36 protein-coding genes and 1 pseudogene (1 of these 37 running past the window's edge) are annotated in these 57,671 nt (G+C 55.6%); 14 read left to right on the forward strand and 23 right to left on the reverse strand.

Annotation, left to right across the window (positions count from 1 at the left end; genetic code table 11):
• From KO088_RS08890 to KO088_RS03965, 17 genes and pseudogenes are all read right to left on the reverse strand, one after another.
• On the reverse strand, positions 1-313 hold a 313-nt coding region (locus KO088_RS08890), incomplete at its 3' end, for a transposase (protein WP_215493659.1).
• Between the two features lie 341 nt (positions 314-654).
• Complete coding sequence (locus tag KO088_RS03890; protein WP_215493807.1) at positions 655-1,782, reverse strand: VWA domain-containing protein; 1,128 nt, start codon at positions 1,780-1,782, stop codon at positions 655-657.
• 12 nt (positions 1,783-1,794) lie between these two features.
• Positions 1,795-4,155: a DUF5682 family protein gene (locus KO088_RS03895; protein WP_215493660.1), complete on the reverse strand. Its 2,361-nt coding sequence runs from the start codon at positions 4,153-4,155 to the stop codon at positions 1,795-1,797.
• Positions 4,156-4,159: 4 nt separating this feature from the next.
• Complete coding sequence (locus KO088_RS03900; protein ID WP_215493661.1) at positions 4,160-5,239, reverse strand: ATP-binding protein; 1,080 nt, start codon at positions 5,237-5,239, stop codon at positions 4,160-4,162.
• A gap of 20 nt (positions 5,240-5,259) precedes the next feature.
• Positions 5,260-6,753 carry a DUF5691 domain-containing protein gene (locus KO088_RS03905; protein WP_215493662.1) on the reverse strand — a complete coding sequence of 498 codons (1,494 nt, stop codon included), beginning with the start codon at positions 6,751-6,753 and terminating at the stop codon, positions 5,260-5,262.
• A complete protein-coding gene (locus KO088_RS03910) occupies positions 6,746-8,104 on the reverse strand; it encodes an SWIM zinc finger family protein (protein WP_215493663.1) in 1,359 nt (452 codons plus the stop codon). Before KO088_RS03910 ends, KO088_RS03905 begins: the two co-directional genes overlap by 8 nt.
• Before the next feature lie 615 nt (positions 8,105-8,719).
• Positions 8,720-9,807 (reverse strand): annotated as a pseudogene (locus KO088_RS08895) (IS5 family transposase).
• Positions 9,804-10,235 carry a helix-turn-helix domain-containing protein gene (locus KO088_RS03920; protein ID WP_251419784.1) on the reverse strand — a complete coding sequence of 144 codons (432 nt, stop codon included), beginning with the start codon at positions 10,233-10,235 and terminating at the stop codon, positions 9,804-9,806. Before KO088_RS03920 ends, KO088_RS08895 begins: the two are co-directional and overlap by 4 nt.
• A gap of 603 nt (positions 10,236-10,838) precedes the next feature.
• Positions 10,839-13,151 carry an outer membrane beta-barrel protein gene (locus tag KO088_RS03925; RefSeq protein WP_251419786.1) on the reverse strand — a complete coding sequence of 771 codons (2,313 nt, stop codon included), beginning with the start codon at positions 13,149-13,151 and terminating at the stop codon, positions 10,839-10,841.
• A gap of 12 nt (positions 13,152-13,163) precedes the next feature.
• Positions 13,164-13,844, reverse strand: coding sequence for a hypothetical protein (locus KO088_RS03930; RefSeq protein WP_215493666.1), 681 nt, complete (start codon positions 13,842-13,844; stop codon positions 13,164-13,166).
• 194 nt (positions 13,845-14,038) lie between these two features.
• On the reverse strand, positions 14,039-15,298 hold the full coding sequence (locus KO088_RS03935) for an outer membrane beta-barrel protein (protein WP_215493667.1): 1,260 nt from the start codon (positions 15,296-15,298) through the stop codon (positions 14,039-14,041).
• A 7-nt stretch (positions 15,299-15,305) separates the two neighbouring features.
• Complete coding sequence (locus KO088_RS03940) at positions 15,306-16,328, reverse strand: TonB-dependent receptor (protein ID WP_215493668.1); 1,023 nt, start codon at positions 16,326-16,328, stop codon at positions 15,306-15,308.
• Positions 16,329-16,994: 666 nt separating this feature from the next.
• Positions 16,995-17,588 carry a hypothetical protein gene (locus tag KO088_RS03945; RefSeq protein WP_215493669.1) on the reverse strand — a complete coding sequence of 198 codons (594 nt, stop codon included), beginning with the start codon at positions 17,586-17,588 and terminating at the stop codon, positions 16,995-16,997.
• A 199-nt stretch (positions 17,589-17,787) separates the two neighbouring features.
• Entirely contained in the window at positions 17,788-20,505 is a 2,718-nt protein-coding gene (locus KO088_RS03950) for an AAA domain-containing protein (RefSeq protein ID WP_215493670.1), read from the reverse strand.
• Positions 20,506-21,012: 507 nt separating this feature from the next.
• On the reverse strand, positions 21,013-23,418 hold the full coding sequence (locus KO088_RS03955; protein ID WP_251419787.1) for a TonB-dependent receptor: 2,406 nt from the start codon (positions 23,416-23,418) through the stop codon (positions 21,013-21,015).
• A gap of 250 nt (positions 23,419-23,668) precedes the next feature.
• A complete protein-coding gene (locus KO088_RS03960; protein ID WP_251419789.1) occupies positions 23,669-26,074 on the reverse strand; it encodes a TonB-dependent receptor in 2,406 nt (801 codons plus the stop codon).
• A 290-nt stretch (positions 26,075-26,364) separates the two neighbouring features.
• A complete protein-coding gene (locus KO088_RS03965) occupies positions 26,365-28,776 on the reverse strand; it encodes a TonB-dependent receptor (RefSeq protein WP_251419790.1) in 2,412 nt (803 codons plus the stop codon).
• A gap of 789 nt (positions 28,777-29,565) precedes the next feature.
• On the opposite strand from KO088_RS03965, the gene KO088_RS03970 reads away from it, so the two are divergent.
• The 10 genes from KO088_RS03970 to KO088_RS04015 all read left to right on the forward strand — a co-directional run bounded on the left by KO088_RS03970 (position 29,566) and on the right by KO088_RS04015 (position 47,488).
• Entirely contained in the window at positions 29,566-30,873 is a 1,308-nt protein-coding gene (locus KO088_RS03970; protein ID WP_215493671.1) for a lipoprotein N-acyltransferase Lnb domain-containing protein, read from the forward strand.
• A complete protein-coding gene (locus KO088_RS03975) occupies positions 30,845-32,425 on the forward strand; it encodes an alkaline phosphatase family protein (protein WP_251419792.1) in 1,581 nt (526 codons plus the stop codon). The genes KO088_RS03970 and KO088_RS03975 overlap by 29 nt, the downstream gene beginning before the upstream one ends.
• A gap of 137 nt (positions 32,426-32,562) precedes the next feature.
• Positions 32,563-35,865 (forward strand): preprotein translocase subunit SecA, encoded by a 3,303-nt coding sequence (secA, locus tag KO088_RS03980; protein ID WP_215493672.1) that lies wholly within the window; start codon positions 32,563-32,565, stop codon positions 35,863-35,865.
• A gap of 197 nt (positions 35,866-36,062) precedes the next feature.
• Positions 36,063-37,421, forward strand: a complete 1,359-nt coding sequence (gene lpdA, locus KO088_RS03985; RefSeq protein WP_215493673.1) for a dihydrolipoyl dehydrogenase — start codon at positions 36,063-36,065, stop codon at positions 37,419-37,421.
• Positions 37,422-37,475: 54 nt separating this feature from the next.
• Positions 37,476-38,777, forward strand: coding sequence for a dihydrolipoamide acetyltransferase family protein (locus tag KO088_RS03990; RefSeq protein WP_215493674.1), 1,302 nt, complete (start codon positions 37,476-37,478; stop codon positions 38,775-38,777).
• Positions 38,778-38,779: 2 nt separating this feature from the next.
• A complete protein-coding gene (locus KO088_RS03995) occupies positions 38,780-40,825 on the forward strand; it encodes an alpha-ketoacid dehydrogenase subunit alpha/beta (protein ID WP_044114549.1) in 2,046 nt (681 codons plus the stop codon).
• Between the two features lie 19 nt (positions 40,826-40,844).
• Positions 40,845-41,354: a flavodoxin gene (locus tag KO088_RS04000; RefSeq protein ID WP_215493675.1), complete on the forward strand. Its 510-nt coding sequence runs from the start codon at positions 40,845-40,847 to the stop codon at positions 41,352-41,354.
• 606 nt (positions 41,355-41,960) lie between these two features.
• Positions 41,961-43,070: an SGNH/GDSL hydrolase family protein gene (locus tag KO088_RS04005; RefSeq protein WP_215493676.1), complete on the forward strand. Its 1,110-nt coding sequence runs from the start codon at positions 41,961-41,963 to the stop codon at positions 43,068-43,070.
• 112 nt (positions 43,071-43,182) lie between these two features.
• Positions 43,183-45,756, forward strand: coding sequence for a glycosyltransferase family protein (locus tag KO088_RS04010; RefSeq protein ID WP_215493677.1), 2,574 nt, complete (start codon positions 43,183-43,185; stop codon positions 45,754-45,756).
• A 28-nt stretch (positions 45,757-45,784) separates the two neighbouring features.
• Positions 45,785-47,488 carry a tetratricopeptide repeat protein gene (locus tag KO088_RS04015; protein WP_215493678.1) on the forward strand — a complete coding sequence of 568 codons (1,704 nt, stop codon included), beginning with the start codon at positions 45,785-45,787 and terminating at the stop codon, positions 47,486-47,488.
• A gap of 124 nt (positions 47,489-47,612) precedes the next feature.
• Here the strand turns inward: KO088_RS04015 and fmt are convergent, their stop codons facing one another.
• Positions 47,613-48,569 (reverse strand): methionyl-tRNA formyltransferase, encoded by a 957-nt coding sequence (gene fmt, locus KO088_RS04020; protein ID WP_215493679.1) that lies wholly within the window; start codon positions 48,567-48,569, stop codon positions 47,613-47,615.
• Between the two features lie 433 nt (positions 48,570-49,002).
• Here fmt and KO088_RS04025 point away from each other — a divergent pair, with 433 nt between their 5' ends.
• The 4 genes from KO088_RS04025 to ispF all read left to right on the forward strand — a co-directional run bounded on the left by KO088_RS04025 (position 49,003) and on the right by ispF (position 53,021).
• Positions 49,003-49,578 carry a 50S ribosomal protein L25/general stress protein Ctc gene (locus tag KO088_RS04025; protein WP_215493680.1) on the forward strand — a complete coding sequence of 192 codons (576 nt, stop codon included), beginning with the start codon at positions 49,003-49,005 and terminating at the stop codon, positions 49,576-49,578.
• 141 nt (positions 49,579-49,719) lie between these two features.
• The gene (dacB, locus tag KO088_RS04030; protein ID WP_215493681.1) at positions 49,720-51,261 is read left to right on the forward strand and encodes a D-alanyl-D-alanine carboxypeptidase/D-alanyl-D-alanine endopeptidase; all 1,542 of its coding nucleotides are present in this window, start codon (positions 49,720-49,722) and stop codon (positions 51,259-51,261) included.
• 111 nt (positions 51,262-51,372) lie between these two features.
• The gene (gene porV, locus KO088_RS04035) at positions 51,373-52,518 is read left to right on the forward strand and encodes a type IX secretion system outer membrane channel protein PorV (RefSeq protein ID WP_215493682.1); all 1,146 of its coding nucleotides are present in this window, start codon (positions 51,373-51,375) and stop codon (positions 52,516-52,518) included.
• Between the two features lie 5 nt (positions 52,519-52,523).
• Positions 52,524-53,021: a 2-C-methyl-D-erythritol 2,4-cyclodiphosphate synthase gene (gene ispF, locus KO088_RS04040; protein WP_215493683.1), complete on the forward strand. Its 498-nt coding sequence runs from the start codon at positions 52,524-52,526 to the stop codon at positions 53,019-53,021.
• 88 nt (positions 53,022-53,109) lie between these two features.
• Here ispF and KO088_RS04045 read toward each other — a convergent pair whose 3' ends face one another.
• The 5 genes from KO088_RS04045 to KO088_RS04065 form a co-directional block, all read right to left on the reverse strand.
• Positions 53,110-54,198, reverse strand: coding sequence for a mannose-1-phosphate guanylyltransferase (locus tag KO088_RS04045; RefSeq protein ID WP_188807603.1), 1,089 nt, complete (start codon positions 54,196-54,198; stop codon positions 53,110-53,112).
• 334 nt (positions 54,199-54,532) lie between these two features.
• Positions 54,533-54,823, reverse strand: coding sequence for a DUF1294 domain-containing protein (locus KO088_RS04050; RefSeq protein WP_215493684.1), 291 nt, complete (start codon positions 54,821-54,823; stop codon positions 54,533-54,535).
• On the reverse strand, positions 54,820-55,218 hold the full coding sequence (gene bamJ, locus KO088_RS04055) for a BamJ family beta-barrel-assembly machinery protein (protein WP_044123897.1): 399 nt from the start codon (positions 55,216-55,218) through the stop codon (positions 54,820-54,822). Before bamJ ends, KO088_RS04050 begins: the two co-directional genes overlap by 4 nt.
• A 103-nt stretch (positions 55,219-55,321) precedes the next feature.
• Positions 55,322-56,266 (reverse strand): ribose-phosphate pyrophosphokinase, encoded by a 945-nt coding sequence (locus KO088_RS04060; RefSeq protein ID WP_009432499.1) that lies wholly within the window; start codon positions 56,264-56,266, stop codon positions 55,322-55,324.
• Between the two features lie 43 nt (positions 56,267-56,309).
• Positions 56,310-57,671 carry the 3' portion of an alpha amylase C-terminal domain-containing protein gene (locus tag KO088_RS04065; protein ID WP_215493685.1) on the reverse strand. It continues 666 nt past the right edge of the window, so only the last 1,362 of its 2,028 coding nucleotides appear in the window; its start codon lies off the right edge, out of view; its stop codon occupies positions 56,310-56,312.

Consider the following 57,671-nt stretch of genomic DNA (forward strand, 5'->3'; position numbering starts at 1 on the left):
CTGGAAGGCCCATATCCAAGAGGGGGAATTCGCTGAAGAGGAGGGAGTCGTTGATCCGTTCTTCGACTTCGTAATCACTCAGGCCGTACCAGGTCTGAAGTAGTAGGATCTTGAACATCATCAAGGCTTCATAGGCTGGATTTCCTGTGGCGTTCTGGATCTTTGTATACTTCTTGTTGAGTAGTGTGCGAATACCTCGCCAGTCAACGCAAGCGCTGATCTGTCGAAGGAACGAGTGCTTCATGCGGTCGCGACGTACCTGCGTATAAACTTGCAGGAAGCTCGGAGCGGATTCGGTTTGTTTGGTAGGCATAGCGATACGACTGTTTTGGTTATGAAGATGCTAAATATCAGAAACATACGCAAATGGAATAAACCTGGGTCCCCTCTAGTGCCGTGCAAAGGTCTCCTAATAAGGTGATTGGAGAAGGCACAGCCCTGACAAAAGCCAGGAGATATAGGTGTGGTAGGTAGGAATACGTAGATTCTTTGCGTAGAGCGTCAGGAACTGCTATGTATCAGCCTTTGGGGCTAAATCGCTAGCCCCTGCCCCGCCAAAGGATCACCCTCGCGAAGCAGGGGACTACACGAAACAATACAAATACACAATGTCATTATGGGCATTCCCTACCCACCCTTTGCTCTCGATGACGGCTAGCTCTTGATATTCTGAGCGATCCAGAGGTTGAGGTCCTGCTTATTGATCGCCGCCGACATCAGCTCGGGGAACTTGTCCGGGGTACAAGCAAAGGCGGGTACCCCAAGGGTACCTAGGAATGCTGCGTTACCCCGATCATAGGAAGGCGAACCATCGTCGTTGAGGGCTAGGAGGACGATCAGCTGTACCCCCGACTGTACCAGCCGGACGAACTTCTTGCGCATCTCCCGCTCGTTGCCCCCCTCGTAGAGGTCCGTCACTAATACTAGCGTCGTATCCTCTGGACGTGTAATACGCTCCATGCAGTAGTGCAGAGCTCGGTCAATATCCGTTCCTCCCCCGAGCTGGACTCCGAAGAGCAGGTCCACAGGATCCTCCATCTCATCCGTGAGATCCGCTACCTCTGTGTCGAAGACGACCATACGGGTACTGACGGCAGGGATAGAGGCAAGCACCGAACCAAAGATCCCCGAATAGACGACCGAGGCACCCATTGAGCCGCTCTGGTCGATGCAGAGGACGATGTCCTTCATGGCCTTGCGTCGTCGCCCATAGCCTATACGGATCTCGGGGATGATGGTCTTATAGTCGGGTTGGTAGTTCTTGAGGTTCTTCGTGATCGTAGTATTCCAGTCTATCTCGTTGTAGCGAGGATTGCGACGTCGGGAGGACCTGTTGAGTGCCCCCGTGACCGCCTGCTGGGTAGGTCCAGCGAGCTTCCTAAGGAGCTCATCGACGACCTTGCGGACGATCTCCCGAGCCGTAGCCTTGCTCTTCTCGGGTATAGCTCTCGATAGGGACATGAGGGTAGCTACTAGGTGAACGTCAGGTACGACTCCCTCGAGCATCTCGGGCTCTGTCAGAAGCTCATGGAGGTGAAGACGTGATACAGCATCCCGCTGGATGACCTGCACGACACTCTGGGGGAAGAACTCTCGTATATCCCCCAGCCATCGGCTGACCTTGGGAGCCGAACTCCCTAGTCCCGCCGAGCGGTCAGAGTCGTAGACTGCCTCGAGGCACTCATCCATCCGTATCTCCTCCTTCGAGAGGCTCACACCGGTGCCATCGGCTTCATCTCCACCGAGGATCAGTCGCCAGCGCTTCAGATATTCTTCTTGCATCATCTCTTTTGTCTAGTCTAATCCTAAGAATAGGTGAAGTAAGGGCAGGACACGAGCTGCCTCGGCATGGTCCAGGGGCTCTGTACTCATCCCGACACTCTGGGTCGAGGAGCGCTTGCCATCATAGTGACGAGCCTTCTCCCCGAGGTTGCGCCTTTCGGCTGGAGAGTACTCTGAGAAGGTCCTACGCAGCACCGGAAGTAGCTCGTGGAAGTTCTCCGCCGTGATACCGCAGATCCAGTCATTGACCAACTCCCAGAGACGATCCTCCAGCAAGAGGAGCGTGGAAGAGGAACGAAGGAAGCCCTCGAGCCAATACGCCATATCCAGAGGCTTCATCCCTACCGAGCTGTGGTAGGAGAGACTATGTGCGATCTGTTCGCTGGACAAGCGGTCAGCTTGGTTAAGGAGCAACGTCGCCATACCAGCTAGCAAAGGATGCACCTGCGAAGAGGTACGAAGCTCCTCGAGGAAGGCGAGCCACAGCTCCCTAAGCTCTTCGTCTGCTAGGGTCATAAGAGCTTGGTCTACCTCCCTTAGGGAGTTATATAGATCGTCTGCGGCTGTTTCGTCGATACCTGAGCAGGCCTGCAAGCCCCCAGCTACGCTACGTGCTACCATTACCCGTAGTATACCCTCTAGGTGAGAGAAGTCTAAGGCACGTACAGAGCCGTAGCGCAGGATGCGTATGAGCTTGGGGATCGTATCTAGCATTTCCCCGACATCGCCAGCGGAGGCAGATAGCTCGTCGAGCCTCTTAGTCATCATCGTCACCAGCCCCGGGAGGTCGGCAGGGATAGCTTCATCTAGGAGCTCGGCGAGACGGCGTATGCTCTGCGCCTCCATCGCCTGATGGCTCATGTAGGCTTCGGTAGCCTGCTGTAGGGTGTTGCCCCACACAGCCCGCTCGATGATAGATATGATCTGCTCGGGCTTATGGTAGAGCTCCCATTGCTCTTTGAAGGTGCCCTTGCCCGAGACTCCCCGCTCTGTCCCCCAGCCGATGCCGAGTAGATCAAGGCGATGGATGAAGATACTCTTCTCTAGGTCTAGTGGTTTACGCAGGTCAAGGGTTACGGTCTTGATCTCGGAGGTGAAGGGCAAGCGAAGTCGCTTCTGTTGCCGCTCAATGTCCACCAAGAGGGGCACCTTAGGCACATCATCGGGTACAGAGCCAAGGCGATTACCGATGACTAGCTCCTCCTTGATCAGATCCAGTAGGATCGGATCGCCGAAGCCCATAACGGTAATAGCTGCCTGATTATAGTCCTCTAGTAGGGCACGTGGGTATTCCTTCAGGGCAGCAGTAGCGTGAGCCAGACGTACGGTCTCGATAACATGTGCCACGGAGGTGTCCATATTCTTCCGACGAAGATGCTTGGCCATCCTACTGACCCAGAGCGTACCATCATCCTCGGGGTGATACCACAGATAGTCATACCATCCTGGGGAAGTGATACCTGCACCATAACCGCTATATAGGGATAGGCGGTCGTAGGTCCAGGGGATCCACGTGCAGGTAATCTTCGTCTTGGGAAGACCCTTTAGTCGTTCATTGTCTTCCTTGATTTTGATCTTGGCTCTTGCCTCTAGGGCTGGGGCATGCCATGCGCCACAGATGACGACGATGACCCGATCACCTGCTCGCTCGGCCTCTCGTATCTGCTTACGCATCCACGCTTCACGTACGAGGTCGTGCTCACTCGTACGTTCGGGGAAGGCCTCCCGAAGGGCAGTCATAGCTTCGCTCACCGCCTCGAAGACCTCTGCCCCGTCGGGACTACTCTCGATACGAAGATTCCACCAAGCCTCCCCATCCGATAAGCCATCGATCTCTGCGAGGACATCGAAGGGGTCGGGAGAGATAAAGGCATCCTCTAGCTCTTCCTCATCGGGGGGAAGGACTGCGCTCACCTCCACGGGGGACTCTTCGTCTGTAGCTGAGGTAGACGACTCGGTCTGCTCTGTAGGGGGAGTAGACAGCTCCTCTGTAGCCTCGTCAGTGGGAGCTTCGCTTGGGCTTGCCTCGCTCGTCTCCTCTGCCTTCACCTCTGTCTGGGCTAAGCGATAGATAAGGGGTAGGTCAAAGAAGTGTAGCTCCGTACCCTGAGTGGCTGCGTAGAGCATCGCCTGCCATTCGGGGGAGAAGGCTGCGAAGGGATAGAAGACCGCATTCTGAGGATTCGTAGGCTCGTAGGCCAGGAGAGCTACGGGGGGCTTCATGCCCTCTCTAGCTACCTGTCCTAGGAGCTCCTCCGCCTCGGGTGGTCCCTCTACGAGTATTAGATCAGGGCGGAGAGCCTCGAGACGCTCCCGTACACGCCGAGCAGAGCCCGGGCCGTGATGCCTGACCCCAAGTATATACGTAGCCATGGTACTAGATCATGTCACGCGAAGCACGATAGATGTCCTTCCACCCGTCACGTTGCTTGACGACGGTCTCCATGTATTCCTGCCAGACGATCTTATCCTGCACGGGATCCTTAACGACAGCACCGAGGATACCCGAGACCAAGTCCTCAGCATGTAGTGCACCATCACCGAAGTAGCCAGCCATAGCAAGGCCGTTATTCACCACCGAGATCGCCTCTGCCGTACTAAGTGTCCCCGTGGGGCTCTTGAGCTTGGTCTTACCATCAGCGGTAGCCCCAGAACGTAGCTCACGGAATATAGTGACCACACGACGTATCTCCTCTAGTGCAGGCTTCTCTGCTGGTAGCTTCATCACCTGCTCGAAGCTCTCGACTCGTCTGCGCACGATATCGATCTCCTCATCCAGTGTATCAGGGAGTGGGAGGATGACGGTATTGAAGCGACGCTTGAGGGCGCTAGAGAGGTCATTGACCCCCTTGTCTCGGTTGTTCGCCGTGGCGATGACGTTGAAGCCTCGTATGGCCTGCACCTCTTGGTTCAGTTCGGGTATAGGCATCGCCTTCTCCGAGAGGATGGTGATGAGGGTATCCTGCACATCGGAGCCAATGCGGGTGAGCTCCTCTACACGAGCTATCTTACCCTCCTTCATAGCCTTCATGACGGGAGTCTCGACGAGTGCCCCTTCGCTTGGCCCTTCGGCTAGTAGGCGGGCATAGTTCCACCCATAGCGTATAGCCTCCTCGCCCGTACCTGCAGTACCCTGTACGATGAGGGTAGAGTTACCGGAGATAGCGGCAGCTAGGTGCTCACTGACCCAGCTCTTGGCTGTCCCGGGGAGCCCATAGAGCAGGAGGGCACGATCGGTCACGAGGGTTGCTACGGCTATCTCCATGAGGCGTCTGCGGCCTATGTACTTCGGGGTTACCTCGAATCCGTTCTTGAGCTTCCCCCCGAGGAGATAGGTGACGACCGACTGGGGTGATAGCACCCAGTTATCGGGGATTGGGTTGGTCTCGTTCTTCTTTAGCTCGTGAAGTTCTTCTGCGAAGAGTTGCTCGGCATGTTGCCTTAGTAATGTGCTCATATTATACGTATGTAGTGGTTTTATTTAGTCTTTGGGAATGTTTTGTCTAGGGCGGCCTTCGTCTGCATGATCAGGAGAAGATCCTCTAGGAAGGCTCGCTTGGATGGGGTCATATCGGGTACATGCTCTGCATCCTCTCCGTGCAGGAGATTGTAGAGGAAGGACTGTACGTCGGGGTGTAGGGATAGACCTATCTGCTCCGTCTTCGCTAGGCGATAGTAGACGTAGCAGGCACTGACGATCTTCAGGAACGCCAGGGAGAAGCGAGGCCCCCACATCTCCTCACCCTCCGTGACCCATTGCTCGGGTATGCCGTGGCGAGCGTTGTACTTCCGTAGGTCTATATCCTCTCGTTGCCCTGGGCTAAGAAGCCCCACGAGCTCCTCGAGGGTCTTGCTATCACACTGCTCCTGCAGTACCCAGTAGGCCCAGTGCCTGTCTCGTAGGGTTACGATCGGACTAGTTATGGAAAAGTAGGAGGCAAAGGGTGGGTTCTTGGCAAGTCGCTGGGCAGCCTTCATCGGATCGCTCGTCTCGTAGAACTCCATCCAGAAGGTCAGGGGTACACGCTCTGCTATCTGGCGCAGGATGTAGTGCTCATCGCTCTCGCCCTTGTTGGGGCTGACCTCGGCGATACCCAGCTCCTTGAGTTCGGGGCTGTAGGGGATCGGGGTATATGACCAGCCTAGTATGCGCCCATACTTCAGCTGTCCCTTTAGGAGCTCGCAGTAGCGTCTGACGAGCTGCCCCTTGGGTAGGCTCTCGAGAAGCGAACGGGCGACCTCACGCACCTTCTGGCTGCGATCCTTCGCCATCACGGCGGTGAGGAACTCTTCGTCCTCTTGGCTAAGTCCTATACTGAAGCACGAGAGCAGAGCCTCTCTATTGGAGGCCGTCTCCTCACGCCAAGTACGTTCGACAAGAGGTATCGCAGCTCGAGGATCCTCCCTACGCACCTGCTTGAGGAGTTGTAGGCGAGCCTGCTGACCAGATAGCTCCCAGTGCTCTAGATCTAGGGGACTCTCCTCCTCTACCTCGAGGAGCGGGAGTAGCCACTTACCTCTATTGCCCGAGACCTTGAGGGCGTTGGCTCTACAAGCTACATTGTAGCCACTGCCCTTCTTGAGTACCGTGCTTAGTAGCTCGTACACATACTCGGGGCGAAGGATCAGCCCCTCCTCAGCCACTAGGTCTAGCCCATAGGCAAGGGTAGCGGTCAGCCTATTGCTGAGCAGGCTACGAAGGATGAGGGAAGGCTCCTGCGGGAGGAAGGGTTGCGTCTCCTCAAGGGGCTCCGTCAGTGGGTAGCTCACCTCCTGCTCCTCGGGCAAGAGACCTGCCCGACGATAAGCGAAGACCATCGCAGCTAAGCGATAGAAGGCCTCCTCGCTGTCCTCACTCCCCTGCTGTATCTTCTCCCACTCTGCCTGCAGCTCGGGCAGGGGACAGGCCACCGCCCTACCTGGGGTGCCCAGCAGAGCTAGGCTAACAAGACTATTCGTTGTACTACTCATACTCCTTGGTGTGATACTCATGCTGTGTGATGCGGTAGTGCCCATCGTACCAAATGGAGATGAGCCGCCACTCGCCTTCGCTGATGATGACGAAGGCATTGCAAGGTCTTCCGCCCGTTAGGGTCAGGAAGGAAAGTCCATCCTCTCGCCTTATGGAGACAGGCTGTCGCCTACCCCTAGCGTCATAGAGTGCGAAGGACTCGCCCTCTGGGCAGATCCTTACCTCCGCGAGACAGAGAGAGGTGTGCTGGGCGAAGGGGTTCTGCCCCATCCGCTCTCGATAGTATGCCATTCCCTCCTCGATACTGCCAAAGCTCTGAGGGACAAAGGTCTTCTCTGTATGGGTGGCATCCTGTACCAAGGCTCGGCTGTTGAGCACTCCCTTATAAAAGAAGAGCTTCGCCCGATAGACTACTCCCTCCATCAAGCTAAGCTCCATAGACGGGCGACCGGGCACAATGAAGGTCAAGCGCACGGCATATCGTCCACTCTGCAGTCCGTAGAGGTGGGCGACCTCGGTGCGGTTATCGCCCGTGCTACGCTCCTCGGTATAGAGGACAAGCCAATCATCCTCCACTCCTTCGCCAGCGAGCACCTCATCCTGTGACTGAGGGATACCGACCATTGTCCTAAGCTCCACCTGCCAGTCCTCACTGAGGGTCTCTATCCTACGGTAGGCAGAGATCAAGAGGTAGAGACGGGAGAGGCGATCGAGGAGGAGCTCCTTCCAGCCCTCAGCGTTGTAGTCGATCTCGTAGATCTCGTAGAGCCGCTGGGCGACCCCCGAGGCCTGCGCATCCACCATCCTACGTGCCATCTCGTAGATACTCCCCCGCTGGCTAGAGGCTACGTGCATCAGACCCGTACGCAGTAGATCCTTCATCCACAGCTCCAGCTCCTGCATTCCCACCAAGATCTTGGCATGGCGATTGGCCTGCCGACGCTCTGCCTGCTTGGGGTCTTTGACCTTCTCGCCCTCCTTCTTGCGCTCCTCACGCTGAGCTTTCTTCTCAGCTGTCTCTGCACGCTTGTCGATCCAGGAGGTGACCCACTCGGGCTCGTCCTCTTGGGCGAAGGCGGACTCACTGCGAGCATAGAGCAGGAGGAGGCCTAGGGCATGCTTGCAGGGAAACTTATGGCTAGGGCATGAGCACTTAAAGGCAATATTCGTAAGGTCTACTATCGTCTGGTAGGGGGATGACCCCGAGCCCTGGCAGTGTCCCCACAAAGCTCTTTCGCCACATCGCAGCAGGGGCCATTTGCTGGTCTTTGCCTGTCCTTGTCCAGCCTTGACAGAGGCGGCATCGGGTGCGAGCTGTAGTATCTGGTCTTCGGTAAGTCTGATGGACATATTGATGTCTATTTGCGTTGTGTGTACCAAAGGTAGTGATTATGCCCGAAAAATCTCCTCCCCCACCAAGGTACTACCGCTACCTCCCCGCCCTCTCCTTCTCCACCCCTCGACCCTACAGATCCTGCTGATAGGCCTAGCTCCCTCACCCTCCTGCCCCTATCTACCCCCCCTGTGTACTCCCTGACCCCACAGATTCTGCCGATAGGCCTAGTTCCCTCACCCTACTGCCCCTATCCTCGACCCAGTACTCATTGCTTGTATCGATCACGGAGACAGCTCTAGCTACGGGATTTTGAGAGGGGTGAGAGAGGACACGGTATGTCCGCTGTAATCACCTTACATAGGTGATTACGATGGTCTCTGTATGTATGCTATTCCCTTTCTCGGCATGGTCTGTTTTTTGCTCTAGGAATGATTGTGACAGAGGGCTTTGGCTATTGGACTTATTAGACCTATTGCACCTATCGAGACCATTGCGCAAGGCCATCTCTTCACAGCTTGCACCTTCTTGCCTCGAAAATTGGGATCTTTAGGCTGAGAAGTGGGATGGCTGTCTCTCCCCCTTGCCCCCTTCCCGGGAGGATCATCCTCCCGAGAGGGGGCTTTCCCGGGCTATTTGGCGCTCTGGAGCACAAGAAGCCCAGGCATACGCTTCAGATTGTATGCCATAGCCTCCAAGATATTCTGTGTATGCGTTCGCTCAAGCCCTCGGTAGCGACATCGCCCTCCTGAAAACCACCTTCGAATACTCCCGAAGGTACGCTCTATCAAACAGCGCATTTTGCTGATGGCGTTATTCAGTTCACGTTGTCGCTCTGTGAGCTTCATCCCCTTCTGCGCCTTGAGCATAATCCCATCAATCAAGCCGTGCTCAAAGAGACAAGCTGAGTTCTTCTTGCTACAATAACCTTTATCGGCAAGAGACTAACGCCCTGCGTAAGCTCAGCCTTCTCTATCAACTCGGGCAATACCACCGTATCGGCACAATTGGCTGGCGTGGTAATTACGCTCTCTACCAACCCTTGTCCATCGATCAGCACGTGCTTTTTGTACCCATAGCGCTAGTGTCTGCCTTTGCGCACCCAACGAGCTTCCGTATCCCCCCCTGGTTTGCGACTTTTGAGTTCATACTGATAAGCCGGCTCTTGGGCTTGCTCTTCTTCGGTGCGCAAGTCCTCTCGGTCGTCCGCCACTTCGATGAGGATACTTCCATCGGGAGCGTGCGGGCTATCCACAATGCTCACATCCACGATAGCCCCTTGGTCAATACGGCTAATCCCGTGCTTCTTGAACTACTTATTCAGCTCGCGAAGGAGCTTGTCCATAATCCCCAAGCGCGTCAGTTCAGCGCGAAAGCGACAGATGGTGCTGTGGTCTGGAGCTGGAAGGCCCATATCCAAGAGGAGGAATTCGCTGAAGAGGAGGGAGTCGTTGATCCGTTCTTCGACTTCGTAATCACTCAGGCCGTACCAGGTGTGAAGCAGTAGGATCTTGAACATCATCAAGGCATCATAGGCTGGATTGCCTGTGGCGTTCTGGGTCTTTGTATACTTCTTGTTGAGTAGCGTACGAATACCTCGCCAGTCAACGCAAGCGCTGATCTGTCGAAGGAACGAGTGCTTCATGCGGTCGCGACGCACCTGCGTATAAACTTGCAGGAAGCTCGGAGCGGATTCGGTTTGTTTGGTAGGCATAGCTATACGACTGTTTTATCTATAAAGACACTAAATATCAGAAACATACGCAAATGGAATAAACCTGGATCCCCTCTAGTGCCGTGCAAAGGTCTCTTCATATGTGTTGTGACAAATTCAATGTTACCATCTCCCTCCTCGAGTAGTTGTGCAACAAGACGCTTGAAGCTCGCTTTATCGTAGGCTGAGATCTCAATCTTACCAACTGGCTTGGGGACTTCAATAGGAGCATTTGCATTGAGTGCAAGAACCTCTTGAAGAGTGAACCCCCAAAGCTCTGCATACTCAAAGAGCTTATCGACACTGGGGAAGTTACCTTTGGATTCCCAGCGTGAGACAGAGCTTGAGGAAACTCCCAGCTTTACAGCAAGATAGTCTTGCGAAATTCCATTCTTCAGGCGAGTAGCTCTCAGGAGCTCGAGTAGTTTTTCCATATACTCAAAGTTATAAACGCATCCGAGCTCAACCAACCCGTTTCGTGCAAGTTTATGCGCCCAATGCAAGAGGTCTTGCATCAGATGCAATATAGATGTCTTTCGGGGCTGCAATGGGGCTGATATAAGATAGAGATAGGAAAGGTTTTCCTTCAAGAGAACACGTCATTTTTGCCCAGCTACACAGTCTGGTGCACGGTGCAAGCCCCTTATATATAGGGCTTGCACCGTGCACCAGACTGTGTAGCAAGGATCTACGTAAACACCTATAAAAGAGAAGCTTTGCTTATCGTTCGTTTTTCTGTACCTTTGTCAACCGAAAAAGAGAGATGTTTTACTTCCAATAGCCATTCAGAAGAGTAGTCAAGAGTCAGTCAGAAAACTGCTACACTTTTGCTACACTCCCCGCTTGACTAGATTAGATAGAACCTGTCATACAACAACATAGGTGGGATGCGTTCATATCCCTCTCTCTCCGCGGTAAAGGGTGCAAATCACTAGTGATTTGCACCCTTTTACTATACCTAAGGAAATGAGGATAAGCCCTTACCCTTCTTCGCTGAGATGGGTAAGGGCTTCGTCGTGGTGTGGATGGGAGGTGGGCTAAAAGCGCTGCCCTTCGCTGCTGGTCTTCTTGTTGCGGTAGGCTGCCTTGAGGGAATGAATGCGGTAGGAGACATTCAAGCCGGCGCCCGAGAAGTCCCGCGCTTCGATCTCCTGCGCAAAGATGCCTGCCATCCTGCGCGTCCTGTACTGCTTGTTGTCAAGGAAGAGGTTCTGCAGGCTGAGGTCAAAGGTGAAGTTCCCGACCTCCTTGGATAGCATCAGGCTGTAGCTCCACTGAGCAGAGTACTCGCTGAAGAGGTGATGCCTTCTACTTGAGTAGCTGGCGTCAGCGTTCACACTCCAGCCCTTCCCCAGCTCTACATAATGGCTTGTCGAGAGCTCCAGCATCGGGCGATCGAAGGTCAAGCCACTATACTTGAGGAACTGCTTTTGGAATCCCACCTCAATTGATGGAGAGTACGGACCGAATGAATCACTCCAATTCAGCCCCAGCGAGAGCGTCGAATAGCTGGGGATATTTATCGTACGCTTGAGCAGCACGTCGGCCTTCGTCTCGTGGCGGGCTAGCGCTGTGGTCGCCGTATTCCGAATGTAGTTATAGCTGGCGCTGAAGGACAGCGTCTTGTACGTGCCGAGGAGCTGTAGGGCATCATTGGTCTCGTTGAGTAAGAAGGGACTACCCTGCTGGTAGACGTACTGATTCTCGAGGAGTGTGAAGTTATTCAAGGACGAGTACGCTGGGCGGTGGAGGCTCTTACGATAAGACAGCGTAGCTTGGAGATCTTCGCCCGAATAAGACAGCGAGAAACTGGGGCTTAGGAAGTGAGGGGAGGGCTTCTGACGGGTGACACGCGTACCATTCTGCGTATAGGAAGAGGCTTCATACTCATATCGCAAGCCTGCATACCACGACAGCCCCAGCCACTGAGCCCTCACATCAACGAAGGTGCCCAGTAGCGTTTGGCCATTCTTCACCGTGGAGCTAACGACGTCAGTCACGATGCCTTGCTCCGTCTGCTGCAGCTCATTCTTATTGAAGCTCAAGGCCAGCTCAGCGCCGTAGCCCAGCTTCACCCCCTTGACAGGTGTCTGGAAGGACAGCATCAGGGAGTTCATGCCATAGCGCTGAGCTCCCTTGGTCTGCGCGTGTGCCGAAGTGCCCGCCTCGTCGTATATGGAGGTATTGCTGTCACTCCCCAAGAGGATCTCATCGGTGACGTTCACACTCGTGGCACCTATCTTCCCATTGTAATAGAGGCTCGACGTGGATTTGTAGGGACGTGAATCTATTTGCGAGGTATAGGGAGTATTCAGGCGCACGATCCCGCTCTCCTTGTGGATCAGTCCCTCAGAAGCGACATCGAACTTCGCAGCACCCACCTTGAGATTGGAGACAAAGCCGATGTTCGTCTCCTTAGCTGAGGATATATTCAGCCCTAAGCCACCCATAAAGAAGTCACTTCGATTGCTCATATCTGAGGAGCTGAAGGTCTCCAATAAGTCTCCACTCCCATTCGGCATGCTGTAGTAATCACTATTCCCACTCGCCATCGCGGTGTGGCTATAGCCCGCATTGAAGCTCCAATAAGCCCGAGCATTGCTGTGAGCGACGTTGACACCAGTATAGGTGCTGAGGCGATGCTGCAGGAGGGCGTATTGCGAAGCAGAGAGGCTGGTCATATTCTGCTTCTTGATCGTGTGGATCTTGATCACCGAATTCGTGGAGGCCTTGTACTGTGCGCCAGGGGTATTGATGACCTCGACACTTGCGATATCTTGGGAGCGGAGGTGCTGGAGGATGCTCGCATCCTGCACCCGCTGACCATCCAGGTAGAGGGTAGCCTCACCACCCGTGCCGAGCACAGAGAAGGATCCGCCTGATCCCTGCACGAAGGGGATGCGGTTCAGTAGGTTGTCGATCGAGCCGCTATTCCTGAGTGAAGGCACCGCTGCGACGTTGGCAACGAATGCACCATCCTTCAGCTTGAAGGCTTTGCGCTTCGCCCGAACCGTCACATCCTGCAGCTGGTTAGTCTGTACCTCTAAGATGAGCTCTGCGCCTTCCCGAGGGTAGCGGCTGATAGGTCGCAGTAGATCCTCATAGCCGATGCAGGTCGCTCGTATCCACTGCGGGACTTTCCCTTGCTCCATCGTGATCAAATAGCGCCCGAGCTCGTCGGTGACCCCGCCTGCGATGAAGGAGGAGTCTTGCGCTAAGAGGACGATGTTCACTAGGGGGATCGGCGTCTTGTCTTCGGACGAGATGGCCCGCCCCGAGTATATGATCTGCGAGAGCAGCGTGATCTGGGCGCAGAGGCAGCAGAGGATGATGGTGAATAGCTTCTTCATGGCTTAGTGGATTTACTTTACATACCTCCCTGTCGCTACGGCATGGCTCTTGGGATCGAACTCCTTCTCAATATAGTACACTGTCGAAATCATAGCGGAGATGTCGGCTGGTCGCCAAGCCGAGGTGTGGCTGAAAGGAGCTTTGCGATCTCGTCCTTGTAGGACATAGACGATGGCGATATCCCCGAAAGAATCCTTGACGATCACGCGATTCCTCCGCTTGGTCACATAGACCCTCCGTAGAAATCCACACACTCCATCCATCGTCGGCACACGCTCCGTTGCGGTATCAAGGACTATGCAGACCCAGCGCCCTGAGTCGAAGTTAAGCTGATAGCTATACATGTAGCCGACATCACGCTTACTATGAGTGCCCGTGCTCTTTACTAGGGTGAAGTCTGGCGAAGCAGCGATGATGGTGTCCTGATCTGAATGGCATTCCTTGAGAATGGAGGCGATATACGCTGCCCGCTCCTTCGGCAGCGCTTCCTTGTTCAGCGCAAGTTGCTCCTCCTTGAGGTTCAGCACCGAGGTAGCGACCTTGAAGACGGGCTGATCAGCGACCTTGATCGTGTTGGTGCTTGTGTCGAGGGTGGTTTGTGGGGCAAAGCAGAGTGCCTGCTGAGCTCCGCATGAGGCGAGGGCGCTCACACAGAGACAGGCGAATAGGCTATGAAGGGCTCTCTTCTTCATAATCGTGTCGTGAGTTATGGTAAGACGTTTGTGGCGTTGACTCGATGTCTTCAGATTCAGTTGTCTACCACAAACTTAGTAAAAGATATGCACACAAGAAAGGTGCAAAGAAAGAGCCCCCTGACGCACGGCTATTTGCATGCGTCAGGGGGCTTGCTGACTATAACTTGCGAGGGGAGGGATAGTATCGAGCCTTACAGTGTAGGGGTCTCTCTGGTGGGCGAATTGACTGTACGCGAGCTACTGCGCTTGATCTTATCTCCGCTGGAGAAGTGCCATGTCACGCTTAATTTGAGGCGTCTACGAGGAGATAAATCCGTACGCTCGAGCTCTGCAAAATCTGTTTTGACACGCATAACCGCTCTATTATGAATGAGGTTGAGCACCCCAAGATTGATCTGTAGCTGATCATTCAACAAGCTCATATAGACACCGGCATCTATATCATAGCGTAGCCCTACTTCATGGCTCAGATGCTTCTCTGCAGTCTGTCCTGTAGCCGATAGCGTTAGTCCCATCGTATTACTCAATCTAAACTGCTGGGTGGCACTCCACCCCAGCCAAGCGCTGGAGACGGTCTTACCTGGGCTCTTCTCTGTATTGTGTCTCACAAAGACCCTATTATTTGTCTGCCAAAAGTCCGACACACTGGCTGTATAGGAGAGGGAAGTATAGTGCTGTAGACTCGTGCCACTATTTTCGGGTCTCGTGTACACCACATCGGACTGCATGGGGTCTCGATGAGCAAGCAGATGTATGATGTTCGCACCGCTCTTTAGCCTATAAGTCAGTATCCAATTGGGATTGATGTAGTAATTCGCCTCTACAGAATGAAAGGTTTCTTCCTTTAGATTTTGGTTACCTATGCTATACAGCTTCTCGTTTTGATAGACAGCCACTGGGCTATAGTAGCCATAGTTAGGCAGCGAATAGTCTCGGCGATAAGCTATAGATATACCCGACTGCTTCTGCGGGTTCAGCATGTATTGCAACTGGACATTGGGATACAGCCCCGAATAACGGTTGTTGATAGACGCAATCCGATTGAGATAATCGCTATACTGCATATCTGTTAGCTGATAGGTCAGCCCTACCTGCACGAATGCTCGCTGACCAATCATGCGGCTGTACTCTACCCACGGGGCAAAGTCCCCTCCAGAGATCTGGAAATCTTGTTGCTTTACTTGAGTGAGTATTGTGCTGGCGATACCCGACATTTCGTTTCTGTCTCTCAGACGGCTAAAGCGAATCCCCAAGTTTACACTACTCCCCTTGCTCGACTTCAGTTCTAAACGAGGCTCCACATAGAGGTAGGACAGCCTCTGCCTCAATTCATTCTCGTCATGAGTATTGAGCTCATAGTCTATATGATCGCTATTGCTCTGATTGAGGTACTCGACCTTGGTAGAGAAGGAAGAGTTTTTCCCGACATTCAGATTAGCTCGATAGAGCAAGCCCGCATTACCTTCGATAAAAGAGCTTTGGGTCTTTTGTCTCAGACTCAGCAGCTGCCCGTTGTGGTTGGTTTGATTGATGCTTAATCAGATATAGCCCTCCATAAACTTGCAGGGATTGCGTCGGAGTAAGCTGATACTGTAGCCCCAAATTCTCGTGAAGAGCCAAGGACTCCTTATCCGAATGAAACTTTCGATCTACATGATGGGTGCCGTAGTTATCTTGACGCTTGTACCTTGTGCGATAATTCCCTGAACCCAGTTTAAGGTTGTTATATACAGATAGCTTACCAAGCTGATATTGTAGCGTAGGAGTGAGGATGGCATCTACAAAACCCTCTCCATCTGCTTGTGCAGTCAAGCCAATTGCCCCAATAAGTCCCTCCTTCTGTCGAAGAGTTACACGCACGATACCTCCTTGGGCTTCTTGCCCAAAGGAAGCTCCTGCATTGGGTATCACCTCGATATGCTTCACCATATTGGTAGGGATGGAGCGTAATTGCTCGGCCGTAATCTTGCGATCTCCAAGATAGATGATGGTATGGTCTTTACCATTGATCAAGATATTTCCACTAAGCACCTCGACTCCCTGTATATAGCGCAGAGTCTCCATGAGGCTCTTCCCTTTAGCAATGGGATTACCTTGGATGCGCACAGAGAGATCGCCCGAGGGAGAACGCTTGACATAGGAGCTAAGCACGACGACCTCTGACAGTTCGGTGGCATCACCCTCCAATATGATATTACAGACCGGCTGAGCTGCTATTGTGCGAGCCTTGTAGCCAATACACTTGGCGGTGAGTATATGCTCAGACGCAGACAGCGCTTCAAAAGCAAATCGCCCCTGGGCATCTGTCAGACAGCCTGCTACGAAGGTACTGTCCGCACGCTTACGCGCAATAACGTGGGCTAACTCAATAGGTTTCCCTTCGGCATCTACTACGGTGCCTTTAATAGCTTGGGCTAAGAGAATTTGCTCACTACAGAGGAGTACTACGAGGAGTAGGAAGCATTTAGTTAGAGTCTTCATGGTGTTCAATTTTCTTTTGCAGACGATCTGTTGTGTCGAGGGCTGTTTGTGGGGCAAGGCAGAGCGCCTGCTGAGCTCCGTATGAGGCGAGAGTGCTCACACCGAGACAGGCGACATAGACTATGAAGGGCGCTCTTCTTCATAAGGGTATCGTGAGTTATGGTAAGACGTTTGTGGTGTAGACTTGATGTCTTCAGATTCAGTTGTCTACCACAAACTTAGTAAAATACATACAGACAAGAAAGGCGCAAAGAAAGAGCCCCCTGATGCACGGCTATCCGCATACGTCAGGGGGCTTGCTGGCTATACTTGCGAGGGGAGGGATGCATACCACTACTTGTTGGTAGTGCAAACCAATAGTGGTTCGTGAGTCAACCACTATTGGTTACTACTATGAACCTATAGTGGTTCGCACGTCGACCAATACTGGTCGCCCCACTGACCTATATTAGGGTTGTTGCTCCACGTAGGGATAAAAGTTGTGGACGAGCGGCAGATAAGTTTGGACTACGCACGTGGACGATAAATCTACGTACGTGGATATTTGGATTTACGTACCTGGTCTTTAAGACTACGTACATAGATAGAGGAAAAGCACTACGTGAAGGCGCTTTTTTCTTCACGAGAAGGACACTTTCCCCTCCGCTGGGTATGGGTAGGACTGCCCTACCCTTCTTCACTGAGGAGGCTAAGGACTTCGGTAAGGGTGTAGTGCTCGGCGGTGGCTTGGGGCTTTCGGTAGCGGCGGATCAAGCCACGGAGGGGACGCCACAGCGAACTAAAGTCCCGTACACTGCGCGTGCTGACTTCGCCCTCCTCACTTACCAGCGTACAGCGATTGCTCCCAGAGAGCGGGCTACCTGCCACACGCGTCACGAAGTGCTGGATCCCACGCTCGTCCGTGATGAGCGCAGCATCACACAGCGTCCAGAGCTCGATGTACGTGCCCAGTGTCGCCACGGGGAAGGCGCCCAGATATGCCAAGCCATTCGTCTCAGCTATGGGAGTGAGGAACATTCGGCTATCCGAAAGGATGCGCTCACGATACCGCCACAAGAGGGAGAGGCTTTGGCGAAAGAGCTCAGTAGCCTCGGTACGTGCTTCGGGTGTCAGCGGTGTGGGGAGAGATGTAGCGGGATAGAGACGCAGCAGGGTGCCATCCATCCGACGCAGCTGCCCCTCGGGGTGCTCAGTCGAATAGATAGTGCGGGAGCTGAATGTGAGCTCCTCTGTCGAAGTAGATGTAGCTTGGGTAGTCATACCTTTTATTTTTAGATGAGACGATACGTCCTCTCGTGTCAGGCAGGGAGTCTGCCTCTCGCACCTTGCCCCGTATGCGGATAGGTTGCGGACGGCTCGTAGCCGTTCTCTGGACACTTCTGATGAAAGACACTTCCCCTCCTGGGAAGCACCACGAAGGTAGGCTTTTTTCTAATAACTACAGTGCCTTACTGCAGGCCTACAATAAAGTAGCCAGCCGTTCTCTCAGCATATCGACCGTCACCATATCTGTCGTAGAGATACGATAGGGAGGGAGATCATACTTGGAGAGAAGGCGGTCTTTGAGTGCGTCTCGGGCCTGCTGCGTAGTACTTCCCTTATGGAAGCTCCAGCCATCGACCTCAATGACGAGTAGCGGACGCTTCGTCAGCGAATTATAGACGAGGAAGTCCACGTGCGAGAGAGGACTCTTGACAAAAGCTCGCTCCTCAGCATCCAGTAGCGACACATCAGCGATGAGTCTCTCAAGGGGATAGTGACAGAGCACGGAAAGCTCGCTACGCCCCACCCCATTGAGAGCCTTGAGTAGCGTATCATAGAAGAGCGTCTCAGATAGTTGCCCGGATACCTGATGCTTGGACTGATAAGCCAAGCGCTCCGTAGTGTACTGCGTATATAGCAGATCAAAGACCGAGCGCAGCTTGCTCTCCTTCACTTCAAAGTTGTTATACTGAATGTAGCTGATAAGCTGAGATAGGATGCTCCCCTCAGGCAGATCATTCCCTGTCGCCACGATACAGAGGTGAGTCTTGGCACGAGAGATAGCTACGTTGAGGAGGTTTGGATCGTCAGAGAACTCTGTCGGACTATTGTCCACCATACTCATGATGATCGTGTCGCACTCTCGCCCCTGGTACTTATGTACCGTACTTGCGATATCCATGCCCAGCATCTGGTTGATAGCCTGCGCCTGATCACGATAGGGGGTGATGATACCGATGCTCCCCTGATCCTGAAACTCTGGTAGCACCTCTTGCGTGATGACGTCTATCTCACGCTGGTTGAAGCGCCCTCGGGCATGATTCCCCTTCACGGTGCGTAGGACTTGAAGCACCTTCTCCTCACCCTTATCCGTCGTCATGGAGATCAGCTCCCCATCATAGAAGCGCTGATTGCAGAACTCAATGATCTTGGGGTGGCAACGATAGTGCTCACGTAGCAGCGTCACGGGGGCATCCTTGAAGATCTCTAAGCAGGACTTCAGGAAGCTATGCGTCACAGCATCATATCGGTCATCGACCTGATAGGTCTCTCGTATAGCTGTGAGAGCAAGGGCCTCCTCTCGGCTTACTACATTAGGTAGCTGCTTGTCATCCCCTACGATCACAGCATTCATAGCACACGATAGGGTCAATGCTCCCGTCTTGATATCGATCTGCGAAGCCTCGTCCATGATGACATAGTCAAAGACATAGTCGGGATTGATATTCCCATTCGATCGGTATGTACTACTCAGCACCACGGGATATTCCTTGAGGAAAGCCTCCGTCTTGAGCTTGAAGTCTCTGATAGTGAACTGGCATCGGGCGCCGCCACTATCATAGCGCTTGCTCACCTTGCTTTTGAGAAGCTGGAGCGACGAGGTCGTAAGCTCCTTGACGCTCTGCTTTAAGTCGATGGACTGAAGACGCTGCGTGACGGCAGAAAGCTCCTTCTCTATCTTAGACTGAGAAGCCTCATAGTAGGCATCTTCCAGGCAAGCGATGACCTCCGCAAACTCTCTCTTGAGGAACGAGAAGGCCTGCGGTCCTAAAGTGAATGTACTCTTCAAGCGAAACCAAAAGCTGGGCCGCTCCGAACGCTCTGCGAGCTGCTGAAAGCGCGTAAGTAAGGCCATCAGCCCAGCAGGAGACTTATCCTTCAGCCAGCTGACATCTTGCCCGATAGCCTCATTAAGGAGATCATTATACTGACGCTCCGTCTGCAAGGCATTGAGCTCGGCCCGTAGCTGCGCCTGCTTCGTCTGGTCTTCAAAGCCCTGAGACACCTTCCGCAGAGCCTCCTTGGCCACCTTCTTGACCGCCGAAGCATCCTCGAGCGCCCATCCCTCCATATCGGGGTAATAGGGTTGCTGCTGTTGGATGAAGGCCTCCTTGTTCTCAGAGTTCCCCAGTTGTGCCACGAGGAAGCCCAAGCCTTCACGCTGGAGCTTCTCGGCAATATTCTCTACGGCAGAATTATTATTTGATACCACCAATATAGTCTTGCCTGCGAGGAGCAAGTTCGCGATGATATTGAGGATCGTCTGCGTCTTCCCCGTACCTGGAGGCCCCTGCACGATACTCACCTGATGGCATAGGGCTGCCTCCACCGCAGCCTTTTGGCTGGCATTGCACCCGAAGGGATAGTAGACTTGCCGTGGCATAGAGCGCGTAGCCAGCTTCCTCTTATCACCAAGGTACTGAGCAAGGGGCACGTTATCTCGCTTCACATCCACCAGACGGTAGGACTTCGCTAAGATATTTGTCCCGTCGCTGGCGCATAGTCCCGTCTCAGCTGCGAGCTTCTTCAGATAGTCCCACGTAGAGCCCCCCGTCAGGTCTATCGGCGTGCGGGTAATATAGATCTCCCGACCATCAAGGCACTCTACATAGCCATTCGTATGGGTCACTCGATAGAAATTGTACGTGGAGTAGGCGAAGCACAGGAGCTCTGCAATGTCGGAGATACGCTTGTTCCGGACGTAGAGCCCCCTATGCACGACGTTGATAGGCTTGGGATCTTTCAGATAAAGGAGGCGAGCTTTATTGTACTGGAAGACACGGGGAGAGGTCTTGAAGCGCACCAACCATCCTCCATGCTCACTGACATCTATGGACTCGACCTGCTCGGTGATGAACATTCGTTTGTCCCCCTGCCGCTCCAAGTCTATGATCATACACTGCCTTGCATCCATATCTCTGAGTAAAAAATCAACCAATTACTATAAGTCCCTTGCAGCTGTCTTCCACTGCGAAGAAGCCCCTTATGAGGCATCTAAATTACCAAGAATAGTAGATAGTGCTGTGGGAGCCGAGGACGGTGCAGTGGGGCGTTCGTGCGGGGCGGGAGGAGGCTGCGACGGGAGGACGTATACCTTGTGCGAGCAAAACGTATACGTTTCATACCCAAGACGTATACGTTTCACACTCGAAACGTATACGTTTTCACCGCCAAACGTATACGTTTTGCTCACGATACGTATACGTCTTGATGAGAAGGGGTATACGTTCGGGCCGTGCAACCGATGAAGCAGGCACTTTGAGCGAAGGGGAAAGCAGAGCGAAGGCGCAAGCTTTGGGTGAAGAAAGTAGCGGCCTGCCTGCAGGCGAGGGATACAGCAAGCCCCCAGCAGGCGCCACGAGGACGGCTGCTGGGGGCTTTGCTTTAGCGGGTGTGATCCAAGAGCGGGAGCGGTAGGGCGCTACATACGCGAGCGAAGATCCTGGGCACTCTGGCGCTCATCCTTACCCTCGATGGAGGCACCGAAGGAATAGGTCAAGCTCAGCGAGTAGAGGCTATTCGACTCGTTCTTGACACGCATCTGGTAGGCGGGGGTATTGATATTGATGTAGGGCTCGGTCCAGATGAGGTTGTAGGCATCGGCAGCGATACGGAGCTTCCCATCGAGGAGCGTATAGGATAGGCCTGCATTAGCCGTGAAGGAATGCGAGTGCCTCAGACCTCCGTCATCGTAGCGTGGGCTCGCGTAGTAGATGGAGCAGGTACCTTGGAGGGTCTTACTGCGGTTGAAGAAGAAGGTATTGTTCATGCTGAAGCTATAGCTCAGACCAGAGCCTCCATAGGGAGAGGACACATGGGCATCAAGCTTCGTCTCATTATACCAAAGGCGCTGAGAGATGTAGGTCTGGAAGAAGCTGACTTTATTGAAGAAGTAGCTATTCTCCAGTCCAATGATCCAGGTCTTCTCGGCATTCTCATAGGTGTAGCTTCCTCGGTTCGTCGCAGGATCCAGGCGTATCACCTGCGTAATCCCGTCCCATAGGTAGCCCCCATTGAGCTGGAAGTTCAGCGCACCGAGGAAGGTATATCCGAGGGCAAGCCGTGCGCGCTTCGCAGCACGTAGATCCTCCTTCCCTCGCATGATGGTGTACTGATTCTCATAGTTAGCGAAGGGAGAGAGCGCACTGAAATGCGGACGGTTGAGACGGATGGTACTGCTGAGGCTGAAGGCATGACGGTCATTGGGATTGTAGCCTAAGAAGAGCGTGGGGAAGAGGTTGATGTAGCTCCTCAAGTTCTCCAGACGACGGCCGTTATTCTCCCCTGCCGTATGGGTGTACTCCATACGAAGCCCCGTGCGAAGACTCCACGTCTCAGAGAGGGGATGCTTGAAGTCCGCATAGAGCGCATAGACCTGCTCATCGAAGCGGATCTTATCGTGGTGCTCACCCATCGTGCTCGCTGCATCATAGTCACTACTATTGCTGGTGCGCGTCCAAGCCCCCTTTGCTCCGAAGCCCAGCGTCCCCTTACCGAGGGGCTCGACATAGTCCAGGCTGGCGATATAGGAGTCGATATGCTGATCGGTCAGCGCATTGAAGCGGAAGTCCGAGCCCGCGATAGGAGTACCCTGAGGGGTTAGGCCCGAGGAGGTAAAGCTACGATCCTCCCGATTGCGGTAGCCGACATAGTCCACGTCCCACGATAGGCGGCGCTTAGGCACCCCCTTGAAGGTCTTCTCCATGTGGGCATTCGCCGAGATGTACCTCCCATGATCGATGTTCACCGCAAGCCCTGGGAGGGAACGAAGGAGCTGGTACGAGCCATCGGAAGTGATACTATAGTCGCGAGAATCATTCTCACGATGCGTACTATCCTGCTGAGGCGTATAGGAGGCGCTGAAGCCGAGTGTGAGCTCTGGAGTGAAGGCGTAGTCCAGTGCTCCACGTATGTTGAAGTACTTATCCCGCCCAGTGTAGTAGGTATCACTGACATAGTAAGTCTTCTGCTGAGGATAGGTACGATAGGTACGCGGATCACCATCAAACAGCCCCGTACCGGCACCGAGGTCAAGGGAAGCTGTGACCTTGCCCTGATTATAGTTGAAGCTCGTACTGAGACCATAGCGAGGCCGCGACTTTTTGATCCCGAAGGATGGCGTGACACTTCCCCCGAAGAAGTCATTCTTAGCTTTCTTCAAGACGAGGTTCAAGACGCCCGCATCTCCTTCGGCTTCGTACTTAGCAGGTGGTGTGGTCAAGATCTGAATCTCCTGAAGGTCGGACTGTGGGTAGGAGCGCAGGAGACTGAGGAGAGCAGTACCTGAGAGGCGCACGCGCTTATCGTTGACGAGGACGATGACTCCCCCCTTACCGATGAGACTAATGCCACTATTCGTGACATTCACCCCAGGTGTCTGCCGTAGGACATCCAGTGCCGAGGCGGCGGCAGGCGCTATCTGGGTCGCATCGAAGACCAGGCGGTCAGCCTTACGAAGCATGATGGGGCGGCGCCCTGTGACTTGGACAGCGGAGAGCTGCTTCGTCTCCTCAGTGAGGAGGAGTTCGCCGAGGTCAAGAGCACCAGCGATGGTGAGCGTCTGATGATAGGGTCGGTAGCCCAGCGCACGCACCTCGAGGAGGAAGGTGCCCTCGGGAGCCTCCAAGCGGAAAGCCCCGTGCTCGTCACTGGTAGTCCCTACGACAAGGCTACTATCAGCGGGATGGCGCAGGAGGACGTTAGCAAAGTCCACGGGCGTGCGGTCAGTCGTCTTCTTTAGGGAGCCCTGTACAGCGACGGTCGTCTGCGCGAGAAGGCTACCAGAAGATAGCGCAAAGGCGACTGAGAGCAAGTGAATGTGTTTCATACCAAGAGGTGCGTGCTAATGGAAATCGTCCCGAAAGGTAGCGACTTTATAGAAAAAAAAAAAAAAAATAGCCCCCTTAAACGCCTGTGAAACACTGCTATTATATAGTCCTCTCGCCACCCTCCTGCAGTAGATGAGCGGGCGACAGCGGAGCTGCGATAGACTACAGCAAGCCCCCAGCAGGCGCCACGAGGACGGCTGCTGGGGGCTTTGCTTTAGCGGGTGTGACCCAAGAGCGGGAGGCGGGGCACTACATGCGGGAGCGGAGCTCTTGGGCACTCTTGCGCTCGGACTTGCCTCGGATAGGAGCACCGAAGGAGTAGGTCACACCGAGGTTGAGGGTGAGTGCACTATTCTCGTTGTTGGCATACATCTCATAGTCGGGAGTCGTGATATTCAGACGGAGGTTATTGCGGAGGAGGTTGTAGGCGTCGAGAGCGAGGCGGAGCTTCCCTTGGAGGAGCGTGTAGGATAGGCCCGCTCCGCCAGAGATGACGTGCCCCATATGGAAGCCTCCATCGTAGCCAGGTGTCCGATAGTAGAAGGAGCAGGTCCCTTGGAAAGTCTTACTGCGGTTGAAGAAGAAGGTATTGTTGAGGCTGACATGATAGCTCAAGCCTGCGCCCCCGTAGAGCGAGGTAGACTCAGGGCCGATCTTCATATCGGAGTACCAGACACGCTGGGAGATGTAGGTCTGGAAGAAGCTGACCTTATTGAAGAAGAAGCTATTCTCCAGGCCGAAGGTCCAGGTCTTCTCGGCATTGTCATGCGTGATGCTCCCTTGATTCGTCACGGGATCGAGGCGGATGACCTGTGTGATACCATCCCAGAGATAGCCACCGTCGAGCTGGAAGTTCAGTGCCCCAAGGAAGGTGTAGCCGAGAGCAAGCTGGGCACGCTTGGCAGCACGCAGATCTTCTTTCCCTCGCATGATGCTGTACTGGTTCTCATAGCTAGCGAACGGCGAGAGTTGGCCGAAGTGGGGGCGATTGAGGCGGACAGTACCATTGAGGCTGAAGGCATGGCGGTCGTTGGGGTTGAATCCCAAGAAGAGCGTGGGGAAGACATTGAGGTAGCTCCTCAAGTTCTCCAGACGACGGCCATTATTCTTCCCTGCCGTGTGGGTGTACTCCATACGAAGACCCGTGCGGAGATCCCACTTGTCGGAGAGCGGATGCTTGAAGTCAGCATAGAGCGCATAGACATGTTCGTCGAAGGTGATCTTGTCGTGACGCTCACCCATCGTACTCGCTGCATCGTAGTCGCTTCGGTTGGTGGTGCGGGTCCATGTCCCCTTAGCCCCAAAGCCCAGCGTCCCCTTACCAATCGGCTCGGTATAGTCCAGGCTCGTGATGTAGGAGTCGGTGTGCTGATCGGTCAGAGCATCGAAGTGGAAGTCTGACCCAGGGATGGGAGTACCATTAGGCATCAAGCCTCGGGAAGTAAAGTTACGCCCCTCTTGGCTTCGATAGCCTACATAGTCGGCATCCCACGAGAGACGACGCTGGGGAGCGGACTTGAAGCTCTTCTCAAGGTGAACATTCGCCGTAGTGTATTGGCTCTTGTCGGTCTCGTCGGCGACACCAGGGAGCAGGCGTAGGAGTTCACGCTCACCACTGGGGAGGATGCGATAGTCTCGGCTATCATTCTCTCGGCGAGTATCGTCCTTCTCCGGGCTGTAGGATATACTCGCCCCCATGGAGAGCTCTGGGGTGAAGGCATAGTCTAGCCCCGCACGAAAGTTGAAGTAAGGGCCCTGCCCCGAGTAGGCGGTCTCACTCGAATGGAAAGTGCCCTGCTTGGGATAGGTGCGGTAGGTATCTAGGCGACCATCATAGCCTGAAGAGCCTCCTCCGAGCTGGAGAGAAGCGGTGACCTTGTCCTTCTTGTAGTTGAGGTTGGAAGTGAGGCTGTACAAGATCTTATCCTTACGAAGTCTGAAGCGAGGAGCGATACTTCCTCCGAAGAAATCGTTCTTAGCCTTCTTGAGGATGATGTTCAGCACACCGGCATTCCCCTCGGCTTCGTACTTAGCGGGCGGGGTGGTGAGTATCTGGATCTCCTGGAGGTCAGACTGCGGATAGGAGCGGAGGAGGCTGATCAGAGCAGAGCCCGAGAGACGTACCCGCTTGTCGTTGATGAGGACGATCACCCCGCCCTTGCCGATGAGGCTGATGCCGCCGTCGGAGACGTTCACCCCAGGGGTCTGGCGCAGGACATCCAGAGCCGAGCTGGCAGCGGGAGCGATCTGCGTAGCGTCGAAGACCATACGGTCGGCCTTGCGGAGCATAATGGGGCGGCGCCCTGTGACTTGGACAGCGGAGAGCTGCTTCGTCTCCTCAGTGAGGAGGAGTTCGCCGAGGTCAAGAGCACCAGCGATGGTGAGCGTCTGATGATAGGGTCGGTAGCCCAGCGCACGCACCTCGAGGAGGAAGGTGCCCTCGGGAGCCTCCAAGCGGAAAGCTCCGTGCTCATCGCTGGTCGTCCCCACGACGAGGCTACTATCAGCGGGATGGCGCAGGAGGACGTTAGCAAAGTCCACGGGCGTGCGGTCGGCGGTCTTCTTCAAGGTGCCCTGTATTGGGAAGGTCGTCTGCGCGAGAAGGCTACCAGAAGATAGCGCAAAGGCGACTAAGAGCAAGTGAATGTGTTTCATTTCAAGGAGTGCGGTGCTAATGGAAGTGGTCCCTAAAGGTAGCAACTTTATAGAAAAAAAAAAAAAATACCCCCCTTAAACGCTTGTGAAACACCGCTATTATACGTCCTCTCCCCGCCCTTCTGCAGTAGACGAGCGGGCGACAGCGGAGCTGCCTGAGCGAGGTAGATCCTATGGGTGAGATCGTATAGGATAGCCCAGATACAGCAAGCCCCCAGCAGGCACCACGAGGACGGCTGCTGGGGGCTTTGCCTTAGCGGGAGTGACCCAAGAATGGTAGCGGCAGGGCGCTACATGCGGGAGCGGAGCTCTTGGGCACTCTTGCGCTCGGACTTGCCTTGGATGGGAGCACCGAAGGAGTAGGTCACACCGAGACTGCAGTAGAAGGGACTATTCTCATTCTCGATGTTCATCTGATAGTCGGGTGTCGTGACGTCCAGACGGAGATTATTGCGCAGGAGGTTGTAGGCATCAACTGCCACGCGAAGCTTCCCCTGAAGGAGCGTGTAGGATAGGCCTGCTCCGCCAGAGAAGATGTGACCTGCATGGAAGCCCCAATCGTAGCCAGGTGTCCGATAGTAGAAGGAGCAGGTCCCCTGGAAGGTCTTACTACGATTGAAGAAGAAGGTATTGTTGAGACTGACATGATAGCTCAAGCCTGATCCCCCGTAGAGCGAAGTGGACTCAGGGCCGATCTTCATATCGGAGTACCAGAGACGCTGGGAGATGTAGGTCTGGAAGAAGCTGACCTTATTGAAGAAGAAGCCATTCTCCAGACCGAAGGTCCAGGTCTTCTCGGCATTGTCATGCGTGTAGCTCGCTTGGTTCGTCACGGGATCGAGGCGCAGGACCTGCGTGATACCATCCCAGAGATAGCCGCCATCGAGCTGGAAGTTCAGCGCCCCAAGGAAGGTATAGCCGAGGGCGAGCTGGGCACGCTTGGCAGCACGCAGATCTTCTTTCCCTCGCATGATGCTGTACTGGTTCTCGTAGTCAGCAAACGGGGAGAGTTGGCCGAAGTGAGGGCGATTGAGGCGGACAGTACCATTGAGGCTGAAGGCATGGCGGTCGTTGGGGTTGTAGCCTAAGAAGAGCGTGGGGAAGACGTTGAGATAGCTCTTGAGGTGCTCCAGACGACGGCCGTTATTTTCTCCTGCCGTATGGGTGTACTCCATACGAAGACCCGTGCGGAGATTCCACTTGTCGGAGAGCGGATGCTTGAAGTCAGCATAGAGCGCATAGACATGTTCGTCGAAGGTGATCTTGTCGTGACGCTCACCCATGGAGCTCTTGGCATCGTAGTCGCTTCGGTTGGAGGTGCGGGTCCACGTCCCCTTAGCTCCAAAGCCCAGCGTCCCCTTACCGAGAGGCTCAGTATAGTCCAGGCTCGTGATGTAGGAGTCGGTGTGCTGATCGGTCAGCGCATCGAAGTGGAAGTCCGATCCTGGGATGGGAGTACCATTAGGCATCAAGCCACGAGAGGAGAAGTTACGCCCCACTTGGCTTCGGTAGCCTACATAGTCGGCATCCCACGAGAGACGACGCTGGGGAGCAGACTTGAAGGTCTTCTCCAGGTGAACGTTCGCCGTAGTATAGTGACTCTTGTCGGTATTGTCGGCAACGCCAGGGAGGAGGCGTAGGAGTTCACGCTCACCACTGGGGAGGATGCGATAGTCTCGGCTATCATTCACTCGATGCGTATTACCCTTATTCCGGCTGTAGGAGACATTACCCCCCACCGAGAACTCTGAGGTGAAGGCGTAGTCCAGCCCTGCACGGAGGTTAAGGTTGAAGTGAGGACTTGCCCCCTCGTGCGTCGTTTCACTTGCATGATAGGTACCCTGCTTAGGATAGGTACGGTAGGTCCCAAGATAGCCATCGTAGTTCAGCCTACCTCCTCCGAGCTGGAGGGAAGCGGAGACCTTGTCATTCTTGTAGTTGAGGTTGGTATTGAGGGAATACATCGTCCTCTCCTTTTTTAATTCCAAAAGCGGGGAGATACTTCCCCCGAAGAAGTCATTCTTGGCCTTCTTGAGGATGAGATTCAGCACACCAGCATTCCCCTCGGCTTCGTACTTAGCTGGTGGTGTGGTCAGGATCTGTATCTCCTGAAGGTCGGACTGTGGATAGGAGCGTAGGAGGCTGATAAGTGCTGCCCCCGAGAGACGCACACGCTTATCGTTGACGAGGATGATCACCCCACCCTTACCGATGAGGCTGACTCCATCGTCGGAGACATTCACCCCAGGGGTCTGCCGTAGGACATCCAGAACCGAGCTGGCAGCAGGAGCGATCTGCGTAGCGTCGAAGACCAGGCGGTCGGTCTTGCGCAGCATGATCGGGCGGCGCCCTGTGACTTGGACAGCGGAGAGCTCTTTGGTCTCTTCGGTGAGGAGGAGTTCGCCGAGGTCAAGAGCACCAGCGATGGTGAGCGTCTGATGATAGGGTCGGTAGCCCAGCGCACGCACCTCGAGAAGGAAGGTGCCCTCGGGAGCCTCCAAGCGGAAAGCCCCGTGCTCGTCACTGGTCGTCCCTACGACGAGGCTACTATCAGCGGGATGGCGCAGGAGGACGTTAGCAAAGTCCACGGGCGTGCGGTCAGTCGTCTTCTTTAAGGTGCCCTGTACAGCGACGGTCGTCTGCGCGAGAAGGCTACCAGAAGATAGCGCAAAGGCGACTAAGAGCAAGTGAATGTGTTTCATACCATGAGGTACGGTGCTAATGGAAGTAGTCCCCAAAGGTAGCGACTTTATAAAAAACAACCCCATAAACACCTGCGAAACACCGCTATTATACGTCCTCTCCCCGCCCTTCTGCAGTAGACGAACGAGCGACAGTGGAGCTGCCTGAGCGAGGCTGATCCCATGGGTGAGATCGTATAGGATAGCCCAGATCCCCGATATACCTCTCCGAAGTGATACGCAAGCCCGTGGCCTTATCACGAGTATTCCTCTTATCCAGCGGAGAGAAAAGTGTCCTTCTCGTGAAGGAAAAAGCACCTTCACGTAGTGGTTTTCCTCTGTCTATGTACGTAGTCTTAAAGACCAAGCACGCAAATCCAAATATCCACGTACGTAGATATTAGAGCCACGTACGTAGTCCAAACTTATCTACCACTCGTCCGCAACTTTTATCCCTACGCGGAGCGACAACCTAATACAGGAATCAAGAGAAAGCTATACGGAATCAGTCCAAAGCTATATAGCTTTCTTCGCCATCCTATATAGCTCTACCCACGTACTCATATAGGTCAGCCCGTCGACCAATATAGGTTCACCCCACCCCTCCTACAAGGAGCATATCCACCCATACGCTCCTCCCCCAAGAAATCACAGCGAAGACGAGGCGCTTACGATGGGAGAAGGCCCCCGCCTGCTCTGTGGGGAAGGCCTGACCCAAGAGAGCATGCAGACTTTTAGTATCTTTGTCCTATCTGATCAGATTCGATGCAAGCTATAGGCCAGCTACACCATATATATAAGACCCTTGGTATGACCTACCGCCTCCTCCTCGTGGCGGTGGTGTGTCTGTGTGCCTATATGACGGGCGTCGCTGAGACGCCTCAGCCCCAGCATGACAAGACCTTCGGCCTCCCCCTTACCCTCTCACAGAGCGCTCAGATCAGCTATCTGGCTGCCCAGCCCAGCGCCGAAGACTCTTACACCCTCTACGGCCATGCAGGCCTACGCGTATGGGATGCAGAGCAGGGGATCGATGTGACCTTCAACTACGGTATCTTCAACTTTACCGACGACTTCTCCCTGCGCTTCACTCAGGGCAAGACCGACTACATCGTCCTACCCATAGCGACCAGTGACTACATAAGCGAGTATCAGAGCCGTGGTGTCATCCGCGAGCTGGTACTCAATACCGACAGCACACAGCGTGCCCACCTCTGGAGACTCCTCATCGAGAATGCACAGCCCGAGAACCGCACGTACCGATACAATGCCTTCCGCAACAACTGCAGTACGCGCCCGCTGGATCTCTACTTCGCGACCTTGACGGACTTCGGCAAGCTCGACGAGCGCGGGAGTCAGCTGACCTTCGTGCTGGACAGCGTGCCTGGCATCACGCCACTCCCCGACAAGACTTGGCGCGAGGCGATCAACGAGCTGGAGGCCTCCTCCCCCTGGCTGGTGCTGGGGACAGATCTCGCGATGGGCCCCGAGCTGGACGAGAAGATGAGTATCCGCGACCGCTTCTTTATCCCTATGGAGGCCGCACGCCTGCTCCCCCACCTCGCTATGGGCATCGTCACCCCTGACCAAGAGATCTGGGGACGCCCCATCCAGCAGACGCTGGAGTATGGCGAGCCACGTCCTATCGCACCCGCAGGCCTCAGCGTGACCCATCCCCTCGTCATCTTCTCCCTCATCCTCCTGCTCTCTATCGGGGTCTTCATCTGGCGCTGGCTCAGAAAGCCCGTCGCTGGAGTCATCGAATTCAGCCTCTATCTCGCAGCAGGCCTCGGGGGGACGCTCCTCTGCTACCTCAGCTTCATCTCTGAGCATCCGATGGTATCGCCGAACTTCAATCTCCTCGCGCTCCATCCGCTCTACCTCATCATAGCACTCCTGATGCCCGCTGGGCAGCGTACACGCCGTGTGCGCACAGTCCTGCATACCGTCTGTCTCGTGCTACTCATCGCCTTCCCCATCGTGAGCCTCATCGCAGGGCAGGTGATCAACCCGAGCGTCTATCTGATCGCTCTCAGCCTCGGTCTCCTTTCGCTGGGGCGTCTCCTTCACAAGCCTATATCTCATAAGTATGTCCAAGAGCCCACTGGAGCAGCGTAGCATGCGCTACCTACTGACCTCACTGCTGGCCCTTGTGGCACTCCAGCAGCCGCTGCAGGCGGGGGACCTCCCTCGTGTAGTCGTCTATATCACCATCGAGGATCTCCGTGGTGACTACCTCGAGCAGCTACGCCCACTCTTCACTGAGGACGGCTTAGGCCGTATGCTCTCCGAGGGGAAGATCTACCCGCATGTCCGCTTCCCTCTGGCGGAGCTGGACCGCGCCTCGGCCACGGCTACCCTGCATACGGGGGCCTATCCTCAAACGCACGGCATCGAGCGCACGACGCTTTGGAGCAAGAAGGAGCATGCCTGGCGCTCGGTCTTCTATGACCCCAGCGTCACGGGGAGCTACACCCGCGATACCTATTCGCCCAAGGCACTCTTAGTCAATACCCTTGGCGACCGCATCAAGGAGGCCTCCTCGGGTGCAGGCTTGGTCTATGCCATCGCCTCGGACGCCGAGACCGCTATCGCCTCGGGCGGGTGGTTTGCCAACGGTGCCTTCTGGCTCGACAGCAAGATCGCCTCATGGGCCAGCTCGAGCTACTACGAGGCGATGCCCAAGAGCCTCGAGGCCTACAACCGCTCCGCCGAAGGGCCTAATAAGCGCCTCGTCGGGGGGCAGATGGCATGGAGTCCGCTCCGTAGCTACAGCTCACCCTCTCGCACCTGGTCCGACTGGGGTGGTCGCTTCACGCACCGCTATCAGGGACATCAGGCAGCGGACTTCAAGCGCAGCGCTCTGGCCAACGAAGAGGTCACGAGCCTTGCACTACGTCTACTCGACCAAGGGGGCTATGCCGAGAGCAAGTCGCCTGGTATGCTGGCCCTCTCGTACAGCCTTGACGTCGCACCACGCGAAGCTCAGGGTGAGCTGACCAGCGAAGAGGTAGACGCCTACGTACGACTTGACAAGAATATCCAAGCCCTCCTGCAGGAGCTCCGTCGTAAGTTCGGCGAAGGCAACTACCTGCTCGCCCTCTCGGGTACGGGCTATACCCACTATCGCCGTCCACGACTTCGCGGTGCTGAGGCCCGCTACGGGCAGTTCAGCGCCAAGAAGGGTGCTGCACTGCTCAACCTCTATCTCTCCGCCCTCTACGGTCAGGGGAGCTGGGTAGAGCGCCTCGCCGATGGACGCGTGTACCTCAATAGGAAGCTCGCCGAGACGAAGCGTATCGCACTCTCCGAGCTCCAGGATAAGTCGGCCGCCTTCCTCGAGGAAATGGAGGGCATCGGTATGGCTGTCGCTGGCGAGCGTCTGGTCACCCAGTCCTCTCTGAGCGATGCCGCCCGAGCACTTCGCCGCTCGATCCACGTCCGCCATATAGCCGACGTCTACTGGACCCTCACGCCCGGATGGGAGGTCGAGGATCCTGCAGACAGCCCCAACCTGTGGCTTCACTCCACAGCCATCAGCAGTCCCTGCATCCTCCTCGGAGCAGGGATCACGGCACGTGACTTCGACTACCCTATCGTCGAAGCCCCCGACGTAGCCAAGGCCATCGCCTACGTCCTCCGCATCCGCCCGCCGAACGCCGCACGATAGCGCACCCCGAGTATAGGGTCTCCGATACCACATCGCCCTATACATTTAATATATATGTAGGGAGTACCCTTCCCCGCTATCACAGCCCTAAGGAAGCCCTCCCACTCCATCATACAAGAAGAAATAAAACAAGATATATGGGATTCATAGACCTATTGTCGAAGCTATTCGGCAACAAATCACAGCGTGACCTCAAGGAGATCACGCCTTGGGTAGAGCGCGTCAAGGCCGTCTACCCCGAGATCGATGCACTGTCTGACGACGACCTGCGTGCCCGCACCGCCTCGCTCCGTCAGCGTATCAACGACTACGTAGCCAGCGAACGTGCTGAGGTAGAAGAACTCAAGGCCAGCGTCGAAGGCAAGGAGCTCGATGAGCGCGAAGCTATCTGGGCCAAGGTAGACAAGCTCGAGAAGGAGATCCTCGACAAGCTCGAGATCGTCCTCGACGAAGTCCACCCCGAGGCCTTCGCCATCGTCAAGAGCACGGGTCGCCGCTTCGCTGAGAACGCCGAGATCCGCGTCAAGGCTACGGACTTTGACCGCGACCTCAGCGTCAGCCACGACTTCGTCCGCATCGAGGACGATATGGCCATCTATCAGAACCACTGGCTCGCTGGTGGCAATGAGATCACCTGGGACATGGTGCACTACGACGTGCAGCTCTTCGGGGGTACCGTCCTGCACAAGGGTAAGATCGCCGAGATGGCTACGGGTGAAGGTAAGACTCTCGTCGCTACGCTTCCCGTCTTCCTCAACGCCCTCACGGGTAATGGTGTCCACGTCGTCACGGTGAATGACTACCTCTCCAAGCGTGACTCGGAGTGGATGGGCCCGCTATACATGTTCCACGGCCTCAGCGTAGACTGTATCGACAAGCACCGCCCCAATACCCCCGAGCGTCGTGCAGCATACAACGCTGACATCACCTTCGGGACGAACAACGAGTTCGGCTTCGACTACCTGCGCGATAATATGGCTACCAGCCCCGAAGACCTCGTGCAGCGCCGTCACAACTACGCTATCGTCGACGAAGTAGACTCCGTCCTCATCGACGATGCCCGTACGCCTCTCATCATCTCAGGCCCTGTGCCCAAGGGTGACGATCAGCTCTTCGAGCAGTTCCTCCCCAACGTAGAGACCGTCGTCGATGCGCAGCGCAAGCTCTGCCAGCAGCTCCTCATCGACGCTAAGAAGAAGATCTCTTCGTCAGACAAGAAGGAGCAGGAAGAAGGCTTCTTCCTCCTCTTCCGTACCTACAAGGGTATGCCTAAGAGCAAGCCCCTCATCAAGTACCTCAGCGAACCTGGTATCAAGGCCGGTATGCTCAAGGTCGAGGAAGAGTACATGGCCGACAACATGCGTCAGATGCACCTCGTCACCGACGAGCTCTACTTCGTCATCGACGAGAAGCACAATAGCATCGAGCTCTCCGACAAGGGTATCGACCTCCTGACGCGCGGTACAGATGACCCCACCTTCTTCATCCTCCCCGACATCGCCAGCCTCCTGGCTGACCTGTCGAACCAAGGTCTCACCACCGAGGAGCTCGCCGAGCGCAAGGAAGCCCTCCTCTCCGACTACGCTATCAAGAGCGAGCGCGTACACACCGTGAACCAGCTCCTCAAGGCCTATGCCCTCTTCGAGAAGGATGACCAGTATGTCGTCATGGACAACAAGGTCATGATCGTCGACGAGCAGACGGGGCGTATCATGGACGGCCGTCGCTACTCCGACGGCCTGCACCAGGCTATCGAAGCTAAGGAGCGCGTCCACGTCGAGGCTGCTACCCAGACCTTCGCCACCATCACGCTGCAGAACTACTTCCGTATGTACCACAAGCTCTCTGGTATGACGGGTACGGCAGAGACCGAGGCAGGCGAACTCTGGGACATCTACAAGCTCGACGTCGTCGTCATCCCTACGAACCGCCCCATCGCTCGCCATGACCTCAACGACCGCATCTACAAGACGGCTCGTGAGAAGTATGCAGCAGTCATCGAGGAGATCGTCCGCCTCGTAGGCGAAGGCCGCCCCGTACTCGTCGGTACGACCTCCGTCGAGATCTCGCAGCTCCTGAGCAAGATGCTTGACCTGCGTAAGATCCCCCACAACGTCCTCAACGCTAAGCTCCACCAGAAGGAAGCTGAGATCGTAGCTCAGGCAGGTAAGCCCGGCGTCGTCACCATCGCCACCAACATGGCTGGTCGTGGTACCGACATCAAGCTGACGCCCGAGGTCAAGGCAGCTGGTGGTCTCGCCATCCTCGGTACCGAGCGTCACGAGTCTCGCCGTGTCGACCGCCAGCTCCGTGGTCGTGCAGGTCGTCAGGGTGACCCAGGTTCATCCGTCTTCTTCGTATCGCTCGAAGACCACCTGATGCGCCTCTTCGCCTCAGACCGTCTTGCCGCTATGATGGATAAGATGGGCTTCGAGGAAGGTGAAGTACTCGAGCACAGCATGCTCAACAAGGCTGTCGAGCGCGCCCAGAAGAAGGTCGAGGAAAACAACTTCGGTATCCGTAAGCGCCTCCTCGAGTACGATGACGTGATGAACTCCCAGCGTGAGGTCATCTACAAGCGTCGTCGCCACGCCCTCATGGGTGAGCGTATCGAGATGGACGTCATGAACACGCTCTACGATGCTGGACGCCTGCTCATCGACACGCACCAGCCTGCCGAAGACTTCGAGGGCTTCACGACAGACATTATGCGTACCTTCGCTATGGAGTCTCCCTTCGACGAGCAGACCTTCCGCCGCACCAAGGCTGATGACCTCGCCGACCAGCTCTACGAAGCAGTAGAATCGACCTTTATGGCTCGCGCTAAGCAGATCGCCGACATCGCTTATCCTACGCTTCATCAGGTCTTCACTGAGCAGGGTCACGTCTATGAGCGCATCATGATCCCTCTGACCGACGGACGTATGGCCTACAATGTCAGCTGTAACCTCCGCGAAGCTGATGAGAGTGAAGGTCGCACGATCATGCGTGAGTTCGAGAAGGCTATCGTCCTGCATATCATCGACGAAGCTTGGAAGGAACACCTACGTGAGATGGATGAGCTGCGTAACTCTGTGCAGAACGCCAGCTACGAAAACAAGGATCCTCTCCTCGTCTACAAGCTCGAGTCCTACGAGCTCTTCCGTGCGATGATCGAAGATATGAACCGCAAGACGGCCTCCGTCCTCATGCGTGTCCGACTCAACATCGCTCCTCCCGAGGAAGAAGCTCCCCGTCAGGTAGAGATCCGCGAAGCTGCCCCTGAGGTACAGCGCCCTGCGCCCCAGTACCACGAGCAGCGTCACGAAGTCGGTAGCCCCGAGGACCGCGAAGAGCAGCGCCGTACGCCTGCTCAGGCAGCCCACACAATCGGCCGCAACGACCTCTGTCCCTGCGGTAGCGGTAAGAAGTTCAAGCACTGCCACGGCAAGGGCTTCTAAGCACTAAGGTCCCTACACCTTATATATAAGCTCGCCCCCAGCTCCCGATCGGGAGTTGGGGGCGAGCTTCTTTTTTGAGGCATTCCCCACTCATCTCTAAGTGCTATTCGTGCCTTGTGAGTAAGGCTTGTTGATAGTGTACCACGAAAAAACGTATCTTTGGAATGCTTTGTACACACACAAAAAGGACAATTAGAATGAAGAACTTCGATATAGCCATCATCGGTGGCGGTCCTGCTGGCTACAATGCCGCAGCGAATGCTTCAGCCAACGGCCTTCAAGTAGTACTCTTTGAACACACAGCCCTCGGAGGCGTCTGCCTCAATGAAGGGTGCATACCAACGAAGACCCTACTCCACTCGGCCAACCTCCTCGACGAAATGCGCGAAAGCGCTGCTTATGGTATCCATGTAGAGGGAGCTATCTCCGCCAACTACGCAGAGATCATTGCCCGCAAGGATAAGATCGTCAAGACCCTTACCGGAGGTGTCTCCTACAAGCTCAAGGGTGCTGGTGTCACGGTCGTCTCCAAGACTGCTCGCCTCACGGGCGAAGAGGGAGACCGCATCTTAGTCGCTACAGACGACGAGACCTATGCCGTGAGCTACGTCCTCCTTGCTACTGGTAGTGAGACTGCCATCCCTCCCATCCCTGGCCTCAGCGAAGTCGGCTACTGGACGAGCCGCGAGGCCCTCAGTGCCACGACACTCCCCAAGGACATCACGATCATCGGTGGTGGGGTCATCGGTATGGAGTTCGCTGGTATCTATACCTCCCTCGGTGTCCCCGTACGTGTCATCGAGATGGCTCCCGAGATCCTCGGCGCTATGGACAGCGAGACCTCGGGCATGCTTCGCAAGGAGTATGCACGACGTGGTATTCAGTTCTACCTCGAGACGAAGGTCACAGCAGTATCTGCTGAGGGCGTAAGCATCGAGACGAAGGACGGGAAGACCGAAATCCTCCCCACCTCGCAGATCCTTCTGAGCGTCGGCCGTCGTCCCGTGACGGATGGCTTAGGCCTTGAGACACTCTCTATCCAGATGAACCGCGCAGCCGTAGTAGTGAACGAGTACATGCAGACCTCCCACCCCCGCGTCTATGCCGCTGGTGATATCACAGGCTTCTCCATGCTTGCTCATACCGCTATCCGTGAGGGTGAGGTCGCTATCAACCATATCGTAGGTGGTAGTGATGACCGCATGCGCTACGACTCTGTACCTGCTGTCGTCTACATGCACCCCGAGATCGCAGGTGTCGGGGCTACCGAAGAGAAGCTCCGTGCCGAAGGCCGCTACTACCGCGTGCTCAAGCTCCCCATGGCCTATGCAGGACGCTACGTCGTAGAGAACGAGCAAGCCCCTGGGCTGTGTAAGGTCCTTGTCGACGAGAATGACACCATCCTCGGCTGCCACATCTTAGGGAATCCCGCATCGGAGCTCATCCTCCTGGCTGGTATTGCCGTCACCGACCGCTCCAGCATCGAGGACTTCCGACGCCACATCTTCCCCCACCCCACAGCAGGGGAGATCCTCCACGAGGTCCTCTTCTCCTAAGAGCGGCCTACCCACTCCATAGATATAATAGACACATCATATAAGCTAAATCTCATGGCGACATTCGATATCAAGATGCCCAAGATGGGCGAGAGCGTAACCGAGTGTACGATCACCGTCCTCAACGTGAAGGTAGGGGACTACATCGAGGAGGACACAGACCTCTTCGAGATCACTTCTGCCAAGACGGCCGCTACGATCCCCTCCCCCGTAGCTGGTACGATCGTCAAGATCAACTATGGCGAAGGCGACACCGTCGCTGTCGGTGAGCCCGTCATCATCGTCGACACCTCGGGTCAGGCAGTAGCTCCTGCCACCCCAGCACCCGCAGCTGAGAAGGAAGCACCTGCTCCTGCTGCTGCCCCCACCCCATCCATTCCCGTCACCGAAGTTCATCGTGGCACGGTAGAGCGCTGGTACTCACCAGTCGTCCTCGAGCGTGCTAAGGCCGCTAAGGTAAGTCAGGAAGAGCTGGATAAGATCCAAGGCACGGGCTTTGGTGGTCGCGTCAGCAAGGCCGACATCGTCCGCTACATCGAGCAGAAGAAGGGGGCACCCGCTCCTACTCCTCGTGCAGAGCGCGCTGCAGCTCCAGCTCCCGCATCCGCCCCTCGTCCTCAGGTCGCAGCTCCCGCTGTGCCCGTTGGTCCCGATGACCGCGTGATCCCTATGGATCCTATCCGCCGTATCATCGCTGACCGCATGGTACAGTCGGTACAGGTAGCTCCTCACGTAACGAGCTTCCTCAAGGCCGATATCACGGATCTGGTGAAGTGGCGCGAAGCAGAGAAGGACAACTTCAAGAAGCGCGAAGGCTACTCACTGACGTACATGTCTCCCGTCATCGAAGCGGTAGCTCGTGCACTGAAGGACTTCCCCCGCATCAATGCAGCTGTCGATGGGTACAACATCATCGAGCGTAAGCACGTCAACGTCGGTATGGCTGTAGCCCTGCCCGATGGCAATCTCGTCGTGCCCGTCATCCGTGATGCCGACAAGCTGAGTCTGGCTGGTATCGCTGAGCAGGTAGCTCGCCTTGCAGACAAGAGCCGCAAGGGTCAGCTCACGCCAGACGAAATGTCCGGTGGTACGTTCACGATCTCGAACTACGGCTCCTCGGGCACGCTCTTCGGTACGCCGATCATCAACCAGCCTGAGTCCGCTATCCTCGGTATCGGGGCTATCGAAAAGGAACCCACGATCCTCGAGACGCCTGCTGGTGACGTCATCGCCGTCCGCCATAAGATCTATCTCTCCTTCTCCTATGACCACCGTATCATCGATGGTATGCTCGGCGGCGCCTTCCTGCAGGCTGTAGCACGCTACCTCGAAGAATGGAAGACTAACAACGCATAACTATGAGCTCAGTAAAGAAGATATATGGGATCAAGACCACCGACAAGGAGACCCTTCGTCGCTGGTACTACCTCCTCTACCTCGGCCGCTGCCTTGATGAAAAGGCGCCCAGCTACCTGCTACAGTCTATCGGGTGGCAGTTCCACGCCTCCAACGCTGGCCACGATGGTATCCAGCTCGCTATCGGACAGATCTTCCAGCGAGGCAAGGACCATCTCTTCCTCTACTACCGTGACCTGCTGGCAGCCCTGTCGGCTGGTATGACGGTCGAGGAGATGATCCTCAACGGTATCTCTAAGGCTACCGACCCCACGAGTGGCGGCCGACACATGTCTGACCACTACGCTAAGGTCGAATGGGGTATCCACAACATCTCCTCCTGCGTCGCTGCACATGACTCTCAGGCTGTAGGTCTGGCACGTGCTCTCGACTACTATGGCGTAGACGGTGTGGCTATCGCTTCGCACGGGGAATCCTCCGCTTCCGAAGGCTACGTCTTCGAAGCCATCAACGGTGCAGCACGTGAGCGCCTCCCAGTCATCTTCGTCCTCCAGGGCAATGGCTATGGCATCTCCGTGCCTACGCACGAGCAGACGGCTAACCCACGCGTCGGGCAGAACTACGCTGGTATCCGCCATCTCAAGGTCCTCTTCTGTAATGGTAAGGACGTCTTTGACTCCATGAACACCATGGAGGCTGCACGTGAGTACGCAGTCAAGCACCGCACGCCTGTCGTCGTCACGGCAGACTGCGTACGTATCGGCGCACACTCCAACTCGGATAAGCACACGCTCTACCGCAGCGAAGAAGAGCTGCAGCGCGCTCAGGCAGCAGACCCGCTACCGAAGTTCCGCCGTATGCTCCTGCGCTACCATCGCTTCACCGAAGAAGAGCTACAGGCTATCGAAGCAGAAGCACGCGAAGAGCTGAAGGTCGCTAACCGCAATGCTCTCAAGGCACCAGATCCCACGGCTGATACGGTCATGGAGTACGTCATCGGCGAAGCTTACCCTGGCGACAAGTACGGCACGGGTATCCCCGATGGTTCGGGCGAGAAGCTCACACTGGTACAAGCTCTCAACAAGACCCTCAAGCAGGAGTTCCGTCACAATCCCGACACCTTCCTCTGGGGTCAGGACGTCGCTAACAAGGATAAGGGTGGCGTCTTCAACGTGACGAAGGGGATGCTTCAGGAGTTCGGCAACAAGCGTATCTTCAACGCTCCTATCGCAGAAGACTACATCGTCGGTACGGCGAACGGTATGAGCCGCTTCAGCGACAAGATCCGTATCGTCATCGAAGGGGCTGAGTTCTCCGACTACTTCTGGCCTGCTATGGAGCAGTTCGTGAACTCCACACACGACTTCTGGCGCAGCAATGGGCAGTACTCTCCCAATATCACCATCCGCCTCTCTACGGGTGGCTATATCCAAGGTGGTCTGTACCACTCGCAGAGTGTCGAAGGTGTCCTGACGACCTTCCCTGGTGCTCGCGTAGTTTATCCTTGCTTCTCGGACGACGCTGCTGGGCTTCTCCGTACGGCGATGCGCTCACGCGGTGTCACGGTCTTCCTCGAGCCCAAAGCACAGTACAATAGTGCTGAGTCTGCCTCCGTCATCCCCGAAGACTTCGAAGTACCCTTCGGCAAGGCACGTATCCGCCGCGAAGGGACGGATGCTACGCTCATCACCTACGGGAATACGCTTCACTTCGCTCTCAATGTCGCTGAGCGCATCCAGAAAGACCTCGGCAAGAGCATCGAAGTCATCGACCTTCGCTCGCTCGTACCCTGGGACGAAGAGACCGTCTATGCCTCTATCCGCAAGACGTCCAAGGCGCTCATCGTACACGAAGACCGCGTCTTCGGTGGCTTCGGTGCAGAGCTCGCGGCTTCGATCGCCAAGAAGGCCTTCCGTGATCTGGATGCCCCCATCTTCCGTGTCGGGGCACTCTCCACGCCCGTAGGCTTCCACAAGTGCTTTGAGCTGACGACCCTGCCCAGCGAAGACAAGATCTACGCCGCAGCTAAGGAGCTCATCGAATACTAACCCCAAAAGCAACGACAATATGAAGACTATAGGACTGCTCTACAGCAAGAGCACAGCCTACACCGCCGAGCTGGGAGAGCGTATCGCTGCAGCCTGGGGGAAAGGGATCGAATATGTAGACATCGACACGGCGCATCTGGCTGACGTCGAGAAGCACGCAGCTCTCATCCTCGGTACGCCTACCTACTTCAACGGCGAGCTGCCTTCGGCTTGGGACGAATTCCTTCCCGAGATCGAGGACGCTGACTTCACCGGCAAGCGCGTAGCTATCTACGGCCCCGGCAATCAGGTAGAGACCCCCGTCAGCTTTGCTGATGGCGTGGGTATCCTCGCCAGGTACTTCGAAGAGCTGGGTGCTGAAGTCGTCGGCCGCACGTCACGCGAAGGCTACGAGTACGAGCATTCACTCGCCGAGTGCGGTGATCAGTTCGTCGGCCTCATCGTCGATCCCACGAATCAGCCTGAGCTTACCGACGCCCGCCTCACCGCTTGGATCAAGCAGGTCAAGAAGGAATTTGGCGTAAAGTAAGGCGCACGTAGAGGCCACGCCTCTATTTGCTATCCATCGCAAGTCCGCCCCCTCAGCGCACCCACGACAGTGGTGCAGCGTCTGAGGGGGTGGACTTTTCTATTCGGCCCTATGCGCTCAGCGAACGAAGGGGCTTATTTCACGGCAAAAAGTAGCCGAGTCGAGGGAGCAAAAGGAATGTGATCCATCCTCTCACCATCGCTACTGCACGGACGGAACTACTGAAGGCGGTGAGAAAAGGTACTTGACTTCGCGTGCTTTCCTCCTTGAGTTTGCAGCAGAAAATACGGTTAACTTCAAAAAATCAACCGTATGAATGCGCACATTTATACGTATCAACCTGCAAATTTATACGTATTAATTTTCGGATTTATACGTATTAATCGCCGAAATAATATGTATTAATTCTCGCATTAATACGTATAAATTGCCACAAAGCTATTTAAGAATTGTCGGCATCTTCCTCATGAAGACGCACGAACTTCAGGAAGAAACTTCGCCCACGCAAGTACCTTTGCTTGGTTAGCTGAGCTGTTTCGGCTAAGTTTGCACCGCAGTCAAGGCGCCATCCCGCTTTGGAAAGTACTCACGCAAAAGCAATTTCACTTGAAACAATTATACACTCTCGCCGTCGTCCTCCTCACAGCACTCACCGAATGCCTTGGGCAAACGGTCTGGTATGACCCGATGCAGACCAGCGGGGAGACTTATATCCACAACCAAGGCTGGAATGAAGACGGCGGCAACTACCACCGCTTCCCCGATCGCGCCAAGGGCTTGGTGCGGGAAAAGGTATGGGAGCACGCCTGCCAATCAGCAGGCTTGGCCATCCGCTTCAGCACGGATGCACGAGAGGTCAGCGTGCGCTACGTGGTCTCACAACCTCAGAGCATGCCACACATGCCCGCTACCGGCGTGTCGGGTGTCGACCTCTATCGCGCCGATGACATGGCTTTTTGCTTCGGGAGCTATAGCTTCGGCGATACCATTCGCTACAACTACACGCTTGACAAAGGGGTAGCGGTCGGGCGCGAAGCCGAATACGTCCTCTACCTACCGCTCTACAACGAGGTCACTTGTCTGGAGATCGGTGTACCGAAGGCAAGTCGATTCGCCTTTGTTCCCACGGTCAAGAAAGATCCCATCGTCCTCTACGGCACTTCGATAGCCCAAGGCGCCTGCGCTTCCCGCCCTGGCATGGCTTGGGCGAATATCGTGGGGCGACAAATTGAGTGCCCCTTCATCAACCTCGGCTTCTCGGGCAACGGGAAGCTGGAGAGCGAGATCATTGACCTAATATGTGAGCAGCGCCCTTCGATCGTGATACTCGACTGCATGCCGAATATGGGGGCCATCGAGAGTGACGAGATCATCAAGCGCATGAAGGAAGCTGTCCGCCGTATCAGCAAGATCCCTGGGGTCGTGATCCTCCTTGTGGAGCACGCAGGCAATAGCAATGCCCTCACCTCCGAAGCCCAAGGCAGGGAGAGTGCACGCTGCAATGCGGCTCAGCAAATAGCCTATGCGCAGCTCCAAGAGGAAGGCGTGAAGAACCTCTTCTACCTCTCGCGAGAAGAACTCGGCTTAGCACCCAATGCTTGGGTGGACTACGTGCACCCTTCGGACTACGGCATGGCGCAGTACGCCTCGGCTATCGTCAAGAAGCTATGGGAGATCATCGTCCTCGCGCAGTGGACTCCGATGGAGAGCCGTTAGTATCCTCCGCTCGGAAGCCCTTTTCTGAAGGCATCACTCACGGTGCATGGGGGCTTTTTAGTACCTTTGGGGCGAGATATGTTTGTTTGGTTCGTAATTAATTAGATCATACGTGGAAGCCAAAGTCCCCTCCTCTACCTCGCACTACCTCCGTTCTTCGGTCCCAGTGATTGGGGTCGTCATCTTCTTCCTATTCCTTGCGTTAGCTTACTTTGCGCCCGCAGTCTTTGAGGGCCGTGAGCTCTTCCAGCAAGACGTCGCTGGTGCCAGCGGCAATGCTTCAGATGTCTACAAGCACATGGAGGCTACGGGGGAAGGCTTCTCCTACTGGACCAACAGCCTCTTCGGGGGGATGCCGATGTATCAGATCGCACCCTCTTACCCCTCGGTAGGCGTCATCCGCACGATACAAGATGTCCTCACGCTGCAGTGGCCCTTCACGCTCCTACCAGGCTATAGCTGGCTGCTCTTCGCTATGCTCGGTGGCTTCTATCTCTTCATGCGTGCCCTGCGTATGGAGCGCCTACCATCGGTGCTCGGGGCGATCATGTGGACCTTCTCCAGCTACTTCATCATCCTCATCACGGCAGGACATATATGGAAGCTGATGACTCTCTGCTTCATCCCGCCAACGATCGCAGGGATCATACACACTTATCGCGGGCGCTACCTCCTCGGTGGTGCCATGACAGCTCTCTTCGCGGCGCTTCAGATCCTATCGAACCACGTGCAGATGAGCTATTACTTCGCCTTCCTCATTGTCTTCCTCCTCATCGGCTACTTCGTCGAAGCGCTGCGAGGAAAGGCTCTGCGTAGCTTCATCATCGCTACCTGCGTCACCCTCTTTGCAGGTGCTATCGCTATCGGCATCAACGGCTCGAACCTCTATCACACCTATGAATATGGGCAGGAGACGATCCGTGGTGGTAGCGAACTCACACCCGAAGCTACCGAAGGTAACCAACAGCAGGTACAGGCTACCGCTAAGGGCCTCGACAAGGAATATATCACCGCCTGGAGCTATGGCAAGGGTGAGACCTTCACGCTCCTCATCCCCAACCTCTACGGAGGCGCTTCGGGGGCGCTCAGCGAAGGCTCAGCAAATATGGAGGATGTGCCTGCCGAATTCCAGCAGATCATCGGAGGTATGAACCACTACTGGGGTGATCAGCCCTTCACGGCTGGTCCCGTCTATGTCGGTGCCTTCGTCTTCTTCCTCTTCCTCCTCGGTGTCTTCATCGTGCGCGGCCCGCTGAAGTGGGCACTCCTTGCCGGTACGGCACTATCTATTGCGCTGGCGTGGGGTCACAATATGATGTGGCTCACCGACCTCTTCATCGACTACATGCCACTGTACAATAAGTTCCGTACGGTGTCATCGATCCTCGTCGTCGCTGAATTCACCATCCCCGCACTCGCCGTGCTGGCATTGGTCGAATTCGCACGCCATCCGAAGGAAGTCCTCCAAGACAAGGTCGCCGTATATGCGAGCCTTGCCCTGACGCTCCTGCCCTGCCTCGTGCTGTGGCTCGTTCCTCAGACCTTCCTCGGGCTGATGAGTGACGCTGAGCATGAGATGTTCCGTCAGGCGATGGGCAATAGCCAGCTCCCCGTCTCCTCGATCATGAGTAGTCTGAAGGAAGTCCGTGCCGGTATCGTCTCGGCCGACGCTATCCGCTCAGCTATCGTCATCATCCTCTCCCTCGTCCCCTGCGTACTCTATGCACAGGGAAAGATCAAGAAGTCCCTCCTCTTCGCCTCTATCGGCGTCATCACCCTCTGCGACCTCTGGCTCGTCGACAAGCGCTATCTGAATGATGATCTCTTCATCCCCAAGGAAAGCGTCGAAGCACAGGCTCGTCCTGTGACCGCTGTCGACAAGGCTATCGCCGAGGATAAGGATCCACACTATCGTGTGATGAACCTCGCAGTCAATAGCTTCAACGATGCTACGACCAGCGCCAATCACCGCAGCGTAGGTGGCTATCACGCTGCTAAGCTCCGTCGCTATCAGGACCTCATCGAGCGTCAGCTCGCCAAGCAGAACATGCAGGTCTACAACATGCTCGACACGCGCTACTTCATCTTCGCTGACCAAGAGCATGGCCTGCAGTATCAGAAGAACTCCGAGGCCTTCGGTCCCGCATGGTTCGTCAATGATATCCGCTGGGTCACGACAGCTGACGAAGAGATGTCCGCGCTGGATGATACGCCCCTGCGCACTACGGCTGTCGCCGACAAGCGCTTTGAGGGCGAACTCTCAAGCTACAAGGCTGCTCCTGCCACTGCTACTACAGATAGCCTCGCCACGGATAGCCTACAGCCCGCACCCGCTATCGGTCAGGTCGAGCTCCTCTCCTACGCTCCCAGCCAAGCGAAGTACCGCGTCACGACCGATGTACCTCGTCTCCTCGTCTTCTCTGAGATCTACTATCCTCACGGATGGCACCTCACGCTGGACGGCAAGAGCGAGCTTCCTCTGGTACGCGCTAACTACACGCTTCGTGCAGCCTATATCCCAGCAGGGACGCACGAGCTGACGATGACCTTCGACCCCGCTTCGATCCATCACACCGAGCTGGTCGCTAAGATCTGCACCGCACTACTCGCCCTACTCCTCCTCGCCTCCCTCGTCCAGCCCTTCCTCAAGCGCAAGGACAAGAAGGCTACGACTCCGCAACATTAACCCTTCATCATATTTATCCCAAGCAGCAATGATCAAGCAAGTGATCACAGGCGCCCTCGTATCGGCGACTGTCTTACTCACCGCAAGCAGCTGTAGCCAAAAGCTACGCCCCATGACGGCCGACCAAGTCAAGGCCGAACCTCAGCCCCTCGAAGTCGTCGGGGGCAAAGTACCTGTAGCCGTCCACCTCACCTTCCCCGCGAAGTGGTTCCCCAAGGATGCTACGCTGACCATCGTCCCTATCCTCCGCTATCAGGGTGGTGAAAAGTGGGGCAACGGCACCACCTTCCAGGGCGAAAAGGTCTACGGCAACGACCGTATCGTGTACCATGCTAATGGCTCCAACGCTACCGTCAACTTCATCCTGCCCTACGTCCCCGCTATGGCAAAGAGCGAGCTCTACCTCAACTTCAAGGGGAAGCAGGGTAGCCGCACGGTCAAGCTCCCCGACCTCAAGGTCGCTGATGGCGTGATCGCTACCGAAGCTCTCGCTACGCTCGCAGGCGTGACGCCCGTCATCTCTCCCGACGGCTTCCAGCGCGTCATCAAGGAGGCGTATGATGCCAACATCATGTTCCTCATCCAGCAGTCCAACGTCCGCAGCTCTGAGCTGAATAAGGACGAGGTGCAGGAGTGGAAGTACACCGTACAGAACGCTAAGGAGACTCCCAACCAGGAGGTATCCGTCGAAGTCCAGGCCTACGCCTCCCCCGATGGTGGTAAGGAGCTGAACGAAAAGCTCAGTGCTTCGCGTGAGAAGAACACCACGGCACAGCTCAAGACGGCTTTCAAGAAGCAGAAGATGTCTGACGTCGCTATCGACGCTCACTACACCGCTCAGGACTGGGAAGGCTTCAAGAAGCTCGTCGAGCAGAGCGACTTCCAGGACAAGGAACTCGTACTTCGCGTACTGAGTATGTACCCCGACCCCGAGCAGCGTGAGCATGAGATCCGCAATATCTCGGCTGTCTTCAGCAAGCTCGCTGATGAGGTCCTCCCCAAGCTCCGTCGCTCTCGCCTCATCGCCAACGTCAAGATCATTGGCAAGAGCGATGCTGAGATCCAGAGCCTGCTGGAGAAGTTCCCCAGCGCACTGAGCGTCGAAGAGCTCCTCTACTCGGCTACCCTCACCGATGACGTAGCTCAGAAGGAGAACATCTACAAGCTCGTCATGCAGAAGTACCCCAAGGACTACCGCCCATACAACAACGTCGGCTCACTCTGCCTGCAGCGTGGCGACTATGAGGCTGCCCTCGTATGGTTCGACCGTGCGCTCAAGCGTAAGGACAACCCCGAGACGAAGGTCAACCTCGGTCTGCTGGCTCTGAAGGATGGCGACCTCAACAAGGCCACCTCACTCATCGCCGAAGGTAGCTCTATGCCTGGTGTAGGTGACGCTCTTGGCTTCCTCTACCTGCGTCAGGGTGACTACGCCAAGGCGGAGACGGCCTATGGTGATGTCACGACGAACAATGCTGCCGTAGCACAGATCCTCAACCACAACTACAGCAAGGCTATCAAGACGCTCGAAGCTATCGCTAAGCCCGATGCTACGACCGACTACCTCCGCGCTATCGTAGCTGCTCGCATGGGTGACTCTGCCAAGGCTATCTCTTCGCTACAGAAGGCTCTGCAGAAGGATCCCAGCCTCACCTCACGCATCGATGCTGACCTTGAGTTCGCTTCACTGCGTGGTCTGAAGGACTTCACTCAGCTGACGCGCCTCTACTAAGCCTACTCGCTCATTAAGTAAGCGACCACAAATACGCCACCGGGCGGCTACCTCACGATGGAGGTGGCCGCCCGATGGCATTATAAGGGGATAGCTCTCTCGGGAGCTAATCTATGGGAAAGGCTTATTTCAGATGGAGTCCATTGAGGAAGGCTGAGGCAGGCATCGCCTTCTTACCTGCTGGCTGTAGGGTCTTGATAGCAAGACGCCCTGCCGAGGTCTGAATCTCCAGACTACGTCGGCCCGTGATGATGACAGAGCCGATGGGGTGCTCCTCCGTGGGGAGATCTTCACCGCTGACAGCCGTCTCCAGGATCTTGAAGGGCTGAGCTTCTTCGCCAGCAAAGGAGAGTAGGCACCATGCTGCAGGATAAGGAGACAAACCACGCACGAGGTTATTTAGCTCTACTGCTGGGCGATCCCAGTGTAGCTGGGTATTCTCCTTCGTCAGCTTAGGTGCATGCGTGGGATTCGCCTCATAAAGGCTCTGGGGCTTGGCCTTAGGCTCTTCGTCTGCGAGGAAGAGGTCGACACTGCGCTGGAGCGTCTCTGCTCCGAGGAGCATCAGCTCATCGTGGATCTTCCCCACACAATCCTCTGGCTCGATCGGTAGGCTCGCCTGCAAGAGGATATCCCCGGTGTCGAGCTCATGGCGTAGGCGGAAGGTCGTGACCCCCGTCTCCGTCTCGCCATTGATGATCGACCAATGGATGGGAGCTGCACCACGGTACTTAGGCAGGAGTGAGCCGTGGAGGTTGATCGTCCCGAAGCGGGGGAGTGACCAGACGACCTCGGGGAGCATACGGAAGGCGACCACGATACCAAGATCGGGGCGTAGTTCCTTCAGGCGACCGACGAAGGCTTCATCCTTGAGACGCTCAGGCTGGAGGACCTCGAGTCCTACCGATTCGGCGTAGATCTTGATGCTGCTCTGCTTGAGCTTATGCCCACGACCTGCGGGCTTATCAGGCATCGTGACGACTGCCACGATGTTGTATCCACCTTCGACGAGGCGCTGGAGGGACGGCAGGGCAAAGTCTGCCGTCGCCATATATACGATACGTAGATCTTCTTTCTTCATCTGTTTATAGGGGCTATGGTGGAGCAAAGCTACAAAGAATTGCCCTATCGGCTGGAGGGAGAGACACTACGAGAGCGGGATATGAACCTATATAGGTCGTCGGGGCAACCTATATTGGTCAGCTTCGTGACCTATATTGGTCGGCTTTGCGATCTATATAGGTTCACCCGACGACCTATATAGGTTGGTAGCACCCTCCTTTAGATAGCTACTCGGGACAGTAGCCTCTCTATGGTTAGAGGAAGCTGAGGCCTTGGAAGCACCAACTATTCGCAGAGGATATGTCGGGATGTCGATGAAAATCACTATCTTTGCGCCGTTCGACGATTGTCTCGAAGACGAGAAGCCCTCCTTCCTCCGCGGACAGAGAGGACTCGTGTGATGGGAAATTAGAAGACACTAATTTTGAGTAACACAATTTAAAACAAAGAGAATGAAGACTTTCCAACTCTCAGGCCAGCTCCGCAACGAGCTCGGTAAGAAGGCCGCTAAGGGCCTCCGCGCTGGTGATCAGATCCCCGCAGTCCTCTACGGAGGCAACGAAGTACTCCACTTCACCGTAAGCCAGGATGGCGTGCGTAACCTCGTCTACTCTCCAGACATCTTCGCTATCGACCTCGACATCGAAGGCCGTCAGGTCAAGGCTGTCCTCAAGGACCTCCAGTTCCACCCCGTCACTGACGCTATCCTGCACCTCGACTTCCTCCAGGTAGAAGCTACGAAGCCTATCGTCATGGAAGTTCCCGTCGTCCTCACCGGTCACGCTGAAGGTGTGAAGGCAGGGGGTAAGCTCAGCCTCGAAATGCGTAAGCTCAAGGTACGCGCTCCTTACACGGAGATCCCCGAGAAGCTCTTCATCGACGTTACGGAGCTTGGTCTTGGTAAGACCATCCAGGTCGGTGCCCTCAGCTTCGAAGGTCTTGAAGTCATCAACGCTAAGAACGCTGTCGTCTGCGCCGTTAAGCTCACCCGTGCTGCACGTGGTGCTATGGCTAAGGGCAACAAGTAAGCTACAGCTCAGCCTAAGCGATAGAGCACCTCTGCGTGCTCCCATCGCCCAACCTACAGAGGCTACCCCTACCACATATAGGGGTAGCCTCTCTTCTTTTCCCTCCTACCCTCTCCCAGCTCATGTAGTCCCGACCATCAGATGTCCCTTCGCGCTCACCTATTCCTTCTCCTCAGCCTTTTTGCTCTCACCGCACCAGTCTACTCGCAGCCTTACCCCGAAGCTATCGAGATACTGCGCCGCTATGAGCAGCGTCCTGGGGTACGTGTCACAGCTCTCGTACGCGATCTCCAGACAGGAGAGCCCGTACTTGCTCACCGCACGTCCGAAGCCTTCCGCCCAGCCTCGCTGGTGAAGATCCCTACGACGGGAGCCTTCCTCGCGCTACGTGGGCACGACTACCGCTTCCATATCCCCGTGATGATCCGCGGGCAGGTCGATGGCGAGACACTGTATGGAGACTTGGTGCTGAAGGCTTCGGCAGATCCCTCACTGGGCTCGCACTACATCCCCAATCAGAAGCGCCTCATCAGTGAGGTCAAGGCGCTGCTTGAGGAGCGTGGGATCAGCCGTATCACGGGACGTCTAATCATTGACCTCAAGGGCTTCCCCCATCCGTTCTTCAATGAGACTTGGGCCGACGAAGACCTTGACGAGTACTATGGCGCTCCCATCTCGGGCTTTAACATCGCAGACAACTACGCCGATCTCTACCTCTTCTCCAGCGACGGGGAGCAGCCTGTCGTAGAGCCAAATGTTGCTTCACTCCTCGTCCCCACGCGCCAAGAGCTACTCCTCGGTAGTTCAACTCGGCTGGATCTCACCCCAATGCGTAGAGCCGACACCCTGCTCATCTCGGGTACCGTACGCGAAGGCCTCTCAGGTCGACACCTACGCTGGACGATACCTGACCCTCCCAGCTACGCCACAGTGTGGCTCAATGAAGGCCTTCGCCTCGAGGGGATTGACCTACAAGATCGCCCCGAGCTCAACTACGACGAGCTCATCACGGGCCTCGATACGCTGGGCTACTACACCTCACTCCCTGCGGATACCCTCGCGAAGATCACGAACTTCCGTAGCTCCAACATCTATGCCGAAGGCCTTGCCTATGCACTCAATAGCTACGAGCAGCGCAAGACGGGGCAACCGACAGTGATGCGCTCCTATTGGCGAGAGCACCTGGGGCTTACTCCGACCGAGTTCTATCCTATGGATGGGTCGGGACTCAGCCCAGAGGGACGCCTCTCCTCAGGTGCACTCAGCCTCATCCTCTCAGAGCTCTGGCGTGACCAGTCTCTCCACAAGCCTTTCTTGGCCTCACTCCCCGAAGCTGGTGTCGAAGGCACAGTACGTAGCCTCTCCATCCCGAGCGAAGTGACCGCCTACCTCAAGAGTGGCTCTATGCGTGGTGTACGTGGATATGCGGGCTACCTCCTTCATAAAGACAAGTGGTACAGCATCGTCTACATCGCTAACGGAGCCATCAATAGTGCTGAGGCGCGTGCGACCTTCACCCGCCTCTTGACAGGGCTCTTCACCCAGCAGCCCCTTCCTCCGCTTCCTGCCCCCGCGAAGAAGGTAGCGGCGAAGGGGAAGAAGCATAGCGAGCACAGCAAGGGTAGCAAGAAGGCTTCGCACAAGGCCTCCTCTAAGTCCTCACGCAAGGGGAAGAAGCGTTAGCCCAAGAAGCTAATAGCGTGCTACATGGGCGGATAGTCGTATATTTGCGCTATAGTATAACTCGGTATCCTTCTCTAATCCCCTTTCCAGAGGGAGCATACCCCAAGGAATATGAACCAAAAGACTACCTTTACTACTCTCGCTCTCTGCGCCTTCGGGTGCATCGGAACGGCCAAAGCCCAAGAAGCTCGCTACTTCAATCCCGTGACAGCTGCGGTCCCATCACTACAGATTAGCCCTGATGCGAGGGCCTCTGGTATGGGCGACGTCGGTGTATCGACGACAGCAGACCCCTATTCCCAGTATTGGAATCCCGCCAAGTTTGCATTCATAGATAGCAAGGCCGGCCTATCGCTCGGCTATACACCTTGGCTATCTCGCCTGGTAAGCGACATTGCTCTGATGCATGCCGGAGGCTACTTCCGTATTGGGAATGACAACACCCAGACCATCGGTGCTTCGCTCCGCTACTTCACCATGGGTAAGCTCACGACGTGGGATGCCTCAGGAAGAAGTCTTGGCGTATCGCACCCCAATGAGTTCGCCATCGATGCGAGCTACGCCCGTAAGCTCTCTCCCAACTTCTCCCTCGCTGTAGCCCTGCGCTACATCCATTCGGATCAGGGAAGCCGTGAGCAAGGTGATCGCCCTGGGTCGGCCTTCGCAGCCGACATCGCGGGCTACCACCAGAAGTACATCACGATCGGTGGGGCTGAGTGCCTGTGGACAAAGGGCTTCAACATCCGCAATATCGGCACGAAGATCTCCTTTGACGGAGGGACGACTTCCTCCTTCATCCCCACAAATCTCGGTCTGGGTACGGGACTCCTCTACCCCATCGACAAGGAGAACATGATCTCCCTAAACCTCGAGGCTAATAAGCTCCTCGTCCCCACACCTCCCACGGGGGATACAGAGAAGATCGCCGACTATCAGAAGACCTCTGCCATCGCGGGGATCTTCAAGAGCCTCGGTGATGCGCCTGGTGGCTTCGGCGAAGAGCTCAAGGAAATCCGCTGGAGCCTCGGTGCCGAGTACAACTATTGTGACAAGTTCTTCGTGCGTGCTGGCTACAGCTACCTCCATCCCAACAAGGGGAATCTCCAAGCCTTCACCGCTGGGGCAGGCTTCCGTATGAGCGCCTTCCGCATCGATGCCTCCTACCTCATCTCTACGATCTCCGACAATCCACTCGATCAGACTCTCCGCTTCACGCTGGCCTTCGATATGGACGGCATCCGCGGACTACTCAAGTAATATATATGCCACAGATACCTTTCCGGACGGGCTTCGGCTATGACGTCCACCGCCTCAGTGACGGCTACGAGCTTTGGCTCGGTGGCGTGAAGATCCCCTTTGAGCAGGGCCTCGAAGGTCACTCCGATGCAGACGTCCTCCTCCACGCTGTATGTGACGCCCTCCTTGGAGCGGCTGCCCTCGGTGATATCGGGGTGCACTTCCCCCCATCCGATATGGCCTACAAGGGCATTGACAGCAAGATCCTCCTCAGCCGTAGCTGCGCCCTCGTGCGTGAAGCAGGCTATGAGATCGGCAACATCGATGCGACAGTAGCAGCAGAGGCACCGAAGATCAACCCACACATCCCCGAGATGCGTCGTGTGATGGCGGAGGTTATGGGCATCCCTGAGAGGGCTATCTCGCTGAAGGCTACGACAGCCGAGCGCATGGGCTTCGTCGGTCGCCGCGAAGGGATGGAAGCCTTTGCCACCGCACTCATCGCCGTCAAGGGAGCCTTCTAACGAAGCCCCTATCGTAGTAGACAAAAGCAAGCGCGGGCGAATCACCATTGGTGATTCGCCCGCACTTGCTTTATATAGGACTAAGTGATTAGTCGAACTTCTTATCAAATTGGACGGATGCTTCGCCCATGAATTCCTTGATGCGCTGCTCTTCATCGCGCTTACAGATCAAGAGAACTCCCTTGCTCTGAGCTACGATACAGTCATTGATCCCCTGGACGACGACCAGCTGCTTCTCGGGATCTCCATCGAGCGAAACGATATTGCCCTCAGCCTCATAGAAGAGAGCCTTGGTGTGGAGGGCCACATTCGCACGAGGCTCCTCACGCTTGAGCTCATAGAGTGAGCCCCAGGTACCGAGGTCTGCCCAGCCAAAGTCGACGGGAAGCACCATGACGTTGTCTGCCTTCTCCAAGACAGCGTAGTCAATCGAGATATTGGGGCACTCAGAGAAGACTTGGCTGACACGGCTCTGCTCCTCATCGGTAGCATAAGCACCCTTCACCTCGTCGAGGATAGAGGTCAGCGAAGGCAGGTACTGATGGAAGGCATCGAGGATCGTCTGCACGTTCCATGCGAACATCCCACTATTCCAGAGGAATTCCCCACTCTCGTAGAAGACCTTCGCCATCTCGATATTGGGCTTCTCCGTGAAAGTCTTCACCTTCACAAAGTGCTCATCCTCACAGTCTGTGAACTGGATGTAGCCATAGCCCGTCTCAGGACGCGAGGGGCGTACGCCGAGAGTGACCAGCTTGGGATGCGCCTTCACATAGTCCAGCGAGCGGCGGATAGCTTCGTCGAAGGCATCCTCCTGCAGGATCAGGTGGTCAGCAGGTGTGACCAGGACGTTAGCATTGGGATTCTTCGCATAGATATGATATGTCGCCCAGCCGATACAAGGTGCCGTATTGCGGCGCATTGGCTCCAGGAGGATCTGCCCTGGGGTCAGCTCGGGGAGCTGCTCCAGCACAAGGTCTCGGTAGATAGCGTTGGTGACGACGACAAAGTTCTCCTTAGGGATTACCTTAGAGAAGCGATCATAAGTCATCTGAAGAAGGGTGCGACCTGTGGCGAAGATATCGAGGAACTGCTTCGGCTTGGCCTCACGGCTATATGGCCAAAAGCGGCTGCCTACGCCTCCGCCCATGATGACACAATAGTTGTCTGTGTGCATAGTCTTTTTTACTACCGGGGTTAGTATTACTACACAAATATAAGCATTAATACCATACGAGGCGATAGACTACTGGAGTAAAAAACACCAAGTAGCACCCGCTACAGGACTGCCTCCCGCCCTATCAAAAGCAGATGCGACTTCCCCTACATATTGCACGAAAGAGAGGTCATCCAGCAAAGCCTATCTACCTACTAGATAAAGCAACCAGTACTAGTTCACACTTCGAGCAGTACTGGTCACTTCGCTGACCAGTACTGGTTCGTTTCGCCTCTCCATAGGGCCTCTATCTATAAGGCTATTAAAGGGGCTGGTTGATACGAAAGAAGCAGGCTCAATAGAGGCGCAGGAAATAGAATGCCAGCAGCCCTTGGAGCAGGACGAAGACAGGGACGAGATAACGAAAACGCTTGTGCGAAGTCTTATGATTCCACACGACCATCCCAAGGCAGGCACCGAAGGCTCCACCGAAGGCCGCCAAGAGAAGGAGCGTCCGCTCGGGGATGCGCCAGCGTCCTCCTCGAGCACGCCACTTATCGACTCCATAGACGACAAAGGTCAGGGCATTGAGGAGTAGGAGTACTAAGACGAGATCAGCGGGCTGTAGTCCGAAAAGCTGCATCATGCGATACTGACGAGCTCCAGCTCGAAGATCAGGGTTGAGCCTGCGGGGATACCAGGCTGCGCATAGCGACCATAGGCCAGCTCTGCAGGGAGATAGACTTCCCAGCGGTCACCGATACACATCTGTTGGAGAGCAATGATCCAGCCCTCGATGAGGTCACTCAGGCGGAAAGCTGCAGGCACATCACCCTCCGTACTATCGAAGACCTGCCCATCAATCGTCCGCCCCGTATAGTGAGCCGTGACGATGCTACGAGGCGACGGGTGCTTACCATCTGCACGTCCTTCGGTAATTACCTTGTAATAGGCTCCTTTGGGCAAGGGCTTAATACCTGCTTCTTGAGACTTCGCTTTGAGCCAAGCCTTATTAGCCTCGATGTATTCACGCTTCTTCATACACATTCATTTATAGGCCTTCGCGACGAAGGCAAAGTAAACCCCGCCTCCACAAGTGTGGGGGCGGGGCTGTGATAGGGCTCCTCGACGAAGAGGGTTGCCTTTAGATAGAGTAAAGGATGCTGATCGACTCGTGATTGATCACACGATTGATAGCCTCAGCGAAGATATTGGCTACCGACACGATGTGGATCTTATCCGAGTGCTTACGCAGGGGGATGGAGTCGGTGAAGATCATTTCCTTGAGCGCCGAAGCATTGATACGCTCGGTAGCAGGATCACTCAGTACTGCGTGGCTGGCTACAGCACGGACACTACGAGCGCCATTCTGCATCATCAGGTCAGCAGCCTTACAGATCGTCCCTGCCGTATCAACGATATCGTCTACAAGGATGACGTCCTTATCCGTGACATCCCCGATGATCGTCATCTCAGCGACTTCGTTGGCCTTAGCACGGCTCTTGTGGCAGATGACCATGGGCACGCCGAGGAACTTTGCATAGGAGTTAGCACGCTTAGCGCCACCGACGTCTGGCGTAGCGATGACCGTGCGCTCGAGGTCTGAGGTCTGGCGCAGGTAGTCGATGAAGACCATAGAGGCGTAGAGGTGGTCCACAGGCACGTTGAAGAAGCCCTGGATCTGGTCAGCGTGCAGGTCCATAGTGATGACGCGTGTGACCCCTGCCGTGCTCAGCAGGTCTGCCATGAGCTTCGCCCCGATAGATACACGGGGCTTATCCTTACGGTCCTGACGAGCCCATCCGAAGTAAGGGATGACCGCAGCGATGTAGTGTGCGGAAGCACGCTTAGCAGCATCGACCATCAGGAGGAGCTCCATGATGTTGTCCGAAGAGGGATAGGTGGACTGTACGAGGAAGACATCCTTACCACGGATACTGTCCTTGTAGTAGACAGAGAATTCGCCATCAGCGAAATGCTCTACCTGCATATCACCGAGGTTAATACCCAGGGCTTCGGCGATCTTTCCAGCCAGTTCCAGCGAAGCAGAGCCTGCGAAGATGGCAATGTTCTTTGTGTTGATACTCATTTGACGTGTAAGTTGATTGGGGCTCACCACTATGGAGAGTCATTTAATTGTTTGTGTTACGCTTGAGCACGAGAGCCGTACGTGCGGGGAGGTAGAGGCGCAGCGGTGCCAGAGCTGAGCAGGCTGCAGTCTCAGCCTTCTCGGCAGGCTGCGTGGCATAGATGAGACTGTCGTCGATAAGGCCATAGCCACCAAAGGCCTTGCTGTCGGTATCGATGACGACGGTATATGCGCCCTCAGGGACATTGATAGGATAGTCGACGTGAGAGCGTGTGGGGTGGAAATTGAAGACGAAGAGGTAGTCCCCACGCCCGAAAGCCAGAGTCTTATCCTCCTCGTGGATGTGATATTGCTCAATAGGGAGTGAGGGGAAGGCCTTCACCGAGTCGATGAAGCGAACCATCGCACGGTCGAACTCCTGCAGGTCATGGTAGAGGAGATCTGCATTATCTGCGAGGCTCCACTGACGGCGTGCATAGTGGTAGGACCAGCCATTACCTTCGCGTGGGAAGTCAATCCATTCGGGGTGACCGAACTCATTCCCCATGAAGTTGAGGTATCCACCATTCATCGTGGTGGCAGTAGCGAGACGAATAAGCTTATCCAAGGCAATAGCGCGATCCGTGATAAGCGTGCGGCTTGAGCGGCTCATGTGCCAGTACATATCGGCATCAGCGAGGCGGAAGATGAGCGTCTTGTCGCCCACGAGTGCCTGGTCATGGCTCTCAGCATAGCTGATGGTCTTCTCATCTTCACGACGATTCGTGAGCTCATACCAGATCGCACCTGGGCTCCACTCCTCGTCGGGGTGATCCGTGATGAGCTTCGTCCAGAAGTCGGGGATATTCATCGAGAGGCGGTAGTCAAAGCCAAAGCCTCCGTCCTCAATGGGAGCAGCGAGACCAGGCATACCACTCACCTCTTCGGCGATCGTGATCGCGTCGGGGTAGACGCTATGGATAAGCTTATTGGCCAGCGTGAGGTACGCCATAGCATCGGCATCCTGATGACCATTGAAGTAGTCAGAGTACGAGGTGAAGCACTCGCCGAGGCCGTGGTTATAGTACAGCATCGAGGAGACGCCGTCAAAGCGGAAGCCGTCGAACTGGAAGACCTCCAGCCAGTACTTACAGTTGGAGAGGAGGAAGTGGATGACATTGTTGCGCCCGTAGTCGAAGCACAGCGAGTCCCAAGCGGGATGGTCACCACGAGGACCTTCGTGGAAGAAGAGCGTGCGAGAGCCGTCATAGCATGCCAGCCCTTCGACCTCATTGCGTACGGCATGGCTGTGCACAAGATCCATGATGACCTTGAGACCAGCTGCGTGAGCAGCATCGATGAGTGCCTTCAGTTCGTCGGGCGTACCGAAACGGCTACTGGGTGCGAAGAAGCTCGATACATGGTA

Origin of the sequence: Porphyromonas bobii (assembly GCF_943169685.1) — a bacterium.
Taxonomy (GTDB): Bacteria; Bacteroidota; Bacteroidia; order Bacteroidales; family Porphyromonadaceae; genus Porphyromonas; species Porphyromonas pasteri.

Coding starts and splice junctions, on each gene's coding strand:
- KO088_RS03940 (WP_215493668.1), bottom strand. CDS start 16,328: ATGAAGACTCTAACTAAATGCTTCCTACTCCTCGTAGTACTCCTCTGT.
- KO088_RS03920 (WP_251419784.1), bottom strand. CDS start 10,235: ATGGAAAAACTACTCGAGCTCCTGAGAGCTACTCGCCTGAAGAATGGA.
- ispF (WP_215493683.1), top strand. CDS start 52,524: ATGCCACAGATACCTTTCCGGACGGGCTTCGGCTATGACGTCCACCGC.
- KO088_RS03990 (WP_215493674.1), top strand. CDS start 37,476: ATGGCGACATTCGATATCAAGATGCCCAAGATGGGCGAGAGCGTAACC.
- KO088_RS03950 (WP_215493670.1), bottom strand. CDS start 20,505: ATGGATGCAAGGCAGTGTATGATCATAGACTTGGAGCGGCAGGGGGAC.
- KO088_RS03995 (WP_044114549.1), top strand. CDS start 38,780: ATGAGCTCAGTAAAGAAGATATATGGGATCAAGACCACCGACAAGGAG.
- KO088_RS03925 (WP_251419786.1), bottom strand. CDS start 13,151: ATGAAGAAGCTATTCACCATCATCCTCTGCTGCCTCTGCGCCCAGATC.
- dacB (WP_215493681.1), top strand. CDS start 49,720: ATGTCCCTTCGCGCTCACCTATTCCTTCTCCTCAGCCTTTTTGCTCTC.
- KO088_RS04050 (WP_215493684.1), bottom strand. CDS start 54,823: ATGATGCAGCTTTTCGGACTACAGCCCGCTGATCTCGTCTTAGTACTC.
- KO088_RS03910 (WP_215493663.1), bottom strand. CDS start 8,104: ATGTCCATCAGACTTACCGAAGACCAGATACTACAGCTCGCACCCGAT.
- bamJ (WP_044123897.1), bottom strand. CDS start 55,218: ATGAAGAAGCGTGAATACATCGAGGCTAATAAGGCTTGGCTCAAAGCG.
- KO088_RS03960 (WP_251419789.1), bottom strand. CDS start 26,074: ATGAAACACATTCACTTGCTCTTAGTCGCCTTTGCGCTATCTTCTGGT.
- KO088_RS04045 (WP_188807603.1), bottom strand. CDS start 54,198: ATGCACACAGACAACTATTGTGTCATCATGGGCGGAGGCGTAGGCAGC.
- KO088_RS04025 (WP_215493680.1), top strand. CDS start 49,003: ATGAAGACTTTCCAACTCTCAGGCCAGCTCCGCAACGAGCTCGGTAAG.
- KO088_RS03930 (WP_215493666.1), bottom strand. CDS start 13,844: ATGAAGAAGAGAGCCCTTCATAGCCTATTCGCCTGTCTCTGTGTGAGC.
- KO088_RS03900 (WP_215493661.1), bottom strand. CDS start 5,239: ATGAGCACATTACTAAGGCAACATGCCGAGCAACTCTTCGCAGAAGAA.
- KO088_RS04000 (WP_215493675.1), top strand. CDS start 40,845: ATGAAGACTATAGGACTGCTCTACAGCAAGAGCACAGCCTACACCGCC.
- KO088_RS03890 (WP_215493807.1), bottom strand. CDS start 1,782: ATGCAAGAAGAATATCTGAAGCGCTGGCGACTGATCCTCGGTGGAGAT.
- lpdA (WP_215493673.1), top strand. CDS start 36,063: ATGAAGAACTTCGATATAGCCATCATCGGTGGCGGTCCTGCTGGCTAC.
- KO088_RS03945 (WP_215493669.1), bottom strand. CDS start 17,588: ATGACTACCCAAGCTACATCTACTTCGACAGAGGAGCTCACATTCAGC.
- KO088_RS03975 (WP_251419792.1), top strand. CDS start 30,845: ATGTCCAAGAGCCCACTGGAGCAGCGTAGCATGCGCTACCTACTGACC.
- KO088_RS04060 (WP_009432499.1), bottom strand. CDS start 56,266: ATGAGTATCAACACAAAGAACATTGCCATCTTCGCAGGCTCTGCTTCG.
- secA (WP_215493672.1), top strand. CDS start 32,563: ATGGGATTCATAGACCTATTGTCGAAGCTATTCGGCAACAAATCACAG.
- KO088_RS03955 (WP_251419787.1), bottom strand. CDS start 23,418: ATGAAACACATTCACTTGCTCTCAGTCGCCTTTGCGCTATCTTCTGGT.
- fmt (WP_215493679.1), bottom strand. CDS start 48,569: ATGAAGAAAGAAGATCTACGTATCGTATATATGGCGACGGCAGACTTT.
- KO088_RS03895 (WP_215493660.1), bottom strand. CDS start 4,155: ATGGCTACGTATATACTTGGGGTCAGGCATCACGGCCCGGGCTCTGCT.
- porV (WP_215493682.1), top strand. CDS start 51,373: ATGAACCAAAAGACTACCTTTACTACTCTCGCTCTCTGCGCCTTCGGG.
- KO088_RS03970 (WP_215493671.1), top strand. CDS start 29,566: ATGACCTACCGCCTCCTCCTCGTGGCGGTGGTGTGTCTGTGTGCCTAT.
- KO088_RS04015 (WP_215493678.1), top strand. CDS start 45,785: ATGATCAAGCAAGTGATCACAGGCGCCCTCGTATCGGCGACTGTCTTA.
- KO088_RS03905 (WP_215493662.1), bottom strand. CDS start 6,753: ATGAGTAGTACAACGAATAGTCTTGTTAGCCTAGCTCTGCTGGGCACC.
- KO088_RS03965 (WP_251419790.1), bottom strand. CDS start 28,776: ATGAAACACATTCACTTGCTCTTAGTCGCCTTTGCGCTATCTTCTGGT.